The organism is Ralstonia sp. ASV6, from assembly GCF_016429285.1.
GTDB lineage: Bacteria > Pseudomonadota > Gammaproteobacteria > Burkholderiales > Burkholderiaceae > Ralstonia > Ralstonia flaminis.
The window spans coordinates 1-45,237 of record NZ_JAELUI010000037.1 but is presented as its reverse complement, the minus strand read 5'-3'; the positions used below and the strand labels follow the sequence as shown (position 1 = coordinate 45,237).

Genomic DNA, 45,237 nt, shown 5'->3' with positions numbered 1-45,237 from the left:
AAGTCGCGCATGATGGCTTGCGCCTGCGCGACCGGCAGCGCGTTCGGATCGTAATCGGGCAGGCAGGAAACGACGGAGGCGAGGGTGGTCATGACGTCGATGAGGGAGGGGGCAGCGCTCTAGCGGCGCTCGGCCAGGTGGTGCAGTTCTTCCAGCGTGTTGATGTTGGCGAAGGCGGCGGTGTCGTCAAACAACACTTCTACCGTCGAGTGGCGCGCAGTCCAGGTTTCGATCTTACGGCCGCCACCTTGCAGGTAAGCGGTCAGGTCGTCTGCCAGCAGCGCATCGATCAAACAGAACACCGGCTGCACCTGCCTGCGCGGTTGACCATGCGCATCGGGCTCCAACGTCACCGGCATGGCGATGCGCGCGTTTGCATCTTCAAGCGCGGCCGATAGCCTGGCAGCCAGATCGGTTGGCACGAACGGCGAATCGCACGGCGCGGTCAGCAGATAGCGCGTTTGGCATTGCTCCAGCCCCGCAAGCACACCGGCCAGCGGTCCGGCGAAATCAGGCACCGAGTCCACCACCACCGGCACGCCAAACGATTCGTACGCGGCCAGGTTGCGGTTGGCGTTGATCAGCATGTGGTCAACCTGTGGCGACAGGCGCATCAGCGTATGCATCGCCATCGGCGCGCCGCGGAATGTCTGCAGGCCTTTGTCGACGCCGCCCATGCGGCTGCCCCGGCCGCCGGCCAGGATCAGGCCGGTGATGTCGGATGTGGAAATCATGTGGTGGGTGGCTGGCGGGCTCAGCCGCCGATGTAGGACATTTCAATACGTCGTCCGCCCTGCGGGCCCGCCGGATGGGCTTGGCCATTGGCGCGCAGTTCCGAGTAGCGATCTGCACGGCCCTGCCAGATGGCGCGGATCGAGTTGGAGAGTTCAAGATCAGTCGCGCCGCCGCGCAGCAGGGCGCGCAGGTCGAAGCCTTCGGTCGCGAACAGGCACAGGTACAGCTTGCCCTCGGTCGAGAGCCGCGCGCGCGCGCAGTCGTGGCAGAACGCTTGCGTGACGCTGGAGATCACGCCGATCTCGCCCGCGCCATCCACGTAGCGCCAGCGCTCGGCAGTCTCGCCGCTGTAGTTGGCCGAAACCGGCTCCAGCGGAAACGCGGCAGACAAGCGCTTGACCACCTCGGCCGACGGCACGACGGAGCCCATCTCCCAGTGGTTGGTCGTGCCCACGTCCATGTATTCGATGAAACGCACGATGATGCCGCTGCCCCGGAAATGGCGCGCCATCGGCACGATCTGGCTGTCGTTGTCGTCTTTCTTGACGACCATGTTGACCTTGAGCGGCGCAAGGCCCACCTTCTGTGCAACCTCGATACCGTGCAGTACCTCGCTCACGGCAAAATCGACGTCGTTCATGCGGCGGAAGGCCACATCGTCGATGGCATCCAGACTGACGGTCACGCGGTTCAGACCGGCGTCCTTGAGCGACTGTGCCTTGCGTGCCAGCAGGGCACCGTTGGTCGTCAGCGTCAGGTCCAGCGGTTTGCCCTCTGCGGTGGTCAGGCGCGCGAGCATCTCGACCAGGCGCTCAATGTCCTTGCGCAACAAGGGCTCGCCGCCCGTGAGGCGGATCTTCTCCACGCCGTGTTCGATGAACAGGCGGGCCATGCGCTCGATCTCCTCGAACGACAGCAGTTCGGAGTGACGCAGGAAGCGGTAGTCCTTGTCGAACACATCCTTCGGCATGCAGTAGACGCAGCGGAAATTGCAGCGATCCGTGACCGAGATACGCAGATCGTGCAGCCGGCGGCCGCGTGTGTCCGTCAGCCAGCCCTGTGCAGGGACGAGCGTGTCCGGCACGGCGGGCACCGTAGCGCGATGGTGCTGGCCGTCGCGCAGATCGTAGAGGGGGATGACGGTTTCGGTCATGGTGTGTTGCGGCGCATCAATCCACAAGGCGGGACGATCACGCTGGAGACATCTTCGAGTGTAGCGCAGCCCCTGTTTGACGCGGGGAGCACAATTCAGTCCCCACGAGCCGTGCACAGGAAAAAGGGCGGCCGAAGCCGCCCTCAGGCAATGCGCCGGCGGTTACCCGCCAGTAGAGCGCTTACTGTTGGTCAGCGCCGCTTGGCACGCGGCCGGTCTCAACCAGGATCATCGGACCTTGCTGGATCGGTGGCAGCGGCTTGCGCTCACGCGGCACGCGTGGCGGCGTGACGGTGCGGGCAGCCTCTTCCTGCGAGGCTTGCAGCTTCTGTGCGTCCGTGTGAACCCACGTCATGCCGACGTTGGTCACCACGCTTTGCAGCGTTTCGACGGACAGCGGCGCAGCCTTGGCGATCGTGCTGACCGGTGCCGGTGCAGCGGCCATTGCAGTTGCGACAGCAGCTTCGGCAGCTTCAACTGCAGGGGCAGCCACCACCACGGCCGGTTCAGTCGGCTGCACAGCAGGCGCGGCAGCGACCGGTGCCACGGCGTCAGCCGCAAGCACGGGCTCCTGGACCACCGGGGCCGGCGCCTCGACCGGTGCGAACGAGGCGGTCTGCACCGGCTCAGTCACGGTCGTGTGCGGTGCCGGCTCGGCGGGCTGGTTGCCTTCAGGCGCAGCATGCACTTCGGTTTCTGCGATGGCGCTTTCGCTGCCTTCCGCGTCGTCTTCACCTTCCGCGCGCACGCCTTCTGCGCCTTCACGGTCACGGCGATAGCGGTTGCGGCCACGACGGCCACGGCGGCGGCGTTCTTCGCCCTCACCGTTGCCTTCTGCGCCCGGCACAACGCCTTCCGCGGTCACGGCTTCCGCCGGCACCGTGGTGTCGAGCAGGGTTTCCGGCACTTGCGGCGCGGCTTGATCGATCAGGCCTTCAGCGGCCACGGCAGCGGCTTCCTTGGCTTGTTGATCACGCTCGCGGTTTTCACGCGGCTCGCGCGGTTCGCGGGTCTCACGACCTTCACGGGCACCTTCGCGCGGCTGGCGCTCACGGCGTTCCTGATTGCGTTCGCGGCGGCCCTGGCCTTCACCGCGGGCTTCCTGACCCTGTTGCGGCTGACGGGCTTCAGCGGTTTCGCGTGCACCGCCTTCGATCTGGGCCGGCTGGCGGTTGCGGTCGCGATTGCCGCGTTGGCCGTCACGTTGACCTTCGCGCTGGCCTTGTTGTTGCAGGCCTTCGCGGGCTTCGTTGCGGTCACGGCCTTGGCGGTTGCCGTCGCGGCCACCTTGTTGCTGGCCTTGACCCTGGCGCTCGCCACGTTCCGCGCGTTCACCGCGCTGGCCACGGCCACCACGGTCTTGGCGATTGCCACGACCTTGGCGGTTGCCATCTTCCGCACGTTGCTTCGGTGCTTCGACCGGCGCTGCAACCACCGGCTCAGCCGGCTTGCCGCCAAACAGCGACTTCAGCCACGAGATGAATCCGCCTTGGGCAGGTACCGGCGCAGCCACTTGCGGGGCCGGGGTGGCTTCGGCGCGAGCTGGACGCTCCGGACGCGGCACCGACACCGGTGCGGGTTGTTCCGGCGTGATGCCCTTGACGGCCGCTTCCTGACGCGGCTTGACCGCTTCCTTGCGGGTGCTGTAAGCGGTGTCGGCTTCCAATTCCTTGGCAGCTTCCTCGGCCATCTTGTAGCTGGCCTTGGTGTCGTCCAGGCGCGGATCGTCGTGGCGCAGGCGCTCCAACTTGTAGTGCGGCGTTTCCAGATGCTTGTTCGGGATCAGCAGCACATTGACCTTGAAGCGCGTCTCGATCAGGTTGATGTCCGGGCGCTTTTCGTTGAGCAGGAACGCAGCCACTTCCACCGGCACCTGGCAGTGGAGCGCGGCGGTGTTTTCCTTCATCGCCTCTTCCTGGATGATGCGCAGCACCTGCAGGGCGGACGATTCGGTATCGCGGATGTGGCCCGTGCCGTTACAGCGCGGGCAGGTGACGTGCGAGCCTTCCGACAGCGACGGACGCAGGCGCTGGCGCGACAGCTCCATCAGGCCGAAGCGGCTGATCTTGCCCATCTGCACGCGGGCGCGGTCGTGGCGCAGCGCGTCTTTCAGGCGGGTCTCGACGTCCTTCTGGGCCTTGCTCGACTCCATGTCGATGAAGTCGATCACGATCAGGCCGCCCAAGTCACGCAGGCGGAGCTGGCGGGCGATTTCGTCGGCGGCTTCGAGGTTGGTGCGCGCGGCGGTTTCCTCGATATCCGCGCCCTTGGTGGCGCGGGCCGAGTTCACGTCGATGGCGACCAGCGCCTCGGTGTGGTCGATCACGATGGCGCCGCCCGAGGGCAGCATCACCATGCGCGAATACGCCGATTCAATCTGGTGTTCGATCTGGAAGCGCGAGAACAGGGGAACGTCGTCGCGGTACTTCTTCACCCGATTCATGTTGTCGGGCATCACCACGCTCATGAAGGCGCGGGCCTGATCGTAGATATCATCCGTATCGATCAGGATTTCACCGATATCCGGCTGGAAGTAATCGCGAATTGCGCGAATCACCAGACTGGATTCGAGATAGATCAGCAGCGGCGCCTTGTTGTCGACGGCAGCGCCATCCACGGCCTTCCACAACTGCATCAGGTAGTTCAAGTCCCACTGCAGCTCTTCGGCCGAGCGGCCGATACCGGCGGTGCGGGCGATGATGCTCATGCCATCCGGCACTTCCAGCTGCGCCATGGTTTCGCGCAGTTCCTGGCGGTCTTCACCCTCGATACGGCGCGACACGCCACCACCACGCGGGTTGTTCGGCATCAGCACCAGGTAGCGGCCGGCCAGCGAGATGAAGGTGGTCAGGGCAGCGCCCTTGTTGCCACGTTCTTCCTTCTCGACCTGGACGATCAGCTCTTGGCCCTCAGACAGGGCGTCTTGGATGCGCGCGGTGCGCACGTCCACGCCGGCCTTGAAATAGGCGCGGGCGACTTCCTTGAAGGGGAGAAAACCGTGCCGCTCTTCGCCGTAATTGACGAAGCAGGCCTCCAGCGACGGTTCGATGCGGGTGATGACACCCTTGTAGATATTGCCTTTGCGCTGTTCGCGCCCGGCGGTTTCGATGTCGATGTCGATCAGTTTCTGACCGTCGACAATGGCAACGCGCAATTCTTCCTGCTGCGTCGCATTGAACAACATGCGTTTCATTGCAACCTCACTCCAATGCCGTGCGAGCACGGCGCTTCATGGAGCACGCGAAGGCGGAGCGGGTGGTCAAAGAATTGCCGGAGTGTCGACCGATAAAAAGACGGTACGACGGGGCACGGGCGAAAGAAATGAGGACATTACACGCGTCACCATGGATGTCAGGGCGGAGTTCGCGGACGCGGTTGGCGTCCTGTCGCGCGTCCTGTCACTCGTGCCACGGGCCCAACGCGTTGTGCGGGTGGGCCGGCGGCGGCGAGTCGCGTGAAGCGACCACAAAGAGCGAATAGACGGCGCGGCGTGTCCGGGCGAAACCCGCGGCGGGCGAATCGGGCGGCGTGCTGCTTGTTGGAGTTTTGCCGCCGGACCGCATGGCAACGCGGTAACCGGATACTGAGCCGGCCGGCACCAACTATGGTGCGGCAAGGGCTTCTTTCACCAAGCGGGCGCCGTATGGAGACCATGTGGCGCCCGCTTTTGAATTCTGTTCTACCAGCTGCTCGTTCTACGCTGGCCGGTTTTGCCGACGTGATCTTTGGTTCACGTCCTGCGCAACGGGACAGCGGTGCGTGCTGCTTTCGTGCCGATTTGACCGGCCACGTGATTAGCTTTGTAACACAAGTGGGTGGGGAATCGGCACGTTCCGGACGGAAACGGTGGCTGTGTACAATACCTGTTGTTTCGTCCCGACCGGCTGTTGCTGGCGCCTAAACGACTGTCCAGCGAGAAAATTATATTGAAAATGAATGAGTTACGCCATCCATTTGATGGGCGCATTCAACAGGCCGCACGTGGCACTCTCGGTGACGCACTCGACGGCAAATCCGTCGCTTATGTTGAAGTCGGTGAAGACGCCGAAGGGCAGCGCATCGACAATTTCCTGATGCGCTTGGCCAAGGGCGTGCCCAAGAGTCATATCTATCGCATCCTGCGCTCCGGCGAAGTGCGCGTGAACAAGGGCCGTATCGACGCCGAATATCGCCTGAAACTCGGTGATCTGGTGCGCATTCCGCCGCTTCGAATTGCTCAGCAGGCGGAAGCGCCGCGCGCGGTGCCGGCGGCCGAATTTACGATCCTCTACGAAGATGCGCATCTGTTGGTGATCGATAAGCCGGCCGGCGTGGCGGTGCATGGTGGCTCGGGTGTCGCGTTCGGGGTGATCGAGCAACTGCGTCAATCGCGCCCGGAGGCCAAGTTCCTTGAGCTGGTGCATCGCCTCGATCGCGAGACTTCCGGTGTCTTGTTGCTGGCCAAGAAGCGCTCGGCTCTGGTGGCGTTGCATGAACAGATTCGCGAAGGTCAGCTCGACAAGCGCTATTTCGCTGCGGTAAAGGGCGTCTGGCCGCACAAGCGCCAGCACATCAAGTCGCCGCTGCACAAATTCACGACGCCCGAAGGCGAGCGCCGCGTGCGCGTGCAGGCCGACGGGCAGCCGTCGCACACGATCTTCAACAAGGTTGGGGTGTTTGGGCCTTACACCCTGATGGAGGCCGAGTTGAAGACCGGCCGCACGCACCAGATTCGGGTGCACCTGGCGCATGCGGGGTTTCCCATTCTTGGCGATGACAAATACGGCGATTTCGCGCTCAACAAGGCGCTGTCGCGTGCGAACGCTTCGCCGCGGCTGGGGCGGATGTTCCTGCACGCACATCGGCTGCAGTTGACACACCCGCATAGTGGTGAAATCGTCATATTCAATGCGCCGTTGCCGGCCGAGTGCTCCGATTTTCTCAACGCTTTCCAATCTCCAAGCCCCGATTCCGATGCCGCAGCAGCGCTTTGACCTGATCGTCTTCGACTGGGACGGTACCTTGATGGATTCGACGTCGGCCATTACCCGGTCGATCCAGCTTGCGTGCCGGGATCTCGATCTGCCCGTGCCGGATGATGCGCATGCCAGCCACGTGATCGGTCTGGGTTTGCGTGACGCGCTTGAATACGCCGTACCGACGCTCGACCCGGCGGACTACGGCAAGCTGGCTGAGCGTTATCGCTTTCATTACCTCAGCCGCGATTCGCAACTGGTGCTGTTTCAGGGCGTGCGCGAGATGCTCGATGCACTGCGTCGCGAGAACTATCTGCTGGCTGTAGCGACCGGCAAATCGCGTATCGGCCTGCAGCGTGCGCTGGAGGTCACCGGTTTGTCTGGCGTGTTCGACAACACACGTTGTGCTGACGAGACGTTCTCCAAGCCGCATCCGGCGATGTTGCTCGAGCTCACGCGAGACCTCGGCATGGATGTCGAGCGCACGCTGATGATTGGCGACACCACACACGACTTGCAGATGGCCGCCAATGCAGGTGCTGCCGGTGTCGCCGTCACATACGGCGCGCACCCTGCCGATGTGCTGCATGCGCTCACGCCGCTGTACTGCGCTCAATCGGTCGCTGATCTGCACCGCTGGCTGACCGACCATGCCTGAAATGACCGAGCCGGTTCGCATCTGCGAAAGCACCGCGCTGGAAGATGGCGGTCTGGGCGTGCGCTTCCCCGTGGAAGTGCGTGGGCGTACGGTGAGCGCTTTCGTCGTCCGCTACGCAGGCGGCGTGCATGGCTACCTGAACCAGTGCGCGCATGTGCCGATGGAGATGGACTGGCAGGAAGGTCAGTTTTTTGAAAGCTCCGGGCTGTATCTGATGTGCGCGACGCATGGCGCCATCTATGAGCCGGATACCGGTCGCTGTGTTGGCGGGCCGTGCCGAGGCTCGCATCTGTCCAAGCTTGATATTGCCGAGCGCGACGGCGAGGTCTGGTGGCAGCCCGATGCGTTGTTTCGTATGCCGGCGCCCACGGCGGCGCCGATTCCACCGGCCTGATGGTGCCGTCTATCTTCTTGACCTCCTCGAACGTTCTCCACTTCGTTTATGACCGACTCGAATCCGCCGAAAAGGCCTGAAAACGCTCCCGAAGAGGGCGCCGGCAAACCGGAAGCGCTGGAAGTCACGCAGCATGCCGATCACCCGCTCGAGGCCGAGTTGCGTGACCCGGTCGCCGGCAAGCCTGCATCTGCGGCTCCCGCGTCGGCGCAGGCGCAGCCAAGTGGCTGGGAGCGCGAGGTGCTCGAAAAGGTGCTCATGGCGACGGTGCGCGAGCAACGCGCTGCCCGCCGCTGGCGCATCTTCTTCCGCTTCGTGTCGCTGGGTATCGTCGGTCTGATTCTCTGGGCGTTCGCAAGCTTCGAGGGCGAGACCGTCAGCACCGGCCGCCACACCGCTGTGGTCAACCTTGATGGCGAGATTGCCGCCAACACGAACGCCAGCGCCGAGAACATCAACGCCTCTCTTGAGGCGGCGTTTGCTGATGACAACACGGTCGGCGTGATCCTCAAGATCAACTCGCCGGGTGGGTCGCCGGTGCAGGCAGGCATGATCAACGACGACATCCGCCGGCTGCGCGCCAAGTACAAGAACATCCCGCTGTATGTGGTGGTAGAAGAGATGTGCGCTTCGGGTGGCTATTATGTGGCCGCGGCGGCGGACAAGATCTACGTTGACAAGGCCAGCATCGTCGGTTCGATCGGCGTGCTGATGGATGGTTTCGGCTTTACCGGCCTGATGGACAAGATTGGTGTTGAGCGCCGCCTGCTGACGGCGGGCTCAAACAAGGGGATGCTGGACCCGTTCTCGCCGCTGCCGCCGCAGCAGAAGCAGTACGCGCAGGACATGCTCAACGACATCCATCAGCAGTTCATCGACGTGGTCAAGCAAGGCCGCGGCAACCGTCTGAAGGACGATCCGACATTGTTCACGGGCTTGTTCTGGACCGGCTCGAAGGCGGTTGAACTGGGCTTGGCCGATGGGCTTGGCAGTGCGGATTTCGTGGCGCGCAACGTCATCAAGGCGCCGGATGTGGTCGACTACACCGTCAAGGAAAACTTCGCCTCGCGTGTTGCCCGCAAGCTCGGTACGGCGATGGGCGCAGGGGCCGTCAAGGCGCTGGCCTCGACGGGCCAGCTCAAGCTGCTGATGAAGGAGTAATCAGCGCGCCAGCAACGAGAAGATCGCTGGCCGTTTGTGCAAGTCCATGCGGTCGGCGCGCCAGTCGCTCACGGGCAGGGTCACCACCTGCTCGCTGGGGAGTGTCAGATCCACCGCGATGGAAAGCAGCGTGCCCGGCGCGCAACCCGCCTGGATGGCTTCCAGCAGCGCGCCGTTGCGGTACGGCGTCTCGATAAAGACCTGGGTTTGCCCCGCCGAGCGCGAAAGCTGCTCCAGCGCACGCAGCTTGGTCTTGCGCTCGGCTGCATCCACCGGCAGGTAGCCGTTGAACGCAAAGCTCTGGCCGTTCAGGCCGGATGCCATCACCGCCAGCAGAATCGAACTCGGCCCCACCAACGGCTTTACGCGCACGCCGTGCTGGTGGGCGAGGCGCACAAGGTTTGCACCCGGATCGGCAACGGCCGGCACACCGGCTTCCGACATCAGCCCCGCGTCTTGCCCGGCAATGACCGGCGCCAGCAGTGCTTTCAGTTCTGAGTCCGGCGTCTTGACGTTGAGTTCGCGGATGGTGATTTCCTGCAGCGGGCGCGCCAGCGGCGTGGTATCTGCCAGCTTCTTGAGCAGCGCGCGTGCGGTCTTGGCGTGCTCGGCAACGAAGTAGTCGAGCCGAGCAGTGATCTGCTGCACACCCGCGGGAATCACATCGGGCAGCGGGTCGGCCGCATCGCGCGAGCCGAGTGTGTTCGGGATGAGGTAAAGCGTGCCAGCCATGGCTTAAACGAAGAGAGGGTAGTGCACGTTGCGCAGCATGCTGGTCAGCGCGATGAGCGGCAGGCCGACCAGTGCGGTTGGATCGGACGATTCCACGCGCTCCAGCAGAGCGATGCCCAACCCTTCGGATTTTGCGCTGCCGGCCACGTCGTACGGGTGTTCCAGATGCAGATAGGCGTCCAGTTCGGCATCGGAGAGGTCGCGGAACGTCGCTAGCGTGCGGACATCTTCACTTTGATGCTGCCCGGTGCGGCCGTCGTACAGGCACAGCGCTGAATGGAATGTGACGGTGCGTCCACGCATCCAATGCAATTGAGCGAGTGCGCGAGCATGATCGCCAGGCTTGCCGACCTGCTTGCCGTCCAGCGTGGCCACCTGATCGGAGCCGATCACCAGTGCGCCTGGATGGTCCAACGCCACCTTCTCCGCCTTCTGCCGTGCCAAGCGCAGTGCGGTTTGGTCGGGCGATTCGCCGGGCGCGGGGGTCTCGTCAATGTTCGGCACCACGATTTCGAACGGCAGGCGCAGGCGTTCGAGCAATTCCCGCCGATAGGGCGAGCTGGAGCCGAGAATCAGCGGCGGGCGCGAGGCAGAAGTCATAAGTGCTTGAAGATGCAGTGGTTTTTGAGCGAAAACCTTTTGACGTCAGAGGTTTTTGTTCGCTATAATCCCGCGTTTCGCGGTTTGGCCGCGCAGTGTCGCAAACCAGGCGCCCAGGCGCAAGATGCCGAAAGGTGTCGGGGTTCGCGCACAGGGCGGCACAAATCAGGTTTCTCGCACGTATCAGCAACAGGCGGCAACGCGTTCAGCGGGTTCGATCATGAATTTTCGATCATTCGATCTTTTCGCGTTCATCCGCAGCGGAGAGCAGGTAAGCGGCACGGTCGCCCTGGCCGATATGCCCCGTCTGCTGGCCGAGCAAGCCGCCGATGCGCCGGTTGATGCCAGCAAGCAATTCCGTTGGCAGATGCAGGGTGCGGTGCGCGAGGAAGCCACCGCGGGTCAGTCGGCCCGCCAGCGTCTCTTCGTTGATCTGGAAGTGGATGGCTCGGTCTGGCTGCAATGCCAGCGTTGCCTGCACGCCTACGAGCAATCGCTACCGGTGCGTACACGCCTGGAGGTGATGCGTTCGGAGGATGAGGCTGACGCCGCGCCTCTGGATGACGATGAGGCAGATGTCATTGTCGGCTCCCGCCACTTCGACCTGATCACGCAGATCGAAGACGAGTTGCTGCTGGCATTGCCGGTGTCGCCGCGTCATGCAGTCTGTCCGGATGAAGTCTTGCCGGAAGAAGCGGAAGTGGAAAAGAAGCCGTCGCCGTTCGCGGTGCTGGCCAATCTGAAGACCAAACATTAGGCGTGCGCAGGGTTTGCGTGCGCTGATGGCAGTACGTTTCACACGCCTACCGGAATGGCTACGCTCCGGCTCCGTGTGATGTGATAAAATCGATCAAATTGCTTAGGAGTCAGTCATGGCTGTTCAACAAAACAAGAAGTCGCCGTCCAAGCGCGGCATGCATCGTTCGCACGACTTCCTCACCACGGCCCCGATCGCTGTCGAGCCGACCACGGGTGAAGTCCATCTGCGTCACCACGTGAGCCCGAACGGCTACTATCGTGGCCGCAAGGTTGTGAAGACCAAGAACGACTGATGCGATTTGCCAGGTCTCTGGCAAGCGCGTTGGGTTGGTCTGAACGCACAGGTTCATGATGCAAACAGAAAAGCGGCAAGCCAATTTGCCGCTTTTTTGTTGCGCAGAATTCGGCAAGGCGTGGTCGTGTTTGTGTACCATACGGCGCCTATGCTGAAGCCGCACGTGAAACCGCAACTCAGACTCGCATGACCATCAAGCTTGCCATCGACTGCATGGGTGGCGATCACGGCGTTGGCGTGACGATCCCTGCAGCGATCCAATTTCTCGCCGCACACGAAGACGTCGAAATGCTGCTCGTGGGGCAGCCCGATGCCATCGCAGCGCAGCTCAAGCGTCTTCACGCTACCGCGAATCCGCGCATCCATGTCGTCCCCGCCTCTGAGGTGGTGTCGATGGATGATCCGGTGGAGATCGCGCTGCGCAAGAAGAAAGATTCTTCGATGCGCGTGGCCGTCAACCAAGTCAAGGAAGGTGCCGCGCAGGCGTGCGTTTCCGCCGGCAACACCGGCGCCTTGATGGCCGTGTCGCGTTACGTTCTCAAAACGCTGGACGGTATCGATCGCCCGGCCATCGCCACCGCTATCCCGAACGAAAAGGGCGCTGGTACCACGGTGTTGGATCTCGGTGCCAACGCAGATTGCGAGCCCGCACACCTTTTGCAGTTCGCGCAGATGGCCTCGGCGATGGTGTCGGTCGTTGAGCAGAAGCCGCGCCCGACGGTGGGCCTGCTTAACATCGGCGAAGAAGTCATCAAGGGTAATGAGGTCGTCAAGCAGGCCGGTGAATTGCTGCGCGGCTCTGACCTCAATTTCTTCGGTAACGTTGAGGGCAACGACATCTTCAAAGGCACCACGGACATCGTCGTCTGCGACGGCTTTGTCGGCAATGTGGCGCTCAAGAGCACGGAAGGCCTCGCCAAGATGATCGGCGAGATGCTGCGAGAAGAATTCAGTCGCTCGTGGTTTACCAAGCTGCTCGCTGTGGTGGCGCTGCCGGTGCTTTCGCGTTTCAAACGCCGTGTTGATCATCGGCGCTACAATGGCGCCGCGTTGCTCGGCCTGCGGGGTCTCGTCATCAAGAGTCACGGTTCGGCCGATGCCTATGCGTTTGAATGGGCGATCAAGCGCGCCTACGACGCAGCGGCCAACGGCGTGATCGCCCGTATTGCGCAGGCGTTCGAATCGCACCACGACGCAGCGGGCGCTGCGCCGGTCTCCACTTCCACTCCGGCCGCCGACGCCGCTTGAGCGCGTTGCCCCCGAGTCAGCACTCACCCCACTGCACATGACACGTTACGCAAGGATCATCGGCACGGGCAGCTATCTGCCGCCCAAGCGGGTCACCAATCAAGAACTGGCTGCACAACTGGCCGAAAAGGGCATCGAGACGAGCGACGAATGGATCGTCACGCGCAGCGGCATTCGTGCGCGCCACTTTGCCGAGCCCGATGTCACGTGTAGCGATCTCGCCGTCCAGGCGGCCGAGCGTGCCATCGAGGCGGCTGGCATCGACCGCTCCGAGATCGACCTGATTCTGGTGGCGACGTCCACGCCAGATTTTGTGTTCCCGAGCACCGCCTGCCTCGTGCAGCAGAAGCTGGGCATCACCAACGGTTGCGCTGCGTTTGACGTGCAGGCCGTGTGCTCCGGCTTTGTCTACGCGCTGTCGACGGCCGACAAGTTCATCCGTGCGGGTGCTTACCGCAATGTGCTGGTGATCGGTTCGGAAGTGTTCTCGCGCATCATCGATTTCAGCGATCGCACGACCTGCGTGTTGTTCGGCGATGGTGCCGGCGCTGTGGTGCTCCAAGCCTCGGACGAACCGGGCATCCTGTCGACCGCATTGCACGCCGACGGCGGCCACGCCAATATTCTGTGCGTGCCCGGTAACGTGGCCGCGGGCGCGATCCAGGGCAGTGCTTTCCTGTACATGGATGGTCAGGCTGTCTTCAAGTTGGCCGTGACGGTGCTCGACAAGGTCGCCCGCGAAGCGCTGGCGGCTGCCGAACTTGAGGCCTCGCAGGTGGATTGGCTGATTCCGCATCAGGCCAACATCCGCATCATGCAGGGCACGACCAAGAAGCTGGGTCTATCGAACGAACGCCTGATCGTCACCGTTGACGAACACGGCAATACGTCGGCCGCTTCGATTCCGCTGGCACTCGATGTTGCCGTGCGCGATGGTCGCATCCAGCGTGGTCAGCACGTGATGCTTGAAGGCGTGGGCGGCGGCTTTACGTGGGGCGCTGCATTGCTGCGCTTCTGATCGACGAATTTCCAGAACGAACAATACGAGCCATGACATTCGCTTTCGTCTTTCCCGGCCAGGGTTCGCAATCGGTCGGCATGCTCAATGCATTTGCTGACCATTCCGCAGTGGCGGCTACGCTGGCCGAAGCCTCTGATGCGCTGGGTCAGGACATCGGTAAGCTGATCGCCGACGGTCCGGCTGAAGAGCTGAATCTGACGACCAACACGCAACCGGTCATGTTGACGGCGGCAGTGGCTGTCTATCGTGCATGGCAGGCAGCGGGCGGCCCGGCGCCGACCGTCGTGGCGGGCCACAGCCTGGGCGAGTACTCGGCGCTGGTGGCAGCAGGCGCGATCGCCTTCAAGGACGCCGTGCCGCTGGTGCGTTTTCGCGCCAAGGCCATGCAGGAAGCCGTGCCGGTGGGCGAGGGCGGCATGGCTGCCATTCTCGGCTTGTCGGATGACGACGTGCGCGCTGCCTGCGCCGAGGCGTCGGCTGCTGGCGTGGTCGAAGCCGTGAACTTCAACGCGCCGGCCCAAGTGGTGATTGCTGGTGCCAAGGCCGCTGTCGAGAAGGCCTGCGAGATCGCCAAGGCCAAGGGCGCCAAGCGCGCGTTGCCGCTGCCGGTGTCGGCGCCGTTCCACTCGTCGCTGCTCAGGCCGGCGTCGGACCGTCTGCGCGAGTACCTTGCCAACGTGACCGTCAACGCGCCGGTCATCCCCGTTATCAACAACGTGGATGTGGCAGTGGTGAGCGATCCCACAGCCATCAAGGAAGCGCTGGTGCGCCAAGCTGCTTCGCCGGTGCGCTGGGTCGAGACCGTCCAGAAGATGAAGGCCGATGGCATTACCCGCGTGGTCGAATGTGGCCCGGGCAAGGTGCTGGCGGGTCTAGTCAAGCGTATTGATGGCGAAATCATCGGCGATGCGATCTTCGATCCGGCTTCGCTTGAGGCTGTGCTGGGCCAACTCAAATAATCAACGGGATTCGTATGACCCAAGCATTGAACAACCAAGTTGCGCTCGTCACCGGCGCGTCGCGCGGCATCGGTCGTGCCATTGCGCTGGAACTGGCGCGCCAAGGCGCGACGGTAGTCGGTACAGCCACGTCAGATGCTGGCGCGCAAGCCATCACGGCTTACTTTGCCGAAGCCGGTGTGAAGGGCGCAGGCGTGGTGCTCAACGTGAACGATGCTGCGCGCTGCGAAGCCGTCATCGACGAGACCATCAAAACGCATGGTGGCCTGAACATTCTGGTCAACAATGCCGGCATCACGCAGGACAACCTGGCGATGCGCATGAAGGACGAGGAGTGGGTGTCCGTCATTGACACGAACCTCTCCGCCGTGTTCCGCTTGTCGCGTGCCGTGCTGCGCCCGATGATGAAGGCGCGCGGTGGTCGCATCATCAACATCACCTCGGTGGTGGGCTCGGCGGGCAATCCTGGTCAGGCCAACTACGCCGCTGCCAAGGCTGGCGTGGAAGGCATGGCGCGTGCGCTGGCTCGCGAAATCGGCAGCCGCAACATCACGGTCAATTGCATCGCACCGGGCTTCATCGATACCGATATGACCAAGGTTCTGTCGGAAGAGCAACATACAGCGCTGAAGGCGCAGATTCCGCTGGGCCGTCTGGGCGCGCCGGAAGACATTGCCAGCGCGGTTGCCTTTCTGGCGTCACCGGCAGCGGGCTACATTACGGGCTCGACGCTGCACGTCAACGGCGGCATGTACATGGGATAAGGAAGCCGTCCCGGCGGCGATTGTGCAGGGTCTTGCGCATGCGCAGAATTCTGTGGAATCGCTGAATTAACAGGCTTTTTAGCATCATGTTGGGCGCAGTTTTTGCAAGGATTCAGGCGCGGTTTTTCGCTGCGCAAACCTGCTAGAATGCGCGCACTTTTTGTCGAATACTTCCCTGGAGGGTTAAATGGACAACATCGAAGCACGCGTCAAGAAGATCGTCGCGGAACAACTCGGCGTGGCCGAAGCGGATATCAAGAACGAGTCGTCGTTCGTGAACGATCTGGGCGCGGATTCGCTCGATACGGTTGAGCTGGTGATGGCACTCGAAGACGAGTTCGGCATGGAAATCCCGGACGAGGAAGCCGAGAAGATCACCACGGTGCAACAAGCTATCGATTACGCGACCGCCCACGTCAAGGCGTAAGCGTCAATCGATCTCTTGACATCGCGGGCCACAGAAAGGGCGGTTGTCCGGTTTGACCGGGTGGCGCACTTTCTGTGGCCTTTGTCGCTGATACAGAGTTGCAGGAAAGCATAGTGAGCCGTCGTCGCGTAGTCGTAACCGGCCTGGGGCTGGTCTCTCCGGTAGGAAACTCGGTCGCCGAAGCATGGGCCAATCTGGTCGCCGGCAAGACTGGGATCGCCACCATCACCAAATTCGATCATTCCGCGCTGGCCGTGCACTTCGCTGGTGAAGTGAAGGGCTTCAATGTCGAGGAATATGGTATCCCCGCCAATGAGGCGCGCCGCATGGATACCTTCATCCACTACGGCATTGCCGCGGGCGTGCAAGCGCTCAAGGATAGCGGGCTGGAGATCACCGAGGGCAACGCCGAGCGCATCGGCGTGCTGGTCGGCTCCGGCATCGGCGGTCTGCCAATGATCGAAGATACCCACGCTGAATACACGAATCGCGGCCCGCGCCGCATTTCGCCGTTCTTTGTGCCGGGCTCGATCATCAACATGATTTCGGGTCACCTGAGCATCATGTTCGGCCTGAAGGGCCCGAACCTGGCAGCCGTGACGGCCTGTACAACGGGGCTGCACAGCATCGGTCTGGCGGCTCGCCTGATTCAGGCCGGCGATGCTGATGTGATGGTTGCCGGTGGTGCCGAGTCGACCGTCTCGCCGCTGGGCATCGGTGGTTTTGCCGCGGCGCGCGCATTGTCGACCCGCAATGATGACCCCGCCACCGCGTCCCGTCCGTGGGACAAGGACCGCGACGGGTTCGTGCTGGGTGAGGGTGCTGGCGTGGTGGTGCTCGAGGAGTACGAAGCCGCCAAGGCGCGTGGCGCTACGATTTACGCGGAAGTCGCGGGCTTCGGCATGAGCGGTGACGCATTCCATATGACCGCACCGAATATGGATGGCCCGCGCCGTTGCATGCTCAACGCGCTGCGCGATGCTGGCATCAACGCCGATCAGGTCCAGTACCTGAATGCGCATGGCACGTCGACGCCGCTGGGCGACAAGAACGAATCGGATGCCATCAAGGCGGCTTTCGGCGACCATGCCAGCAAGGTTGTCGTGAACTCCACGAAGTCCATGACCGGTCACTTGCTGGGCGGGGCGGGGGGGCTGGAGTCGGTGTTTACGATTCTGGCGTTGCACAACCAGGTGTCGCCGCCGACCATCAACATCTTCAATCAGGATCCCGAGTGTGATCTCGATTACTGCGCCAATACCGCGCGTGATATGAAGATCGACGTGGCCGTGAAGAACAACTTCGGCTTCGGCGGGACCAACGGCACGTTGGTGTTTACGCGTCCGTAACGCTATCCGGCGCGCAGCCTCAGGGTTGTGCGCCGTTTTCGCTCCCCATCTTGGTTGTTCAGCGCATCGTTTTCCCGGCGCCGTATCGGCGGTTGTGTGCCGTCGGTCGGCTCTGCATGGCAAGCCTTGTTTGCTTTGTCCTGCTCTGGTTAGCCTGTGCGTGGGGTGCGGCGCTCCCGATGCTGACGTGGGTCGGGATCGGCGCACTGGCAGTGGTGGCTTGCATTCCGCTGGCAGTGAACCGTTCACCGCTTGCGATGGAACTGATGTGGCGCGCTCGTCTCAAAGCAGATGGTGAACCAGGCCAGCCTATCTGGCAGGTCCGGTTGGAAATGCCCCAAGCGGTCCGAAATGCGCTTCTGTTATGGTCTTGGTCTCTCGGCGAGCGCGTCTTGATTCTGGGTGTCGCGCAGCGCGGGTGGTGTCCACAGATCTTTGTGCTGATGCCACCCTGGTTTACTGCCGGGCTGCTGCGCCGCATACGAAGTCTGTTGCGTCTGGGGCCGCCTCCGATGGCTACTCAGGCGACCGGTGTGTCGTAGGTAAAATACAACGTTTCGAAGTCACAAAAATTCAAGGCGATACACTGCAGGTGAAGAATCCGTGAGTGAACGCGAAGCCGACCAGATCCTCGTCGAGCGCGTCCAGCAAGGCGACAAGCGGGCGTTTGAGTTGCTGGTGGTCAAGTACCACCGCAAGATCATTCGTCTCGTCTCGCGCCTGATCCGTGACCCGGCCGAAGTCGAGGATGTGGCACAGGATGCCTTTATCAAGGCCTACCGTGCGTTGCCCCAGTTCCGGGGTGAATCCGCGTTCTATACGTGGCTGTATCGCATTGCCGTCAACACGGCGAAGAATTACCTGGCGACACAGGGCCGGCGCCCTGAGTCGTCCAGCGACATTGACACCGAAGAGGCTGAAACTTTTGCCGACGGTGAACAACTAAGGGATATCAATACGCCGGACTCCATGCTGCACACCAAGCAGGTGGCCGAAACGGTCAACCGTGCGATGGAGGCGCTGCCCGAGGAATTGCGTACCGCAATCACGCTCCGGGAGATCGAGGGTCTGAGCTATGAGGAAATCGCCGAAGCGATGGCGTGCCCAATTGGGACGGTCCGGTCACGGATTTTCCGGGCTCGCGAGGCGATTGCCGAGAAATTGCGCCCCCTGCTGGGAACGGTGGAGGGCAAACGGTGGTAGCCAGCCGATATGACAAGCCGGCGGCCGCGGGCGTAAGCCCCGGCTGCAAACGGTGAAACCTCGGGAAGTCTTCTCTCGGATCGTTGATTGGACGTTGGAGTTTTTGGGGTCGGGAAATGGGTCAGGCTCAAATGCAGGCAGCAGAAGCGGAATTCGCGCAGCGTATTTCCGCGTTGATGGACGGTGAAGTGGCGGCGCACGAGGTGTCGTCGGCTGTCGAACTCGCCAAGGACGGCGAGGGCGCGGCGCACTGGCGCGAGTATCAGCTGATCGGTGACGTGCTCCGGTCGGAAGACCTGCTGAACACGCGCTCCTCCGAAGATTTCCTTAGCCGGTTCTCGGCCAAGCTCGACGCCGAGCCGCATCTGCTGGTGCCGGCCGTGGCGCAGCGCGCGCAAGCCGAAGAGAGGCATCGCTTCCTGGTCCGCCCCTCGTGGGTCCGCCGGATCATGCCAACGACTGCCGTGGCTGCGGCGGTGGCGGCCGTTAGCTGGGTGGTCGTGCCGCAATTGCGTGGTCCCGCCGACAGCGGAGCCTCGCCGGCACTGGTTGCCAAGGCGGTACAGGGTGCCGACGCACCGGGCGTGACGCTGGCCTCGGCCGACAATACGCCCATGATCCGCGACGCCCGCCTGGACGAATACCTGAGCGCGCATCGGCAGTCGGCGACCAACGGCATGGTGGTTCCGTATCTGCGTGCGGTGGCCAACGCGGTGTCGAACACCCAGGACTCCAATCAGGAATAATGCGGGCATCCATGTCGAAGGTGTGGCACCCCGTTGCCGGGGCAGGCGCCCGCAAGCTGCAGGCCGTTCGTCGGTCCGTTTTCCTTCTTCTCTGTGCATCGACGCTGGCTGCCGCTGCGCAGCCGCAAGTCGAACCCATGCCGCGCAAGGAGGCCGCCTCGTGGCTGGCCAAGATTCATCGCGCGGCACTCAAGCAGAACTATGTCGGCACGCTGACGTACCAGCGTGGTACCGGCATGCATTCCACGCGCATTCAGCACTACGCCGATCTCTTCAATAACGAGTACGAGCGCGTTGAAGCGCTGGACGGCAAGCAGCGCGAGATGCTGCGTCAGAACGACGTCGTCCGGAACCTGATCTACGACGTCAAGCTGGTCGTGACCGAGAAACAGGAGCACAAAGACAGCTTCCCGGCGCTGCTCGCCACGACCAATGGCGACGTGCTTGACCAGTACGACATGCGTCACCTGCCGTCTGAGCGCGTGGCCGGCATGGATTGCGAAGTCTTCCAGCTCGACCCGAAAGATGGCTTCCGTTATGCCTATCGCATCTGGGCTGACCGCAACAGCGGTTTGCTGATGCGTGCACAGACCATCGGCGACGACGGCAAAGTGCTGGAACAGGTTGCCTTCTCGCAGGTCGAGGTGGGTGTGCCGTCGGAAAAGCAGAAGATCATTGCGGCGCTCAAGAATCTGAGTGGCTGGAACCAATACGAGATCGTGACACAGCCGACCAACCTGGCTGATCAGGGTTGGACCATCGGTACGCCCATCAAGGGTTTCCAGAAGATTCGCGAAGTGCGTCGTCCGCTGGGCGATATTGCGCCGGCGGGCAAAGGCAGTTCGAGCTTCGAAGTGCAGCAGGTCGTGTTCAGCGACGGGCTCGCCGGATTGTCGCTCTTCATCGAGCCGGTTTCCGAGAAGCGCACGCGCCGCGAGGGCTTCATTTCGCAGGGTGCGACACACGTGATGGTGCGCCGCATTGCCGATTTCTGGCTGACGGTGGTGGGCGAAGTGCCGTTTGCTACCATCAAGCAATTCGGTGCAGCGGTCGACTACAAGCCGGTTTCCGCCAACGCGACCAACTCGGCAACCAACAAGCCGGCCAACGCACCACAATAAGCCGGCGCCTGCCTCAAGCTGCGTGACTAGATCACGCAGCGCATTTCTCTATCTGTCTTTGTTCCGGGGAGCTTTCATGCGTACCGCTCGAACCGTTCATGCCTTGCGTCTGTTGTGCGTTGCTGCCCTCATGGCGGCTGGAGGCGCGCTCTTGCCCGCCCATGCGCAGAATGCGACCGGCAGCGTGGCCACCGGCACGTACGGCTTGCCCGATTTTGCCGACCTGGTCGAGAAGGTCAGCCCCGCTGTCGTCAACATCCGTACGACCGAGAAGGTCCGCATGCAGGGCGGCCCGAGCGACGACGACATGGCCGAGTTCTTTCGCCGTTTCTTCGGCGTGCCAATGCCTGGCATGCCCGGTCAGGGGCAAGGTCAGAAGCGCCGCAGCACACCGCAGCCGCAAGAAGAAGAGCAGAGCCGTGGTGTCGGTTCCGGCTTCATCATTTCCGGCGATGGCTACATCTTGACCAACGCCCACGTGGTGGATGGCGCCGAGACCATCTACGTGACGCTGCTCGACAAGCGTGAGTTCAAGGCCAAGCTGATCGGCTTGGACAAGCGTACCGATGTCGCTCTCGTCAAGGTGGAGGCCAGTGGCCTGCCGAGCCTGAAACAAGGGGATTCCGACAAGGTGCGCGTGGGTGAGTGGGTGCTGGCGATTGGCTCGCCGTTTGGGCTGGACAACACGGTCACGGCTGGCATCGTGTCGGCCAAGGGGCGCGATACGGGCGATTATCTGCCGTTTATCCAGTCGGATGTGGCCGTCAATCCGGGCAACTCAGGCGGCCCGCTGATCAACCTGCGTGGTGAGGTGATCGGCATCAACAACCAGATTTATAGCCAGAGCGGCGGCTATATGGGCATCTCGTTCTCGATCCCGATCGACGAGGCGATGCGTGTGGCTGAACAGCTCAAGGCGTCGGGGCGCGTGACGCGGGGTCGCATCGGCGTGGCCATCGATAACGTACCGAAGGACGCGGCGGAATCGCTGGGCCTGGGACGGGCGCGCGGTGCCTACGTGGGCAACGTCGAGGCGGGTGGTCCGGCCGACAAGGCGGGCATCGAAGCGGGCGACATCGTTCTGAAATTCAATGGCCGCGATGTCGAGCGCGCGGGCGACCTGCAGCGCCAGGTTGGCGAGACCAAACCGGGCACGCGTGCGACCGTGCAGGTCTGGCGCAAGGGCACAACGCGCGATTTGTCTGTGACTGTGGCTGAGCTGCAGGCTGATACCAAGGTCGCGCAGCGCGGCAAGGGTTCCCAGCCCGACAACAGCCAGCAGGGTCCAGGCAAGCCGAATGCGCTGGGATTGGTGGTGGCCGATCTGTCTGAGGGCGCGCAGCGCGAGTTCAAGACCAAGGTGGGGGTCGAGGTGCAAGTGGCGGAAGGTCCGGCGGCACGCGTGGGCATCCGCGCTGGTGACCTGATTCTGCGCGTGGGCGATACCGACATCACCAGCGCCAAGCAGTTCAACGACGTGGTCGGCAAGCTCGACAAGAACCGCATGGTGGCCGTGTTTGTGCGTCGAGGCGATGCCACGCAGGTGGTGACGATGCGCCCGAGTGCGGCGCGTTCGGGCAGCGGTCAGTGATTGAGCTGACGCTCTACGGCCGCACGTACTGCCATCTGTGCGACGACATGAAGGTCGCGCTGGAACCGCTCCGGCGTGATTTTTCTTTTCTTTTGCACGAGGTGGACGTCGACAGCGATCCGGCGCTGGAAGCGCGTTTTGGCGAACTGGTGCCGGTGCTCATGACCGGCGCGCCTGACTCGCAGTTGGGGGGAGCGCAGGAGTTGTGCCACTACTTTGTGGATGTGCCTGCCGTTCAGGGCTGGCTGGCCGCACAGACGACGCGGGCCTGATCTCGGCAGCGCCGCAAAAAGAGGCGCGGGAGGCCCCCTGAAATCCGGTAAAATCGACTGTTAGCGCCGATTTTTGCATCGCATGATTTTGCGTCGCAACCTTGGCTTCAAATCCAATTCTCCTGCCGGTGCCGTCCTGAGCGCGCCGGCTATGCCGGACTCGCCACACGTGGCCCGGCAACGCGCCCCTGGGATGGGCGCTTTTCGACGCATTCGATGGACAATATCCGCAATTTTTCGATCATCGCCCACATCGACCACGGCAAATCGACGCTGGCCGATCGCATCATCCAGTTGTGCGGCGGCCTCTCCGACCGCGAGATGGAAGCCCAAGTGCTGGACTCGATGGACATCGAGAAGGAGCGCGGCATCACCATCAAGGCCCAGACCGCCGCGCTGTCCTACAAGGCGCAGGACGGCAAGATCTACAACCTCAATCTGATCGACACCCCGGGGCACGTCGACTTCAGCTACGAAGTCAGCCGCTCGTTGTCCGCCTGCGAGGGTGCGCTGCTGGTGGTGGACGCGTCGCAGGGCGTGGAGGCGCAGACAGTCGCCAATTGCTACACCGCCATTGAGCTGGGCGTGGAAGTGGTGCCGGTGCTCAACAAGATCGACCTGCCCGCAGCCGACCCGGACAACGCGATCCAGGAAATCGAAGATGTGATTGGCATCGACGCGACGGATGCGACGCGCTGCTCGGCCAAGACCGGTGTGGGTGTGGCGGACGTGCTTGAGGCGTTGATCGCCAGGGTGCCTGCGCCCAAGGGCGATCCGGATGCGCCGCTGCAGGCGCTGATCATCGACTCGTGGTTCGACAACTACGTCGGCGTGGTGATGCTGGTGCGCGTGGTGAACGGCACGTTGCGCGCCAAGGACAAGGTTCTGCTGATGGCCACGGGTGCGCAGCATCTGGTGGAGCAGGTGGGCGTGTTTTCGCCGAAGTCGGTTCCGCGTGAATCGCTGTCGGCAGGTCAGGTTGGCTTTGTCATCGCGGGTATCAAGGAGCTGAAGGCTGCCAAGGTGGGCGACACCATCACCCACGTGGCCCCGCGCAAGGCCGAGGCGCCGCTGCCAGGCTTCAAGGAAGTCAAGCCGCAGGTGTTTGCCGGCCTGTATCCGGTGGAGGCCAACCAGTACGAAGCGCTGCGTGAATCGCTGGAGAAGCTCAAGCTCAATGACGCTTCGCTGCAGTACGAGCCGGAAGTCTCGCAGGCGCTGGGCTTTGGCTTCCGCTGTGGCTTCCTTGGCCTGCTGCACATGGAGATCGTGCAGGAGCGTTTGGAGCGCGAGTTCGACATGGACCTGATCACCACCGCGCCGACGGTGGTCTATCAGGTGCAGCAGCGCGACGGCACCATGGTGCAGGTGGAAAACCCGGCCAAGATGCCGGCGGACCCGAGCAAGATCGAGGCGATCCTGGAGCCGATCGTTACGGTCAACCTGTACATGCCGCAGGAATATGTGGGCGCCGTGATCACGCTGTGCGAGCAGAAGCGCGGCTCGCAGATCAACATGAGCTACCACGGGCGCCAGGTTCAACTGACGTACGAGATCCCGATGGGCGAAATCGTGCTGGACTTCTTTGATCGCCTGAAGTCGGTCTCGCGCGGCTATGCGTCGATGGACTACGAGTTCAAGGAATATCGCGTGTCTGACGTGGTCAAGGTCGATATCCTGATCAACGGTGACAAGGTCGATGCGCTGTCCATCATCGTCCACCGCTCTAACAGCGCTTACCGTGGCCGCGAAGTGGCCGCCAAGATGCGCGAAATCATTCCGCGCCAGATGTACGACGTGGCCATCCAGGCTGCCATCGGCGCCAACGTGATCGCACGTGAAAACGTAAAGGCGCTGCGCAAGAACGTGCTAGCCAAGTGCTACGGCGGCGACATCTCGCGCAAGAAGAAGCTCCTCGAGAAGCAGAAGGAGGGCAAGAAGCGCATGAAGCAGGTGGGCACGGTTGAAATTCCGCAAGAGGCGTTCCTCGCCATCCTGCGCGTCGAAGAAAAATAACCCCGGACGAATCTCTCACACATGAACTTCGCCCTGATTTTGTTTGTTCTCGTTGTCATCACCGGGATTGCCTGGGTGGCTGACAAGCTTGTGTTCCAACGCCAGCGCCAAGCGGCTGCGGCGACAGCGCTGGCTGAATTCGATGCGCGCGCACAAGTGCAGGCGCAGTACGGCGGTGGTGGCGACATCGGCGCAGCGCGTCTGCAACTGGCCGAAGACAAGCTGCGCCAGCCCTGGTGGCTTGAGTACACCGCAAGCTTCTTCCCGGTAATCGCGGCAGTGTTCCTGCTGCGCTCGTTCGTGATCGAGCCGTTCAAGATTCCGTCGGGCTCGATGATCCCGACCCTGCAGATCGGCGATTTCATCCTCGTCAACAAGTACACGTATGGCATTCGTCTGCCGATCGTGAACAAGAAGATTGTCGATCTGAACCAGCCGCAGCGCGGCGACGTGATGGTCTTCCGTTACCCGAAAGACGAGTCGATGGATTACATCAAGCGCGTGATCGGCGTGCCGGGTGACGTGGTCAAGTACGACAACAAGCGCCTGACGGTGAACGGCCAGCCTGCCACCTATGCGCCGCAGTCCGACTACCTCGACGGCGAGCGCCTAACGTACTCCAAGCAGTACCAGGAGACGCTCGGTACCGTCTCGCACAACATCCTCAACGACGCCGATCGTCCGGCCTACGTGTCGGGTCCGGACGATTTTCCGTTCCGCGAAAACTGCACTTACAATCAGACCGGTTTTACCTGCAAGGTACCTGCAGGTCACTATTTCATGATGGGTGATAATCGCGACAACAGCGCGGACTCCCGTTACTGGGGCTTCGTGCCGGACAAGAACATCGTCGGGAAGGCGTTCTTCATCTGGATGAACCTGGGTGACCTGAAGCGGATCGGCAGCTTCCATTGATCCGGTAAGTGACTCAAAATTCTCTTATTGAAACTCGGCAATTGCACAACGGGGGAAATGCAATGCGGATTCGTCAGGCCGGTCTGAAACGCCAGTCGCGCGGGATTTCGATGTTCGGCATCCTGATCGGCATTATTGTGTTGATCACGTTCGTGCTGCCAGCAATCCGGTCCGTTCCAAGCCTGATGGAGTATCAAGCGATTACCCGCGCAGTGAAGCAGGCACGCGAGCGTGCTAGCACGCGTGAAGAGGTGTCCAATGCATTCGACAAGCAGGCCGCCATTGATGACATCAAGTCGATCAAGGGCGAGGATCTGGACGTGCTGGATGCAGGTGGCTCCATTCAGGCAGTGCGCTTCTCGTACAAGCGCGAGATTCCGCTGTACGGCCCGATCGGCTTGGTGATTACCTATTCGGGAACCCAGCGTTGACATGAGTTTGGATGCATTGCAGCAACGCCTTGGCTATCGCTTCAGCAAACCGGAGTTGCTGCAGCAGGCGCTCACCCATCGCAGCCACAGCGCGATGCATAACGAGCGCCTGGAGTTTCTGGGGGATTCGATCCTGAATTGCGCTGTCGCAGACATGCTCTACGGCATGTTCGGCAAGCTGGATGAGGGCGATCTCTCGCGCGTGCGGGCCAACCTGGTCAAGCAGCAGGCGCTGTACGAGATTGCTCAGATGTTGCAGTTGCCTGACGCATTGCGCTTGGGCGAGGGCGAGTTGAAGAGCGGTGGCTTCCGCCGGCCATCCATCCTGGCGGATGCGTTGGAGGCGATCTTCGGTGCGGTGTTTCTCGATGGCGGTTTCGATGCCGCTCGCACGCTGATCCGCAAGCTATATATCCCGATCCTGGAGCAGGTCGACCCGCGCACGCTAGGCAAGGATGCCAAGACGCTGCTGCAGGAGTACCTCCAAGGTCACAAAATTGCGCTGCCGCTGTACACGGTGGTTGCCACCCACGGCGCGGCGCATAATCAGCAGTTCGAGGTCGAGTGCACGATTCCGAAGCTGGAGATTCGCGTTTCCGGCAGTGGGGCATCGCGGCGCGCGGCCGAACAATCGGCGGCCAAACTGGCCCTGGATGAAGCGCATCGCCTGGTGCCGCAGCTCGTCAAGCGCAGCCGCGCCGAGCGCACCGGCAAGACGCGCAAGCAGGCCACACCGCCCGATCCGCAGTTGTCTCTCAGGTTGAAGGAATAATCAGGTAAATGAGCGACACCCCATTGCAGCCTCCGCAACCAGAATCTGGTGCCCCGGAGGGGTTCCGCTGCGGCATGGTCGCCATCGTTGGGCGCCCGAACGTTGGCAAATCCACGCTGATGAATGCCCTGGTGGGCCAGAAAGTCAGCATCACGTCGCGCAAGGCGCAGACCACGCGTCATCGCATCACCGGCATTCAAACCACGGACGACGCGCAGTTCGTCTTCGTCGATACGCCGGGCTTCCAGACGCGCCATGCCACCGCGCTGAACCGTTCGCTTAACCGCGCGGTCACGTCCACGCTCACGTCGGTGGATGCCGTGCTGTTCGTGGTCGAAGCTGGTCGCTATGGCCCGGACGACGAGAAGGTACTCTCACTGCTGCCGCGCGAGACGCCCGTGATCCTGATCGTCAACAAGGTCGATCGGCTGGATGGCTACACGCGTGCCGAGATGGTCGCTACGTTCCTGCAAGACATGGCGCAGGTGTTTCCGTTTGCCGAAATCGTGCCGATGTCGGCCAAGAACCGCGATGACATCGACCGCCTGCTCGGCATCGTGCGCCCGTACCTGCCGGAAGGCGAGCCGATGTACGACCCGGAAGCGTTGACTGACCGCAGCGAGCGCTTCCTGGCCGCAGAAATTGTTCGCGAGAAGGTCTTCCGCTGGACCGGGGACGAATTGCCGTACTCCAGCACCGTCGTCGTCGACAAGTTCGAGACCGAAGGCCGCCTGCGCCGCGTGTTCGTCACCATTCTGGTGGACCGTGACGCGCACAAGGCGATGATCATTGGCGCCAAGGGTGCCAAGCTCAAGCAGATCTCGACCGAAGCACGCATGGACATGGAAAAACTGTTCGACGGCAAGGTGTATCTGGAGGTCTGGATCAAGGTCAAGAGCGGCTGGGCCGACAACGAAGCCGGCCTGCGCGCCTACGGCTACGAGTAGCCGCCTAACCGTTTGCCTTTAGCTGGCAACTCCACACACGCTCGATGGCGGGACGATCCGATCCGATTCCGGACGAGGCTGCGGAATGGCTGGCAGAGGAAGGCGTTGCCGGCGCCGCGCCGCGCAGGAGCTTTCCTGCCGGGCGCTCGGAGACGCGCGTTGCGGCGCAGCCGGCCTTCGTGCTGCACAGCTACCCGTACCGCGAGACCAGCCTCATCATCGACGTTTTCACGCCGGACTACGGCCGCATGGCGCTGGTCGCCAAGGGCGCCAAGCGACCGCATTCGGCGCTGCGTGCGGTGCTGCAGACGTTCCAGCCGCTGTCGGTGTCATGGAGTGGCCGCGGTGATGTGCGTACGCTGACCCGCGCCGAGTGGGTTGGCGGTATGGTCCCGCTCGGTGGCGAAGGGCTATTGTCGGGCTTCTATCTGAACGAGCTGCTGGTCAAGTTCGTTGCCCGCGAAGACGGCCACCCGGTGCTGTTCGCGCACTACGTCGAAACACTCAATAAACTCGCGCACGGTGAGCCCGCTGCGTTGACACTGCGCGCGTTCGAACGTGTGCTCCTGCGGGAAACCGGCTTTGCTGCCCAGCTCGACCGCTGCATTGACGGTGAGCCGGTGCAGGCCGAGGGCGACTACGTTTATCACCCTGAACGCGGCATCCGCCGCGCGTTGCCGAGCGATCCCTCCTCCTGGCCTGTGCTGCGCGGTCAGACACTGATCGACATGGAGCGCGACGACTACGCCTCACGCGCCACAACTGCCCAGCAGAGCCGCAGCCTGATGCGTTTCCTGCTGCATTATCATTTGCACGGCACGCCGCTTTCGACGCGCCAGATCCTGATCGACTTGCAGAAACTATGATCTTTCATGCTTCGCCGGGCGTTATCGACCTGGGCATCAACATCGACCACGTCGCCACGTTGCGCAACGCGCGCGGCACCACCTATCCGGATCCGATTGCAGCGGCGTTGCTGGCGGAAGAGGCCGGCGCTGATCTCATCACGCTGCATCTGCGCGAAGACCGTCGTCATATCAAGGATGCCGATGTGCGTGCGCTGCGCCCGCAACTTCGCACGCGCATGAACCTGGAGTGTGCTGTCACGCAGGAGATGCTCGACATCGCCTGCGATATCGGCCCGCAAGACGTGTGTCTCGTGCCGGAGCGCCGCCAGGAGGTGACCACCGAGGGTGGCCTGGATGTGGTGGGCGGCTTTGCCAAGGTGCAGGCAGCGTGCAAGCAACTGGCCGATGCGGGCATCCGCGTGTCGCTGTTCATCGATCCGGATGCGGCACAGATTGAAGCCGCAGCTGCCGCTGGCGCACCCGTCATCGAGCTGCACACGGGGCGCTATGCCGAAGCCACCGACGATGCCGAGCTGAAGGCGGAACTCGTCCGCATCGAAACGGCCGTGGAAGAGGGCATCCGCTGGGGCGTGCGCGTGAATGCCGGCCACGGCCTGCACTATACGAACGTGCAACCGATCGCGGCCATCGCGGGCATCCACGAGCTGAATATCGGCCACGCCGTTGTGGCGCATGCTGTGTTTGCCGGCTGGCAGAACGCAGTGCGCGAGATGAAGGCGATCATGGTGGCAGCGCGCTTGTCGTCCATGACGCCTACTGCGGCCCATCCGGGCGTGCCCGTATGAACGAGCAGGCCGCTGCCGCTAAGGTGTCCGGTGCCATCTATGGCATCGGGACCGACATCATCCAGATCGAGCGTGTCGAGGGCGTGATGCAGCGGACCAACGGCCGCTTTGCCGAAAAGGTGCTCGGGCCCGATGAACTGCGTGTCTACCACGCCCGTAAGGCGCGCTCCGAGCGCCGCGGGCTGGCCTTTCTGGCGACGCGCTTTGCCGCCAAGGAAGCCGTGTCCAAGGCCATCGGCCTGGGCATGCGCTGGCCGATGACGTGGCGCGCAGTGCAGACGCTCAACTTACCCTCCGGGCAACCTGTGGTGCGCTACAGCGGCGAACTGGCCGACTGGATTGCACAGCATGGCCTCCATATTCAGATCAGCGTGACGGACGAGCGCGACTACGCTGTCGCCTTTGCCGTCGCCGAGTTGCAAACGAAACCCACCGCATGAATTCCACAGCAAAGACGCAGAAACGCCCCGGCCCGATCGTTCTCGACGTTGCGGGCCTCCAACTCGGGGCTGACGATGTCCGTCGCATCGCGCATCCGTTGACGGGTGGTGTGATCCTATTTGCCCGCAACTTTGAGTCGCGCGCGCAGCTGACGGCGCTCACGCAGGCGATCCGCGCCATCCGTGATGACGTGCTGATCTGTATCGACCACGAGGGCGGCCGCGTGCAGCGCGCCAAGACCGATGGTTTCACGCACCTGCCCGCGATGGGCGCCCTAGGCAAACTGTGGGACCGCGACGTGCTGGCAGCGACGCGCGCGGCCACCGCATGCGGCTACGTGCTGGCCGCTGAACTGCGCGCGTGCGATATCGACCTGAGCTTCACGCCCGTGCTCGATCTCGACTACGGCACCAGCAGCGTCATCGGCGATCGTGCTTTCCATCGCGACCCGCGCGTCGTGACCATGCTCGCGAACCACCTGACGCTCGGCCTGCGCTTGGCCGGCATGGCCAACTGTGGCAAGCACTTCCCGGGGCACGGCTATGTCCAGGCCGATTCGCACGTTGCCGTGCCAGTGGATGATCGCCCGCTTGAGGCCATTCTTGCTGACGATGCGCAGCCGTATGGCTGGATGGGCCTCGGCCTGCAATCGGTGATGCCGGCGCACGTCATCTATTCGGCGGTCGATCCGAATCCGGCCGGCTTCTCGCGCTTCTGGCTGCAGGACATGCTGCGTGCGCACTTCAATTTCGACGGCGTGATCTTCAGCGACGATCTGAGCATGGAAGGCGCGAGCGTCGCCGGCTCCGTGGTGGATGGTGCTCGTGCGGCACTGGCTGCGGGCTGCGACATGGTGCTGATCTGCAATGCGCCGGACAAGGCCGATCGCCTGCTTGGGGAACTGGACGTGGCGATGGGCAAAGCATCCCAGCGACGTGTGCGCCGGCTGTTTGGCGGCAGGGCGATCAAGGATTGGTCAAAGCTGCAACAGCAATCGGCCTACAAGCAGGCCCTGCGTACCCTGCGTGAGGCCCGGCTGATTGCGTAAAGCGTAGAGAGGCGATGGCGGGCCGCTTGCCCGGTTCGCTTTTCACGGACACAACAAAAAAGGCAGCGCGAAGCTGCCTTTTTTGTTGGTGCTGCGCCAGCTTACTTGGCGCGGCTCTTGTACTCGTCCGTACGCGTGTCGATTTCGATCTTTTCGCCGATGTTGCAGAACAGCGGCACCATGATCGTGAATTCTTCGTTGTCGTTGATGCGAGCGGCCTTCAGAACCTTGCCCGACGACGTGTCGCCCTTGACAGCCGGTTCCGTGTAGACGATTTCACGAACCACCGTGGTCGGCAGTTCCACCGAGATGGCGTTCTCGTTGTAGAACGTCACTTCGACCTTCATACCGTCTTGCAGGTAGTTCAGCGCGCTGCCCATGGCGGCGGGCTCGACGTTGTACTGTTCATACGTGACCGGGTCCATGAACACGTACATCGTGCCGTCGAAGTAGGAGTATTCGGCTTCCTTCTTGTCCAGGATGACCTGATCGAGCTTGTCGTCGGCGTTGAACACCCATTCACCGCCTGCGCCCGACAGCAGGTTCTTGTACTTCATCTTGACGACGGCGCCCGAACGGCCCGAGCGGCTGTACTCAGTCTTGAGCACGACCATCGCCTCTGCTTCCTTGCCGTTGGGGCCCCACATGAACACGTTGCCAGCGCGGAGTTCTTGCGCGATTTTCAAAGCCATTTCACATTTCCTGAGAAAAGAGGGTTCGATGCGCGCCAAGCAACGAAGCACCGCGCGATACCCTCGGGTCGCGCGAACTAGATCAAAGCCGGGGCCGCATATAGAGATCAGCCCGCTATTTTACCTGTTTTTCGCAAAATGCCACCAAATTCGCGGCAAGATCACCCAGATGCAACAAGGTGTGCTCCCAGGTGATCGCGCGGTTGCGCAGGGCCGGTGCGGCGGCCACAAGAGCAGGCCAGTCGAGCGTGTCTGGCCTCCCATTCCAGGCGTGCCAGAACGTGCGGAGTGCATTGGCTTGCGCTTCGGGCAGGGCGGGGGCGTAGCGCGCCAGAAAGGCATCCAGTTTGGTCAGGTGCACATCGTCGCTTTGCGGATAGATGTGCCAGATAAATGGCTGCAGCGCCCACTGCGCGCGCACAAAGGAATCTTCTCCGCGCACGAAGTTGATGTCGCAGGCCCACAAGAGTGGATCGTAGTGCTCCTGGGGAACAAACGGCACCACCGCGACCGTCAGTTGGCCGCGCGACCAGCGGGCACCTGCTTTGGCGGCGCCGGTGCTGCCCGGCAACTCGGCGATTTGCGTGGCGGCCAAGCCCTCGGGCACCAGGCAGATCACCGGCAGCGGGGAGGCTTCCCATTGGGCAACCAGCGCCGGCAATGCCGGGTTGGCATATGCGAACAGGCTTACGCGCAGGGCGTCGGGGTGTTCGCGCATCAGGTCGTCCACGCCGAGCCGGTGCCACAACGCTTGGTGAGCCGCCGGGCTGGCGTTGAACGTTGCGCGCTGGGCGCCCAGATGCGTTTCGCGCAGCACACCGCCCGTATTGCGCGCAAAGCCCGGGAAGAAGAAGTATTTGACCAGCGGCAGTTGTGGATGTGGCGATTGCATCGCGTGATACTCGGCCACCCAGTTCTCTGCACTGAGATATTCCAGGTTGATCCAGACTGGCGCCGTGCTCTGCGATGCAAGCGCGGCCATGCCCTGCAGCATCGGCTCCGGAACGGCGCACGCGAAGGCGCCGATCACCACGTCATGCGGCGTGGCGTGCGCATCGGCGGCGAGCAATGCGGCCACCTGCGCATCATCGCCCCACTGGCGGATATCGACGCCCGAGACGCGCTGCGCCTCGGCGGTTACGTCAACGGCGGGGCAGAGCTTTTCGAATGAGCGCAGGTCATCGACCCACAGCCGCACGGTGTGGCCGTGCTCCTGCGTAAGCTGCCGGGCAAGGCGCCAGCACACGCCGATGTCGCCATAGTTGTCGACGACGCGGCAGAAGAGATCCCAGGACGTGATGGTGCGCATACAGAAAGAGAAAGGCGAGTCGGGCGGGAAAGACGGTGGGCCGACATTGTAGTCGGCGGCTTGTTCTACACTGACGCCCTCTGAGCCTGCGAACGTCATGCCGTCCGACCCCACGCCACCCGATTTTCCTGAGACGCCTGAGAGCGCCGAGTCCAGCGCGCCCGCGAATGTGCCTGATTTCGATGCGAAAGCGTACATCGCGCGCCTGCCCAACCTGCCCGGCGTGTATCGCTATTTTGATGCGCAGGGCAATGTGCTCTACGTGGGCAAGGCGCGTGACCTGAAGAAGCGTGTCTCCAGCTACTTCAACAAGACGCTGCTCTCGCCGCGCATTGCGATGATGGTGGCGAAGATCGCGCGCATCGACACCACCGTCGTGCGCAGCGAGGCCGAAGCGCTGCTGCTTGAGAACAACCTCATCAAAGCGCTGGCGCCGCGCTACAACATCCTGTTTCGCGACGACAAGTCGTATCCGTATCTCAAGCTTACGCAGCACGCCTATCCGCGCATGGCGTACTACCGCGGCGCGACGGATCGCAAGCACCAGTACTTCGGTCCGTTCCCGAGTGCGCATGCGGTGCGCGAGAGCATGCAGATCCTGCAGAAGGTGTTCCAGCTCCGCACGTGCGAAGACACCGTCTTCAACAACCGCACGCGCCCGTGCCTGCTGCACCAGATCCATCGCTGCAGTGGCCCATGTGTGCAGGCGATTAGCCCTGAGGACTACGCCCGCGACGTCGCCAACGCGGCCGGATTCCTGCAAGGTCGTCAGGACGAAGTCATGCAGACGCTGCAAAACAAGATGCAGCGCTATTCAGAGGCGCTTGCGTTCGAGCAGGCCGCCGTCGTACGTGACCAGATCGGCGCGCTGTCGACCGTGCTCACGCAGCAATCGGTGGAAGAGGTGGGGCAGGCCAGCGACATCGACATCCTGGCCGTGGCCATCAAGGGTGGTCACGCCTGCGTGAACCTGGCGATGGTGCGCGGCGGCCGGCATCTGGGAGATAAGGCCTACTTTCCGACTCACGTGGAGGATGGCGCCGCCATCGTTGGGGAAGACGTGGAAGCCGAGGGTGCTTCCGCAGCGGAATTGGCGCGCGATCCGGAGCGCATGGCCAGCGACATCCTCGAAGCGTTTGTCGCGCAGCACTACCTGGACCAGTTCGTGCCACCCGTGCTGGTGGTCAGTCACCCGATCCATGCAACGGAACTCATCGACGCGCTGGCCGAGCAGGCTGGGCGCCGCGTGTCTGTCGTGCGTCAGCCGCAGGGCGGGCGCCGTGCGTGGCTGGAGATGGCCGAGAAGGGTGCTGAGCTTTCATTGATGCGGCGTCTGTCAGAGCAAGGCAGCCAGCAGGCCCGCACGCGCGCACTGGCTGAGACCATCGGTATCGATCTCGAAGACCTTGCCGCGCTGCGCGTCGAGTGCTTCGACATCAGCCACACCGCCGGCGAGGCCACGCAGGCCTCGTGCGTGGTCTTCCACAGCCACGCCATGCAAAACGGCGAATACCGCCGCTACAACATCCAGGACATCACCCCCGGCGACGACTATGCCGCCATGCGCCAGGTCCTGACCCGCCGCTACCAGAAGATCGTCGAGCAGGCGGGCGAAGACACACCCAACATGCCCACCATCGTGCTGATCGACGGCGGCAAGGGGCAGGTGGAAGTCGCGCGGCAGGTGTTTGAAGAGTTGGGGCTCGACATCGGCTTGCTGGTCGGCGTAGCCAAGGGAGAAGGTCGCAAGGTTGGTCTGGAGACGCTGATCTTCGCTGACGGCCGGTCTTCATTGGAGCTGGGGCAGGGCAGCGCCGCGCTGATGCTGGTCGCGCAGATCCGTGACGAAGCGCACCGCTTTGCGATCACCGGTATGCGCGCCAAGCGGGCCAAGGCACGCAATACCTCGCGGCTGGAAGAGATCGAGGGCATTGGCGCCAAGCGCCGGCAGCGGCTGCTGGCGCGCTTTGGCGGCTTGCGCGGCGTGATGTCTGCCAGCGTGGATGAGCTGGCTACGGTGGAAGGCATCTCCCAGACCCTGGCCGAAGAAATCTACCGCCAGCTGCATTGATCGGCGACAATGCCCCATCTTGCCGCGCCGGCGCATGACCCGGCGCAGTAGTTGTTTTCTCGACTTGCCATGCCTTTCAATTTCCCGATCCTCCTGACCTGGCTGCGTGTGGCCATGATCCCGCTGGTGGTGGGCGTGTTCTACCTGCCGGACACTTGGATGGCGCTGCCCGCCAAGAATCTGACGGCCGCGGTGTTCTTCATCGTCGCGGCACTGACCGATTGGTTCGATGGCTTTCTCGCGCGCCGCTGGAACCAGACTTCATCGTTCGGCGCCTTTCTCGATCCGGTGGCCGACAAGCTAATGGTGGCCGCAGCGCTGCTGGTATTGCTGGCGTTGGGCCGTGTCTCGGACATCGTCGCGTTGATCATCATCGGCCGCGAGATCACCATCTCGGCGCTGCGCGAGTGGATGGCGCAGATCGGCGCGTCAAAGAGCGTAGCCGTCAACATGCTCGGCAAGCTGAAGACGACCTTCCAGATGATCGCGATTCCGCTGCTGCTGTTCGAGGGCAAGCTGCTCGACGTGATCGACGCGCATATGTGGGGAACCTGGCTGATTTACGTGGCAGCGGTGCTCACGCTGTGGTCGATGGCTTACTACATGAAGCTCGCCTGGCCGCAGATCCGCGAGCGCGCAAAGTGAGCCTGCAAAAACTCTCGCGCAAAAGTGTTGACGAGCGCGATTCTTTTTTGCCATAATCTCTTTCTCGTTGCAGCGATGTGACGAAACGGTCTGGCAGCACAAAAGTTGTACGGCAGTGCTGATAGCCAAAATGCGGGAATAGCTCAGTTGGTAGAGCGCAACCTTGCCAAGGTTGAGGTCGCGAGTTCGAGCCTCGTTTCCCGCTCCAGTTTGAAATATGTGGCCGTGTTGATGTGGTGCACGGCGGCATAACCGGTTACGCGGGAATAGCTCAGTTGGTAGAGCGCAACCTTGCCAAGGTTGAGGTCGCGAGTTCGAGCCTCGTTTCCCGCTCCAATCCCGAAGGGAAGCCTTGCTTCCCTTTTTCTTTATCGGCACGGCACAACGCAGTTCTTCACGAATTGCTACAATACGGTGCTCAGCCCTTGGCGGGGTAGCAAAGTGGTTATGCAGCGGCCTGCAAAGCCGTGTACGCCGGTTCGATTCCGGCCTCCGCCTCCAGAATGCAAAAAAGCCCCGACTGGTTCGGGGCTTTTTCTTTGGTATCGCGCCTAGCCGCGCGCTTTGACCGCCACCTTGCGCACCTCTGTTTCTGTTGCCCGAATCGTACGGCCGTCTCGGGCCACGGGCTGCATCGGCGCGAGCGGCTGTTCCGTTTGCTTGTCGACCAGTACGGAATGCCTCTCGCCCCGCGCAAACAGATGCGCTTCCCCCCATTGCCGCAGACCCACGACCAGCGGGAAGAGCGCCTCGCCCCTGGGGGTCAGAACGTATTCCTGATACGCCGTCCCGTCGGAGGCCGGGGCCACGGCAAAGATGCCGTGCTCGACCAGCAGCCGCAGGCGGTCGGCCAGGATGTTGCGCGCAGCACCGGTGCTCTTCTGAAATTCACTGAAGCGGCGCAGGCCGTCGAAAGCATCGCGCACGATTAGCAGCATCCAGCGGTCCCCGATCACATCGAGTGCGCGCGCGACAGGGCAGGTGGAGTCGTCAAAGCGTTTGCGTTGAACCATGGTCCATGGGCGGCGAATGGCCGCGTCGGTCAAGTGGTTGCATGATAAAACAAGTCTGCCTAGACTCATCTGGTTTTAATTTAAAACCAGATGGGGTATGCATGCTTGTCGATTCTCTTGCTGCTGATTCGCCCGGGGAGAAGATTGCTCCCGTGGGCGCTTTGCCACGGGCTTGGGTTGCCATGCTGGCGATGTGTGCGGCGGTCAGCGTGGCCAACGTCTACTTCGCGCAGCCGTTGCTCGATGCGTTGGCCCGCGACTTTGCGCTGAGCGATGCCTGGACCGGAGGCATCATCGGCGCAACGCAGGCGGGATGCGCGCTGGCGTTGGCGCTGGTGGTGCCGCTGGGTGACCGCTGGCCACGCAAGCCACTGTTGCTTGTTCAGCTTGTATTGCTGACTGCGGCGCTGCTGTGTGTGTGCCTCGCACAAACGCGTTGGCCGCTGTTGCTGGGCATGCTGGGCGTTGGCCTGCTGGGGACGGCGATGACGCAGGGTTTGATCGCCTGTGCCGCTGCGTTGGCCTCGGTGAAAGAGCGCGGCCGTGTGCTCGGCGTGGTGCAAGGTGGCGTGGTGATCGGGTTGCTCGTCGCGCGGGCGGTGGCGGGCATCATCGCAGATGCCTGGGGCTGGCGAGCGGTGTATGCCGTGTCGGGGGGGATCTCGGTAACGATGCTGGCTGTGTTGTGGCGCTGGCTGCCAGCACCGCCGATGGAAGCTGTGCCCATGCGCTACGGCGCGCTACTCCGCTCGACGTGGCAATTGCTGCTGACCGAACGCGTGCTGCAGGTGCGTGGGTTGATCGGCCTATTGATGTTTGCAGCATTCAGCGTGTTCTGGAGCGCGCTGGCATTGGCGTTGAGTGCGCCGCCGTATGCGTTTTCGACGGCGGGTATCGGCATGTTCGGGCTGGTAGGGGCGGTAGGTGCGCTGGCGGCAGTACGTGCGGGGCGCTTAGCAGACCGCGGGTGGGCGCAGCCGGCCACTGCCGCCGCGCTGGGGTTGCTGCTGATCGCCTGGGTGCCGTTGGGGTTGGGTTTGCAGCATCTAGCCTGGCTCATTGTTGGCGTCATCCTGCTTGATCTGGGTGGGCAGGCCGTTCACGTGCTCAACCAGAGTTTGATCTTCCGCTTGCATCCGGACGCGCATAGCCGACTGGTCGGTGCCTACATGCTGTTCTACGCGGCCGGCAGTGGGCTGGGGGCAATGGCCTCAACAGCGGTGTATGCGTGGACGGGGTGGTTGGGCGTGTGCCTCTTGGGCGCGGGCATCAGCGTGGCGGCGCTGGGGTTCTGGGCGGCAACCGCGGCGTGGACGCGCCGGCTGGAGGTGGAAGCGCGCTAGCAATTCCCCTCTTTCGAGGGGTGTGCTAGACCGGTGTATACCCGGCGGGCCTGCCATTCGATAAGCCGAGTCCTATACTTTTCGAAGGGGTCTGCCTTGTTCTGACGTGGTGAAAAATGATAGAACACGACAGAACTTTGGCTCTGCGCCTAGGTTTTCACAATTGTTTGCAATATGACAGGGTTGGCCTTTTAGGATGACCTGGGCTCAAGTCGACATGTAAGGCATGTTGGTGGCCTGGGTAAGGTCTTGCGCGGGAGTCGGTGCCGCGCCGGAGGTGGCCGGCGGATCAAACCATGATGCGCTGGTCCGGGACCCCGATCACAACGACAAAGGGAGCGAGCCGGCGTCCCATGTAGCGGCGGCGGGAGCCGGCTGAACAGCCGGGCCCGGAGCGGGGAAAAGGCAGTCCAGATGGCGATACGAATTGCCTCGGTAGAAGACAACCAGGCGCAATCGGAGTTGATTCGAGAGATCCTGGTTTCGTCCGGATACGAATGCGAGTCTTTCAGTAGCGGTGATGCCTTCGTCAAGGCGCTGCGGGATCGAACCTTCGACCTGCTGCTGCTTGACTGGCAGTTGCCGGACATCAGCGGCATCCAGCTCGTGAGCTGGGTGCGGCAGACGGTCGGCCCTGCGCTGCCGGTGCTGTTCCTGACCAACCGCTCACTCGAAGATGATGTGGTACGCGGGCTGGCTGCCGGCGCGGATGACTACGTCATCAAACCGGTGCGCCGCGCTGAACTGGTGGCACGCGTGGGCGCCTTGCTGCGCCGCGCCGCGCCGCGCACCAGCGAATCGCTTGAGCGCATCCGCGTGGGTCCGTATGCTGTGGACCCGATCGGACGTGTGCTGACACTGAATGGGTCGCAGGTCGAGCTGTCGCCGCGGGAATTCGACCTGGGGCTGTACCTGTTCCGCAATGTCGGCAAGCTGGTGCCGCGCGAGCTGATCGAGCAAGCCGTCTGGGGGCGCAGCATCGGCCCGGATTCGCGCACACTCGCCACCCACATCTCCAAGCTGCGGCTCAAGCTGGATCTCAATCAGAAGAATGGCGTGCGGCTCGTCTCGGTGTACTCGCATGGCTATCGACTCGAAACCACACAAGACGATGGCGAAGCAGGTTGAAGCGTTTCGACGCAAAAGGCTCGGGCGCGCCGCGGTTGTCGGCGCGCTTGTTGTTTTTGGGGGCGTCTGGCAGGCGGCGGTTGCACAGCCTTCCGGCGCAGACGGCAGCGATTTCCTCTATCGCGTCCAGCCCGGCGACACGCTGATCGCCCTGGCAGACCGCTACATGGATAGCGTCGAAGGTTGGCGCCTGCTGCAGCAGCGCAACCACGTCGCGGATCCGTACCACTTGCAGCCGGGCTCTGTGCTGCGGATTCCCTTCGACCGCATTCCGGTGGTGCCGGCCACGGCGCAGGTCGTGTTTGCGCGCGACGCCACGACCGCCGACCGCAAGCCGCTGCAAGCCGGCATGAAGCTCGCAGAAGACACGCAGATCGAAACCGGCGACAAGGGCGCCGTCACGCTCGCATTTGATGACGGCACACGCGTGACCGTGCCGCCGGGCAGCCGCGTGGCGTTGTCGCGTGTGCGTGCGTTTGCGCGCGCTGGGCTGATCGACGTGCGTGTGCACGTGAAACAGGGCGAGGCCGAGTCGAACGTTTCGCCCAGGAAAACGGGCGTAGGCCGCTATGAGATTTCCACGCCGTCGCTCGTGACGGGCGTACGCGGCACGCGCTTTCGCGTGCAGGCAAGCGAGTCCGTATCGACCAGTTCCGTGCTCGAAGGGGAAGTAGCCGCCCAGGCCGGCCGCCGAACGCAGGGAGTCAAAGCCGGGTTTGGCGTACAGGTCTCAGGCGGACACCTCAAGCGCGCGGCGCTGCCTGCGGCGCCAAAACTCGACGCCATTCCGGATCTGGTGCAGCGGCCGTGCTTCCGGGCGATGTGGCAGCCGGTGAAAGGGGCGGTTGCCTATCGTGCGGCCGTTGCGCGTGACGCCGCCTTGACCGAACTGAGTGCCTATCAACACAGCAAGACGCCGGGCGCTACCCTGTGCGGTGACGAAGACGGCGACTACACCTTGGTTGTGCAGAGCATTGACGCGCTTGGCCTGACCAGCCCGTCGGCCACGCGACCCTTTACGGTGCGCCTGCACCCGGAGGCGCCATACACGATTCAGCCAGCGAGCGGAAAAACCTATCGCAGCGGTGAGCTGGTGTTCTCATGGGCAACGGTGTCGGATGCGCGCAGCTACGATGTAGAAGTAGGCGACACGGAGACCTTTGCGTCGCCCGTTGTCCAGCAACGCGGGCAGGATGTGCGCGTGACCAAGGCGTTGAGCGCAGGCTCCTGGTGGTGGCGCGTGCGCTCGGTGGCTGAAGACGGCAAGACCGGCCCGTGGAGCGATGCGCTGCGCTTCCAGGCGCTCGATATTCCGCCGGGTGCTGTGCCCCCAGCCTCCGTTGATGCAGGCGACGACGGCATGCTGCACGCCCACTGGCCCGCACTCGCGCCCGAACTGGCAGCAGCCGGCGCGCGCACGCGCGTGCAGCTTGCCAGCGAGCCGACCTTTGCCAAACCGGTTGCCGACATCGTGAGTGACGGCAGCGAAGCCGCCATTCCGCAGCCGCCAGCCGGTACGTACTACATCCGCACAGGCGTTGACCTGGGCGACCCGGCATCGGTTATGTATGCCAAGCCGCAGCGCATCGATGTTGGTGCGTTCGTCGGCGATTCGTCGCGCAACCCCGTGCAGAGCGGCGGCGGCAATCTCTTGCTCAATGACTGGTCCGGTCGTACCAACCCTCGCTGACCCGATGCGAACAGCTCCGCACGGAAGGCTGCGCTCTTTGGCGGAGTGGGGCGTGCTGGTGCTGCTGGCTGCACTGCTGACGATCGGTGCAGTGCGCTGGAGTGTGGTCGAGCGGCTGGATTCGGCGCTGTATGACACCGTGATCACGCTGCATGGGCATCCAGCGCGCGACGACATCGTCATCGTCGCCATTGACGATCAGAGCCTGGATGCAGTGGGCCGCTGGCCGTGGCCGCGCAGCCGTCTGGCCGATCTGCTGGCACGTGTAGGGGCGGCGCACCCGCGCGGAATCGGCGTCGATATTCTGTTTATCGAACCGGACCTCGCGCACCCCGAGGGCGATCGCGCTTTGACTGCGGCCATCGCCCAGGCCGGTCACGTCATCCTGCCTGCGCTGCCGGAACGAACAGAGCAGGGGCGCGTGTATCACTATCCGTTCCTCGGCATCGAGGCCACTGTCGCCCATATCAATGCCGCGGCCGATGCCGATAGCGTGGTGCGCGGCATGTATCTGGCCGAAGGCCCACGTGGGCACGTGCTCGACCACCTGGCGGTTCAACTTGCGCGGCTGGCCGCACAAGCGCCCGTGTCGACGCCAGCCACGCTGGATCTGGAAACCGACGCCAGTGGGTGGACGCGACAGGCGCATATCCGCCTGAACTTTGCCGGGCCGGCCGGTACCTTTCGGCATGTGCCTGCATTGGATGTGCTCAATGGTCGTGTGCCGCCCGAAGTCTTCGCGGGCAAGCTGGTGCTGATTGGCGCGACGGCTTCGGGCGTGTCGGATATTTTCGCCACGCCCACGTCGCGCACGATGAGCGGCGTCGAGGTGTTGGCCAACGCCACGCAAACGGTGCTCGATGGAAACGCCATCCTGCCGGTGCCGAACGGCGTGTTCTGGGTGATGACGTTGCTGCCGCTGCTGATGACCGCGTGCGCAGTCCGCTGGTTCACGCCACGCATGGCGCTGGCCGTGGCGCTGGCGAGTGCAGCAGTGTTGCTGCTGGGTGTGGTCGCTGTGCTGGTGCTTGGCAACCGCTGGCTGCCGCCGTTTGCCGCGCTGGTCGGGCCGTTGGTGCTGTACCCGCTGTGGAGCTGGCGCCAGCAGGAAGCCGCTTTACGTTTCCTGCGCGCCGAACTCTATCGCCTCGCGCGCGAACCCGGTGTACTGACCGATACTGCACCGCTCGCCCGCACGGGCCGCACGCTCGGTGCACACATGGATGCGGTGGCCTCGCTCATCGACAAGCTGCGCGGGCTGCGCCGCTTCCTGGCCGATGCGCTGGAAAGCTTGCCCGATGCCACGGTCATCTGCGCACCGGACGGCGCGATCCGCCTTGCCAACGGCCGCAGCGCGGGGCTCACCGGCCAACTGAGCACGCCGGGCCAGAACCGCGCCGCGGCGCTGCGTGACCTGCCGAGCCTGCTGACGCGCGCATTTTCCGATCCGACTGCGGGCCAACGTTACTGGGCGCAATGGTTGGCTGACCCCGACGCCAAGCTGGAGCCTGTCGAGCTGCATACACACGATGGCCGTTCGGTGCTCATGCACGCCGCCGCGTTGCGCGACGACGCCGGTCGCCCCGTTGACATCATCGTCAGCTTTGCCGATATCACCCCCGTGCGCCAAGCCGAGCGCCATCGTGAAGAGGCGCTGCGCTTCATCTCGCACGACATGCGCTCGCCACAGAGCGCGATCCTGGCGCTGATTGAGCTGCAGCGCGATGCCTCGCGCGCGCTGGATCGAGAGGTGCTGCTCTCCCGCATCGAGCAACTTTCGTCACGTACGCTGGAGCTGGCTGACGCCTTCATCGACTTGGCACGCGCCGAATCCCAGGCGCTCAAACTGGTGGACGTGGATCTGGTTGGGCTGGTGCTCGATGCTGCCGACGAGGTCTGGGCCCTGGCGAATCGCCATCAGGTCGAGGTGCGCGTGGAGGCGGACATCGAAGCGCCCGTGCGCGGCGAGCCGCGCCTGCTGGTGCGTGCCTTGGTTAACCTGCTCAACAACGCCATCAAGTTCAGCGCGCAGGGTTCGTTGGTGACGGTATCGGTGGGGGCCGACGAAGGGGCATTCACGGTGGCCGTGGCCGATCAGGGCGCTGGCATTGCGCTGGCGGATCAGCCAAGGCTGTTCCAGCCATTCCACCGCTTGCATGAGACGGGAGCCAACGCCCCATCGGGCAGCGGCCTCGGCCTCGTCTTCGTGAAGACTGCCATTGAGCGTCATGGCGGTCGCATCACCGTGCAGAGCGTACCGGGGCTGGGCTCCACCTTCACAGTCTGGCTGCCGCGCGGGCCGCTTCACCAAGACGCCTGACCACGCAGGCGTTTGCTCTTTCGGCAACCGCACACACGGTGCGGCTTCTGCCACTTTCCTTTTTCAATCATTTGCAATCCGCTTGTCTGGCGGCCCTACAGTTCATTTGCCGACCAGCACAACGTACTCGGGTGATGCACCCGGTCGAGAGACGGCGGTACCTGGGCGAGAACCGGAAGCGCAGGCAGAAGCGAACCACGCAGGAATGACCGGCGACCCAAGGTGCTACGTATGTTGAGCAAGACCGCAACCGATGTGCTGAACGAATGCGAATACGAACACCTTCGCATGCAACTGCACCAAGCCCTGCGCGGCAACGGGAATCTGCCGCAGGATGCACAGGTCTGGCTGGCTGGTCGGCGTTTGTTCGCTTCGCGCGACGAGGGCATCGGTCGGGTTGATGCGCGCCAGCGCGATGTCATTTGCAGTTGATTTACGTGAAGCAGTTGCATGCTGTGCTTCGCGGCCCATCCAGAAAGAGACCGAGCCATGAAGATCGGCCTGATCGACACACATATCGCCCGCCAACAGGCAATTCACTCCGCGCTGCAGCCGTCGCGCTTCGAATGCGTGCCGCTGTTTCTCTCCCGTCAGGTGTTCGAGGCCATCGATGTGCACGGCATCAACCTGCTGATGGTGGGTGCAAATGCACATGACATGCCGGGGCTGTCGCTGGTGCGCACAGTGCGCGAGCGTGTGGGGCCTGGCATGGCCATCGTTTATCTTGCTGACGGTCAGGCCGATGTTGAGACCGCCGACGCATTGAACCACGGCGCAGATCTGTGCTTCCAGGGCGATATTCGCCCGCCGGAGCTGCTGGCGCGTCTCGATGCGCTGATCCGCCGCTTTGCCGTCAGCCGTGCCGTGCGCGCCTCCGAAATTTGCCTGGGGCCCTACACGATCGACCGACAGAACCGCTCGATCCGCCTGCGCGATACTCAGGTGGCGGTGCACGCTCGCGAGTTTGAGTTGGCGTTGCTGCTGTTTGCAAATGCTGGGCGTGTGCTGTCTCGTGCAGATATCGAACTGGCGTTGTGGGGGCGTGAGCTGAGCCCGTACTCACGCACGCTTGACACGCACGTCTCCCGCCTGCGCAAGAAGTTGCTGCTGGGCGCTGAGAACGGCCTGCGCCTGCGGGCGATCTACGGACAGGGTTTCTGCTTGGAGCGTGTGATGGAAAGCGTCGTTTGATGACGCAGCCACGCTGAAAGCCTCCCCACACAAAACAAAGCCCCGCCTGTCGGGGCTTTTTTGTTGCTCGAATGGGAGCGCCCAAAGAAAAGCGCCCTGATACTCGGGACAGCAGCATCAGGGCCAAGTAGATCGCGGCTCTCTCTTCCGCGACCGGAGCGCACCCACGAGGGGTCGGTGCCTATTCAGGTTACGTGGCTGGCGCCGACACAATGCAAATCTTTATCAACACGCATCTGGGTACGGTAGCGCTGAATGTGTGTCGATTTGTTATAAGACGTCGTACAACAAGGAGCCGGCCCACCGATTCAAGCGCCGGCTGGCTCAGGTAAAGGCCTCGGGTGTTGCGGGGGCGGCCAGATCGTGTGCGCGGCGCAGTCGTTCACGGCTGTTCGAGAGGTGCATGCGCATGGCCGCGCGGGCGGCTTCCGGCTCCTTGCGGGAGATCGCCTCGAAGATGCTGTGGTGCTCGCGGTTGACGGTGGTGCGCGATTCCTGCGAGTTCAAGTAGCCAACCTGCGATGCGTCGATGCGGCTGCGCGGGATCAGCGTCTTGCCCAGTTGGTCGAGCACCGTCACGAAGTGTTGGTTGCCGGTGGCGCGCGCAATGGTCAGATGGAAGCGTAGGTCGGACGCCGCACTGTCACGGCCGGCGGCCTGGTCTGCTTCGATGGCGTCGAGCGCTTGCTGCAGCGTGGCGAGATTCTCCGGCGTGGCGCGCTGGGCGGCCAGGCCCGCACATTCGGTTTCCAGCGCCACTCGCAACTCCAGCATGGCCAGGATGTCGTGCAGCGTGGAGGCGGCACCCAAGTGGATGGTGTTGTCCTGGCGCGGGGGCAGCACAAAGCTGCCGATGCCGTGACGAGTCTCGATCAGCGCCTTGGCTTGCAGGCGTGAAGTGGCCTCGCGCACCACGGTGCGGCTGACACCCAGTGCTTCCATCAATTCCGACTCGGTGGGCAGCTTGTCGCCGATACGTAGTTCGCCGGTGGCGATGCGCTGCTTGACGTAATCAACCACCACTTCCGCCAGGCTTTGGGTGCGGCGCGCGAGCGTTGCGGGGGAGCCGGGGGTGGACATGCTGTCTCCGGACGGGTTTCGGGTTTACCAGGGGTAGTTCTGCGTGGATGCGTCCATTATATTCCGCTCCATGTTGTATGACGACTGATAACGTACGTGACGGCCATGAACCACAACTCTGCTGAATCCACCCTGCGCACGCCGCGCATCACTCGCCTCCAGGTCATTCCCGTGGCGGGCCGCGACAGCATGCTGCTGAACCTGAGCGGCGCGCACGGTCCGTTCTTCACCCGCAACATCGTCATCCTGGAAGACTCCGATGGCCATACCGGCGTGGGCGAGGTGCCGGGCGGCGAGGCGATCCGCAAGACAATTGAAGACGCGACGCCGCTGGTGGTGGGGCAGCCGATCGGCGCATACAACAACGTGCTCAATACCGTGCGCCGGC

General features: G+C 63.0%; 44 protein-coding genes, 3 tRNA genes and 1 pseudogene. 38 read left to right on the top strand and 10 right to left on the bottom strand.

What is annotated here, in order from left to right; translation table 11 throughout:
* Nucleotides 1–119: 119 nt before the first annotated feature.
* The 3 genes from mobA to JHD73_RS09720 form a co-directional block, all read right to left on the bottom strand.
* A complete protein-coding gene (gene mobA / locus JHD73_RS09730; RefSeq protein ID WP_199030082.1) occupies nucleotides 120–734 on the bottom strand; it encodes a molybdenum cofactor guanylyltransferase MobA in 615 nt (204 codons plus the stop codon).
* Between the two features lie 20 nt (nucleotides 735–754).
* Complete coding sequence (gene moaA / locus JHD73_RS09725; RefSeq protein ID WP_199030081.1) at nucleotides 755–1,888, bottom strand: GTP 3',8-cyclase MoaA; 1,134 nt, start codon at nucleotides 1,886–1,888, stop codon at nucleotides 755–757.
* 181 nt (nucleotides 1,889–2,069) lie between these two features.
* Nucleotides 2,070–5,081, bottom strand: a complete 3,012-nt coding sequence (locus JHD73_RS09720) for an Rne/Rng family ribonuclease (protein WP_199030080.1) — start codon at nucleotides 5,079–5,081, stop codon at nucleotides 2,070–2,072.
* Nucleotides 5,082–5,820: 739 nt separating this feature from the next.
* On the opposite strand from JHD73_RS09720, the gene JHD73_RS09715 reads away from it, so the two are divergent.
* Genes JHD73_RS09715 through JHD73_RS09700 form a run of 4 tightly spaced genes read left to right on the top strand, consistent with a single transcriptional unit; the run spans nucleotide 5,821 to nucleotide 9,056 of the window.
* Nucleotides 5,821–6,861 carry an RluA family pseudouridine synthase gene (locus JHD73_RS09715; protein ID WP_199030086.1) on the top strand — a complete coding sequence of 347 codons (1,041 nt, stop codon included), beginning with the start codon at nucleotides 5,821–5,823 and terminating at the stop codon, nucleotides 6,859–6,861.
* A complete protein-coding gene (locus JHD73_RS09710; protein ID WP_199030079.1) occupies nucleotides 6,842–7,501 on the top strand; it encodes an HAD-IA family hydrolase in 660 nt (219 codons plus the stop codon). The genes JHD73_RS09715 and JHD73_RS09710 overlap by 20 nt, the downstream gene beginning before the upstream one ends.
* Nucleotides 7,494–7,895, top strand: coding sequence for a Rieske (2Fe-2S) protein (locus tag JHD73_RS09705; protein WP_199030078.1), 402 nt, complete (start codon nucleotides 7,494–7,496; stop codon nucleotides 7,893–7,895). The genes JHD73_RS09710 and JHD73_RS09705 overlap by 8 nt, the downstream gene beginning before the upstream one ends.
* A 48-nt stretch (nucleotides 7,896–7,943) precedes the next feature.
* A complete protein-coding gene (locus tag JHD73_RS09700; RefSeq protein WP_199030077.1) occupies nucleotides 7,944–9,056 on the top strand; it encodes a S49 family peptidase in 1,113 nt (370 codons plus the stop codon).
* Here JHD73_RS09700 and JHD73_RS09695 read toward each other — a convergent pair whose 3' ends face one another.
* Nucleotides 9,057–9,788, bottom strand: a complete 732-nt coding sequence (locus JHD73_RS09695) for an SAM-dependent methyltransferase (RefSeq protein WP_199030076.1) — start codon at nucleotides 9,786–9,788, stop codon at nucleotides 9,057–9,059.
* Nucleotides 9,789–9,791: 3 nt separating this feature from the next.
* A complete protein-coding gene (locus tag JHD73_RS09690; RefSeq protein ID WP_199030075.1) occupies nucleotides 9,792–10,388 on the bottom strand; it encodes a Maf-like protein in 597 nt (198 codons plus the stop codon).
* Nucleotides 10,389–10,608: 220 nt separating this feature from the next.
* Here JHD73_RS09690 and JHD73_RS09685 point away from each other — a divergent pair, with 220 nt between their 5' ends.
* The 23 genes from JHD73_RS09685 to nagZ all read left to right on the top strand — a co-directional run bounded on the left by JHD73_RS09685 (nucleotide 10,609) and on the right by nagZ (nucleotide 30,367).
* Nucleotides 10,609–11,145 carry a DUF177 domain-containing protein gene (locus JHD73_RS09685; protein WP_199030074.1) on the top strand — a complete coding sequence of 179 codons (537 nt, stop codon included), beginning with the start codon at nucleotides 10,609–10,611 and terminating at the stop codon, nucleotides 11,143–11,145.
* Nucleotides 11,146–11,260: 115 nt separating this feature from the next.
* Nucleotides 11,261–11,440 carry a 50S ribosomal protein L32 gene (gene rpmF / locus JHD73_RS09680; RefSeq protein ID WP_003268823.1) on the top strand — a complete coding sequence of 60 codons (180 nt, stop codon included), beginning with the start codon at nucleotides 11,261–11,263 and terminating at the stop codon, nucleotides 11,438–11,440.
* Between the two features lie 188 nt (nucleotides 11,441–11,628).
* Nucleotides 11,629–12,690, top strand: coding sequence for a phosphate acyltransferase PlsX (plsX, locus tag JHD73_RS09675; RefSeq protein WP_199030073.1), 1,062 nt, complete (start codon nucleotides 11,629–11,631; stop codon nucleotides 12,688–12,690).
* A gap of 37 nt (nucleotides 12,691–12,727) precedes the next feature.
* On the top strand, nucleotides 12,728–13,708 hold the full coding sequence (locus JHD73_RS09670; protein WP_199030072.1) for a beta-ketoacyl-ACP synthase III: 981 nt from the start codon (nucleotides 12,728–12,730) through the stop codon (nucleotides 13,706–13,708).
* Nucleotides 13,709–13,740: 32 nt separating this feature from the next.
* A complete protein-coding gene (gene fabD, locus JHD73_RS09665) occupies nucleotides 13,741–14,670 on the top strand; it encodes an ACP S-malonyltransferase (protein ID WP_199030071.1) in 930 nt (309 codons plus the stop codon).
* A 14-nt stretch (nucleotides 14,671–14,684) separates the two neighbouring features.
* Nucleotides 14,685–15,434, top strand: coding sequence for a 3-oxoacyl-ACP reductase FabG (gene fabG / locus JHD73_RS09660; protein ID WP_199030070.1), 750 nt, complete (start codon nucleotides 14,685–14,687; stop codon nucleotides 15,432–15,434).
* 187 nt (nucleotides 15,435–15,621) lie between these two features.
* A complete protein-coding gene (gene acpP / locus JHD73_RS09655) occupies nucleotides 15,622–15,861 on the top strand; it encodes an acyl carrier protein (protein ID WP_199030069.1) in 240 nt (79 codons plus the stop codon).
* Between the two features lie 113 nt (nucleotides 15,862–15,974).
* Nucleotides 15,975–17,210 carry a beta-ketoacyl-ACP synthase II gene (gene fabF, locus JHD73_RS09650; RefSeq protein WP_199030068.1) on the top strand — a complete coding sequence of 412 codons (1,236 nt, stop codon included), beginning with the start codon at nucleotides 15,975–15,977 and terminating at the stop codon, nucleotides 17,208–17,210.
* Between the two features lie 179 nt (nucleotides 17,211–17,389).
* Entirely contained in the window at nucleotides 17,390–17,752 is a 363-nt protein-coding gene (locus JHD73_RS09645) for a hypothetical protein (protein WP_233176869.1), read from the top strand.
* Between the two features lie 61 nt (nucleotides 17,753–17,813).
* A complete protein-coding gene (gene rpoE, locus JHD73_RS09640) occupies nucleotides 17,814–18,413 on the top strand; it encodes an RNA polymerase sigma factor RpoE (protein WP_199030066.1) in 600 nt (199 codons plus the stop codon).
* A 116-nt stretch (nucleotides 18,414–18,529) separates the two neighbouring features.
* Nucleotides 18,530–19,159 (top strand): sigma-E factor negative regulatory protein, encoded by a 630-nt coding sequence (locus JHD73_RS09635; RefSeq protein ID WP_199030065.1) that lies wholly within the window; start codon nucleotides 18,530–18,532, stop codon nucleotides 19,157–19,159.
* Between the two features lie 11 nt (nucleotides 19,160–19,170).
* Nucleotides 19,171–20,280, top strand: coding sequence for a MucB/RseB C-terminal domain-containing protein (locus JHD73_RS09630; RefSeq protein ID WP_199030064.1), 1,110 nt, complete (start codon nucleotides 19,171–19,173; stop codon nucleotides 20,278–20,280).
* A 76-nt stretch (nucleotides 20,281–20,356) separates the two neighbouring features.
* Nucleotides 20,357–21,871 (top strand): DegQ family serine endoprotease, encoded by a 1,515-nt coding sequence (locus JHD73_RS09625; RefSeq protein ID WP_199030063.1) that lies wholly within the window; start codon nucleotides 20,357–20,359, stop codon nucleotides 21,869–21,871.
* Nucleotides 21,868–22,143 (top strand): glutaredoxin family protein, encoded by a 276-nt coding sequence (locus tag JHD73_RS09620; protein WP_199030062.1) that lies wholly within the window; start codon nucleotides 21,868–21,870, stop codon nucleotides 22,141–22,143. Before JHD73_RS09625 ends, JHD73_RS09620 begins: the two co-directional genes overlap by 4 nt.
* Nucleotides 22,144–22,359: 216 nt before the next feature.
* A complete protein-coding gene (lepA, locus tag JHD73_RS09615) occupies nucleotides 22,360–24,159 on the top strand; it encodes a translation elongation factor 4 (protein ID WP_199030061.1) in 1,800 nt (599 codons plus the stop codon).
* A 21-nt stretch (nucleotides 24,160–24,180) separates the two neighbouring features.
* Nucleotides 24,181–25,074 (top strand): signal peptidase I, encoded by an 894-nt coding sequence (lepB, locus tag JHD73_RS09610; protein ID WP_199030060.1) that lies wholly within the window; start codon nucleotides 24,181–24,183, stop codon nucleotides 25,072–25,074.
* A 62-nt stretch (nucleotides 25,075–25,136) separates the two neighbouring features.
* Nucleotides 25,137–25,505, top strand: a complete 369-nt coding sequence (locus JHD73_RS09605; RefSeq protein ID WP_199030059.1) for a DUF4845 domain-containing protein — start codon at nucleotides 25,137–25,139, stop codon at nucleotides 25,503–25,505.
* 1 nt (nucleotide 25,506) lies between these two features.
* The gene (gene rnc / locus JHD73_RS09600) at nucleotides 25,507–26,277 is read left to right on the top strand and encodes a ribonuclease III (protein ID WP_199030058.1); all 771 of its coding nucleotides are present in this window, start codon (nucleotides 25,507–25,509) and stop codon (nucleotides 26,275–26,277) included.
* An 8-nt stretch (nucleotides 26,278–26,285) separates the two neighbouring features.
* Nucleotides 26,286–27,224 carry a GTPase Era gene (era, locus tag JHD73_RS09595; RefSeq protein WP_199030057.1) on the top strand — a complete coding sequence of 313 codons (939 nt, stop codon included), beginning with the start codon at nucleotides 26,286–26,288 and terminating at the stop codon, nucleotides 27,222–27,224.
* 44 nt (nucleotides 27,225–27,268) lie between these two features.
* Entirely contained in the window at nucleotides 27,269–28,090 is an 822-nt protein-coding gene (recO, locus tag JHD73_RS09590) for a DNA repair protein RecO (protein ID WP_199030056.1), read from the top strand.
* Entirely contained in the window at nucleotides 28,087–28,878 is a 792-nt protein-coding gene (gene pdxJ, locus JHD73_RS09585; RefSeq protein ID WP_199030055.1) for a pyridoxine 5'-phosphate synthase, read from the top strand. The genes recO and pdxJ overlap by 4 nt, the downstream gene beginning before the upstream one ends.
* On the top strand, nucleotides 28,875–29,318 hold the full coding sequence (gene acpS / locus JHD73_RS09580; protein WP_199030054.1) for a holo-ACP synthase: 444 nt from the start codon (nucleotides 28,875–28,877) through the stop codon (nucleotides 29,316–29,318). Before pdxJ ends, acpS begins: the two co-directional genes overlap by 4 nt.
* Nucleotides 29,315–30,367 carry a beta-N-acetylhexosaminidase gene (gene nagZ / locus JHD73_RS09575; RefSeq protein WP_199030053.1) on the top strand — a complete coding sequence of 351 codons (1,053 nt, stop codon included), beginning with the start codon at nucleotides 29,315–29,317 and terminating at the stop codon, nucleotides 30,365–30,367. Before acpS ends, nagZ begins: the two co-directional genes overlap by 4 nt.
* 101 nt (nucleotides 30,368–30,468) lie before the next feature.
* Here nagZ and efp read toward each other — a convergent pair whose 3' ends face one another.
* A complete protein-coding gene (gene efp, locus JHD73_RS09570; RefSeq protein ID WP_199030085.1) occupies nucleotides 30,469–31,053 on the bottom strand; it encodes an elongation factor P in 585 nt (194 codons plus the stop codon).
* Between the two features lie 121 nt (nucleotides 31,054–31,174).
* The gene (gene earP, locus JHD73_RS09565) at nucleotides 31,175–32,368 is read right to left on the bottom strand and encodes an elongation factor P maturation arginine rhamnosyltransferase EarP (RefSeq protein WP_199030052.1); all 1,194 of its coding nucleotides are present in this window, start codon (nucleotides 32,366–32,368) and stop codon (nucleotides 31,175–31,177) included.
* Nucleotides 32,369–32,465: 97 nt separating this feature from the next.
* On the opposite strand from earP, the gene uvrC reads away from it, so the two are divergent.
* From uvrC to JHD73_RS09540, 5 genes are all read left to right on the top strand, one after another.
* Nucleotides 32,466–34,439: an excinuclease ABC subunit UvrC gene (gene uvrC / locus JHD73_RS09560; RefSeq protein ID WP_199030051.1), complete on the top strand. Its 1,974-nt coding sequence runs from the start codon at nucleotides 32,466–32,468 to the stop codon at nucleotides 34,437–34,439.
* A gap of 69 nt (nucleotides 34,440–34,508) precedes the next feature.
* The gene (pgsA, locus tag JHD73_RS09555) at nucleotides 34,509–35,084 is read left to right on the top strand and encodes a CDP-diacylglycerol--glycerol-3-phosphate 3-phosphatidyltransferase (RefSeq protein ID WP_199030050.1); all 576 of its coding nucleotides are present in this window, start codon (nucleotides 34,509–34,511) and stop codon (nucleotides 35,082–35,084) included.
* A gap of 132 nt (nucleotides 35,085–35,216) precedes the next feature.
* A tRNA-Gly gene (locus tag JHD73_RS09550) sits at nucleotides 35,217–35,292 on the top strand.
* A gap of 52 nt (nucleotides 35,293–35,344) precedes the next feature.
* Nucleotides 35,345–35,420 (top strand) — tRNA-Gly (locus tag JHD73_RS09545).
* Between the two features lie 91 nt (nucleotides 35,421–35,511).
* Nucleotides 35,512–35,585, top strand: a tRNA-Cys gene (locus tag JHD73_RS09540).
* 50 nt (nucleotides 35,586–35,635) lie between these two features.
* Here the strand turns inward: JHD73_RS09540 and JHD73_RS09535 are convergent.
* Nucleotides 35,636–36,097: a helix-turn-helix domain-containing protein gene (locus JHD73_RS09535; protein ID WP_199030049.1), complete on the bottom strand. Its 462-nt coding sequence runs from the start codon at nucleotides 36,095–36,097 to the stop codon at nucleotides 35,636–35,638.
* 101 nt (nucleotides 36,098–36,198) lie between these two features.
* Here JHD73_RS09535 and JHD73_RS09530 point away from each other — a divergent pair, with 101 nt between their 5' ends.
* The 4 genes from JHD73_RS09530 to JHD73_RS09515 all read left to right on the top strand — a co-directional run bounded on the left by JHD73_RS09530 (nucleotide 36,199) and on the right by JHD73_RS09515 (nucleotide 42,578).
* On the top strand, nucleotides 36,199–37,440 hold the full coding sequence (locus tag JHD73_RS09530) for an MFS transporter (RefSeq protein ID WP_233176868.1): 1,242 nt from the start codon (nucleotides 36,199–36,201) through the stop codon (nucleotides 37,438–37,440).
* A gap of 414 nt (nucleotides 37,441–37,854) precedes the next feature.
* Nucleotides 37,855–38,568, top strand: coding sequence for a response regulator transcription factor (locus tag JHD73_RS09525; protein ID WP_199030048.1), 714 nt, complete (start codon nucleotides 37,855–37,857; stop codon nucleotides 38,566–38,568).
* Nucleotides 38,552–40,258: a FecR domain-containing protein gene (locus tag JHD73_RS09520; protein ID WP_199030083.1), complete on the top strand. Its 1,707-nt coding sequence runs from the start codon at nucleotides 38,552–38,554 to the stop codon at nucleotides 40,256–40,258. Before JHD73_RS09525 ends, JHD73_RS09520 begins: the two co-directional genes overlap by 17 nt.
* A 4-nt stretch (nucleotides 40,259–40,262) precedes the next feature.
* Nucleotides 40,263–42,578, top strand: a complete 2,316-nt coding sequence (locus JHD73_RS09515) for a CHASE2 domain-containing protein (RefSeq protein WP_199030047.1) — start codon at nucleotides 40,263–40,265, stop codon at nucleotides 42,576–42,578.
* Nucleotides 42,579–42,803: 225 nt separating this feature from the next.
* Here the strand turns inward: JHD73_RS09515 and JHD73_RS09510 are convergent, their stop codons facing one another.
* On the bottom strand, nucleotides 42,804–43,094 hold the full coding sequence (locus JHD73_RS09510) for a hypothetical protein (RefSeq protein ID WP_199030046.1): 291 nt from the start codon (nucleotides 43,092–43,094) through the stop codon (nucleotides 42,804–42,806).
* On the opposite strand from JHD73_RS09510, the gene JHD73_RS09505 reads away from it, so the two are divergent.
* Nucleotides 43,068–43,769, top strand: a complete 702-nt coding sequence (locus JHD73_RS09505) for a response regulator transcription factor (RefSeq protein WP_199030045.1) — start codon at nucleotides 43,068–43,070, stop codon at nucleotides 43,767–43,769. The genes JHD73_RS09510 and JHD73_RS09505 overlap by 27 nt on opposite strands.
* A 324-nt stretch (nucleotides 43,770–44,093) precedes the next feature.
* Here JHD73_RS09505 and JHD73_RS09500 read toward each other — a convergent pair whose 3' ends face one another.
* Nucleotides 44,094–44,849, bottom strand: coding sequence for a FadR/GntR family transcriptional regulator (locus JHD73_RS09500; RefSeq protein WP_199030044.1), 756 nt, complete (start codon nucleotides 44,847–44,849; stop codon nucleotides 44,094–44,096).
* Nucleotides 44,850–44,954: 105 nt separating this feature from the next.
* Here JHD73_RS09500 and JHD73_RS09495 point away from each other — a divergent pair.
* A pseudogene (locus JHD73_RS09495) lies at nucleotides 44,955–45,237 on the top strand (glucarate dehydratase); the annotation flags it as partial.

Coding starts and splice junctions, on each gene's coding strand:
- mobA (WP_199030082.1), bottom strand. CDS start 734: ATGATTTCCACATCCGACATCACCGGCCTGATCCTGGCCGGCGGCCGG.
- moaA (WP_199030081.1), bottom strand. CDS start 1,888: ATGACCGAAACCGTCATCCCCCTCTACGATCTGCGCGACGGCCAGCAC.
- JHD73_RS09720 (WP_199030080.1), bottom strand. CDS start 5,081: ATGAAACGCATGTTGTTCAATGCGACGCAGCAGGAAGAATTGCGCGTT.
- JHD73_RS09715 (WP_199030086.1), top strand. CDS start 5,821: ATGAATGAGTTACGCCATCCATTTGATGGGCGCATTCAACAGGCCGCA.
- JHD73_RS09710 (WP_199030079.1), top strand. CDS start 6,842: ATGCCGCAGCAGCGCTTTGACCTGATCGTCTTCGACTGGGACGGTACC.
- JHD73_RS09705 (WP_199030078.1), top strand. CDS start 7,494: ATGCCTGAAATGACCGAGCCGGTTCGCATCTGCGAAAGCACCGCGCTG.
- JHD73_RS09700 (WP_199030077.1), top strand. CDS start 7,944: ATGACCGACTCGAATCCGCCGAAAAGGCCTGAAAACGCTCCCGAAGAG.
- JHD73_RS09695 (WP_199030076.1), bottom strand. CDS start 9,788: ATGGCTGGCACGCTTTACCTCATCCCGAACACACTCGGCTCGCGCGAT.
- JHD73_RS09690 (WP_199030075.1), bottom strand. CDS start 10,388: ATGACTTCTGCCTCGCGCCCGCCGCTGATTCTCGGCTCCAGCTCGCCC.
- JHD73_RS09685 (WP_199030074.1), top strand. CDS start 10,609: ATGAATTTTCGATCATTCGATCTTTTCGCGTTCATCCGCAGCGGAGAG.
- rpmF (WP_003268823.1), top strand. CDS start 11,261: ATGGCTGTTCAACAAAACAAGAAGTCGCCGTCCAAGCGCGGCATGCAT.
- plsX (WP_199030073.1), top strand. CDS start 11,629: ATGACCATCAAGCTTGCCATCGACTGCATGGGTGGCGATCACGGCGTT.
- JHD73_RS09670 (WP_199030072.1), top strand. CDS start 12,728: ATGACACGTTACGCAAGGATCATCGGCACGGGCAGCTATCTGCCGCCC.
- fabD (WP_199030071.1), top strand. CDS start 13,741: ATGACATTCGCTTTCGTCTTTCCCGGCCAGGGTTCGCAATCGGTCGGC.
- fabG (WP_199030070.1), top strand. CDS start 14,685: ATGACCCAAGCATTGAACAACCAAGTTGCGCTCGTCACCGGCGCGTCG.
- acpP (WP_199030069.1), top strand. CDS start 15,622: ATGGACAACATCGAAGCACGCGTCAAGAAGATCGTCGCGGAACAACTC.
- JHD73_RS09645 (WP_233176869.1), top strand. CDS start 17,390: ATGCTGACGTGGGTCGGGATCGGCGCACTGGCAGTGGTGGCTTGCATT.
- JHD73_RS09635 (WP_199030065.1), top strand. CDS start 18,530: ATGGGTCAGGCTCAAATGCAGGCAGCAGAAGCGGAATTCGCGCAGCGT.
- JHD73_RS09630 (WP_199030064.1), top strand. CDS start 19,171: ATGTCGAAGGTGTGGCACCCCGTTGCCGGGGCAGGCGCCCGCAAGCTG.
- JHD73_RS09625 (WP_199030063.1), top strand. CDS start 20,357: ATGCGTACCGCTCGAACCGTTCATGCCTTGCGTCTGTTGTGCGTTGCT.
- lepA (WP_199030061.1), top strand. CDS start 22,360: ATGGACAATATCCGCAATTTTTCGATCATCGCCCACATCGACCACGGC.
- lepB (WP_199030060.1), top strand. CDS start 24,181: ATGAACTTCGCCCTGATTTTGTTTGTTCTCGTTGTCATCACCGGGATT.
- JHD73_RS09605 (WP_199030059.1), top strand. CDS start 25,137: ATGCGGATTCGTCAGGCCGGTCTGAAACGCCAGTCGCGCGGGATTTCG.
- rnc (WP_199030058.1), top strand. CDS start 25,507: ATGAGTTTGGATGCATTGCAGCAACGCCTTGGCTATCGCTTCAGCAAA.
- era (WP_199030057.1), top strand. CDS start 26,286: ATGAGCGACACCCCATTGCAGCCTCCGCAACCAGAATCTGGTGCCCCG.
- recO (WP_199030056.1), top strand. CDS start 27,269: ATGGCGGGACGATCCGATCCGATTCCGGACGAGGCTGCGGAATGGCTG.
- pdxJ (WP_199030055.1), top strand. CDS start 28,087: ATGATCTTTCATGCTTCGCCGGGCGTTATCGACCTGGGCATCAACATC.
- acpS (WP_199030054.1), top strand. CDS start 28,875: ATGAACGAGCAGGCCGCTGCCGCTAAGGTGTCCGGTGCCATCTATGGC.
- nagZ (WP_199030053.1), top strand. CDS start 29,315: ATGAATTCCACAGCAAAGACGCAGAAACGCCCCGGCCCGATCGTTCTC.
- earP (WP_199030052.1), bottom strand. CDS start 32,368: ATGCGCACCATCACGTCCTGGGATCTCTTCTGCCGCGTCGTCGACAAC.
- uvrC (WP_199030051.1), top strand. CDS start 32,466: ATGCCGTCCGACCCCACGCCACCCGATTTTCCTGAGACGCCTGAGAGC.
- pgsA (WP_199030050.1), top strand. CDS start 34,509: ATGCCTTTCAATTTCCCGATCCTCCTGACCTGGCTGCGTGTGGCCATG.
- JHD73_RS09535 (WP_199030049.1), bottom strand. CDS start 36,097: ATGGTTCAACGCAAACGCTTTGACGACTCCACCTGCCCTGTCGCGCGC.
- JHD73_RS09530 (WP_233176868.1), top strand. CDS start 36,199: ATGCTTGTCGATTCTCTTGCTGCTGATTCGCCCGGGGAGAAGATTGCT.
- JHD73_RS09525 (WP_199030048.1), top strand. CDS start 37,855: ATGGCGATACGAATTGCCTCGGTAGAAGACAACCAGGCGCAATCGGAG.
- JHD73_RS09520 (WP_199030083.1), top strand. CDS start 38,552: ATGGCGAAGCAGGTTGAAGCGTTTCGACGCAAAAGGCTCGGGCGCGCC.
- JHD73_RS09515 (WP_199030047.1), top strand. CDS start 40,263: ATGCGAACAGCTCCGCACGGAAGGCTGCGCTCTTTGGCGGAGTGGGGC.
- JHD73_RS09505 (WP_199030045.1), top strand. CDS start 43,068: ATGAAGATCGGCCTGATCGACACACATATCGCCCGCCAACAGGCAATT.
- JHD73_RS09510 (WP_199030046.1), bottom strand. CDS start 43,094: ATGTGTGTCGATCAGGCCGATCTTCATGGCTCGGTCTCTTTCTGGATG.
- JHD73_RS09500 (WP_199030044.1), bottom strand. CDS start 44,849: ATGTCCACCCCCGGCTCCCCCGCAACGCTCGCGCGCCGCACCCAAAGC.